Source organism: Microbacterium sp. JZ31 (genome assembly GCF_016805985.1).
Classification (GTDB): domain Bacteria; phylum Actinomycetota; class Actinomycetes; order Actinomycetales; family Microbacteriaceae; genus Microbacterium.
This window is the reverse complement of the sequence record NZ_CP017661.1, coordinates 1,859,225-1,915,326: the sequence shown is the minus strand read 5'-3', so window position 1 is coordinate 1,915,326 and position 56,102 is coordinate 1,859,225. Positions and strand designations below refer to the sequence as shown.

Annotated in this window: 55 protein-coding genes, 2 tRNA genes and 2 riboswitches (2 of these 59 running past the window's edge); of the genes, 36 read left to right on the top strand and 21 right to left on the bottom strand. The window is 72.2% G+C overall.

Annotated features, from left to right (window positions below; translation table 11 throughout):
- Positions 1–114, bottom strand: partial view of an SCO4848 family membrane protein gene (locus BJP60_RS09215; protein WP_203135490.1) — the 5' portion only. Its footprint begins 105 nt before the window's first position; only the first 114 of its 219 coding nucleotides appear in the window; the start codon lies at positions 112–114; its stop codon lies off the left edge, out of view.
- An 83-nt stretch (positions 115–197) separates the two neighbouring features.
- Between BJP60_RS09215 and BJP60_RS09210 the strand changes: the two genes are divergently transcribed.
- A complete protein-coding gene (locus BJP60_RS09210) occupies positions 198–551 on the top strand; it encodes a helix-turn-helix domain-containing protein (RefSeq protein ID WP_203135489.1) in 354 nt (117 codons plus the stop codon).
- 144 nt (positions 552–695) lie between these two features.
- Here the strand turns inward: BJP60_RS09210 and BJP60_RS09205 are convergent, their stop codons facing one another.
- Both BJP60_RS09205 and BJP60_RS09200 read right to left on the bottom strand, forming a co-directional pair.
- Positions 696–1,607: a hypothetical protein gene (locus BJP60_RS09205; protein ID WP_203135488.1), complete on the bottom strand. Its 912-nt coding sequence runs from the start codon at positions 1,605–1,607 to the stop codon at positions 696–698.
- 41 nt (positions 1,608–1,648) lie between these two features.
- Entirely contained in the window at positions 1,649–2,341 is a 693-nt protein-coding gene (locus BJP60_RS09200) for a phosphocholine cytidylyltransferase family protein (RefSeq protein WP_203135487.1), read from the bottom strand.
- Positions 2,342–2,530: 189 nt separating this feature from the next.
- On the opposite strand from BJP60_RS09200, the gene BJP60_RS15275 reads away from it, so the two are divergent.
- The 3 genes from BJP60_RS15275 to BJP60_RS09185 are packed head-to-tail and all read left to right on the top strand — an operon-like array spanning position 2,531 to position 6,143.
- Positions 2,531–4,288: an ABC transporter ATP-binding protein gene (locus BJP60_RS15275; protein WP_238439361.1), complete on the top strand. Its 1,758-nt coding sequence runs from the start codon at positions 2,531–2,533 to the stop codon at positions 4,286–4,288.
- Positions 4,264–5,835, top strand: a complete 1,572-nt coding sequence (locus tag BJP60_RS09190; RefSeq protein WP_203135486.1) for a hypothetical protein — start codon at positions 4,264–4,266, stop codon at positions 5,833–5,835. The genes BJP60_RS15275 and BJP60_RS09190 overlap by 25 nt, the downstream gene beginning before the upstream one ends.
- Positions 5,836–5,876: 41 nt before the next feature.
- Positions 5,877–6,143: a DUF3039 domain-containing protein gene (locus BJP60_RS09185; protein WP_203135485.1), complete on the top strand. Its 267-nt coding sequence runs from the start codon at positions 5,877–5,879 to the stop codon at positions 6,141–6,143.
- Between the two features lie 87 nt (positions 6,144–6,230).
- Here the strand turns inward: BJP60_RS09185 and BJP60_RS09180 are convergent, their stop codons facing one another.
- The 8 genes from BJP60_RS09180 to pnuC form a co-directional block, all read right to left on the bottom strand.
- On the bottom strand, positions 6,231–7,562 hold the full coding sequence (locus tag BJP60_RS09180) for a nicotinate phosphoribosyltransferase (RefSeq protein WP_203135484.1): 1,332 nt from the start codon (positions 7,560–7,562) through the stop codon (positions 6,231–6,233).
- A gap of 29 nt (positions 7,563–7,591) precedes the next feature.
- The gene (locus BJP60_RS09175; RefSeq protein WP_203135483.1) at positions 7,592–8,926 is read right to left on the bottom strand and encodes a CoF synthetase; all 1,335 of its coding nucleotides are present in this window, start codon (positions 8,924–8,926) and stop codon (positions 7,592–7,594) included.
- 1 nt (position 8,927) lies between these two features.
- Complete coding sequence (locus tag BJP60_RS09170) at positions 8,928–9,587, bottom strand: phosphohydrolase (RefSeq protein ID WP_203135482.1); 660 nt, start codon at positions 9,585–9,587, stop codon at positions 8,928–8,930.
- On the bottom strand, positions 9,584–11,515 hold the full coding sequence (locus BJP60_RS09165; RefSeq protein WP_203135481.1) for a VWA domain-containing protein: 1,932 nt from the start codon (positions 11,513–11,515) through the stop codon (positions 9,584–9,586). Before BJP60_RS09165 ends, BJP60_RS09170 begins: the two co-directional genes overlap by 4 nt.
- Complete coding sequence (locus BJP60_RS09160) at positions 11,512–12,081, bottom strand: potassium transporter Kef (RefSeq protein WP_203135480.1); 570 nt, start codon at positions 12,079–12,081, stop codon at positions 11,512–11,514. Before BJP60_RS09160 ends, BJP60_RS09165 begins: the two co-directional genes overlap by 4 nt.
- Before the next feature lie 85 nt (positions 12,082–12,166).
- Positions 12,167–13,753 carry an AAA family ATPase gene (locus tag BJP60_RS09155; protein ID WP_203135479.1) on the bottom strand — a complete coding sequence of 529 codons (1,587 nt, stop codon included), beginning with the start codon at positions 13,751–13,753 and terminating at the stop codon, positions 12,167–12,169.
- The gene (locus tag BJP60_RS09150; RefSeq protein WP_203135478.1) at positions 13,750–14,808 is read right to left on the bottom strand and encodes an AAA family ATPase; all 1,059 of its coding nucleotides are present in this window, start codon (positions 14,806–14,808) and stop codon (positions 13,750–13,752) included. The genes BJP60_RS09155 and BJP60_RS09150 overlap by 4 nt, the downstream gene beginning before the upstream one ends.
- On the bottom strand, positions 14,801–15,436 hold the full coding sequence (gene pnuC, locus BJP60_RS09145) for a nicotinamide riboside transporter PnuC (RefSeq protein ID WP_203135477.1): 636 nt from the start codon (positions 15,434–15,436) through the stop codon (positions 14,801–14,803). The genes BJP60_RS09150 and pnuC overlap by 8 nt, the downstream gene beginning before the upstream one ends.
- A gap of 92 nt (positions 15,437–15,528) precedes the next feature.
- On the opposite strand from pnuC, the gene murI reads away from it, so the two are divergent.
- The 3 genes from murI to rdgB are packed head-to-tail and all read left to right on the top strand — an operon-like array spanning position 15,529 to position 17,727.
- Complete coding sequence (gene murI / locus BJP60_RS09140; protein ID WP_203135476.1) at positions 15,529–16,362, top strand: glutamate racemase; 834 nt, start codon at positions 15,529–15,531, stop codon at positions 16,360–16,362.
- 25 nt (positions 16,363–16,387) lie between these two features.
- Entirely contained in the window at positions 16,388–17,131 is a 744-nt protein-coding gene (rph, locus tag BJP60_RS09135) for a ribonuclease PH (protein ID WP_203135475.1), read from the top strand.
- A gap of 2 nt (positions 17,132–17,133) precedes the next feature.
- Positions 17,134–17,727 carry an RdgB/HAM1 family non-canonical purine NTP pyrophosphatase gene (gene rdgB, locus BJP60_RS09130; protein WP_203135474.1) on the top strand — a complete coding sequence of 198 codons (594 nt, stop codon included), beginning with the start codon at positions 17,134–17,136 and terminating at the stop codon, positions 17,725–17,727.
- 78 nt (positions 17,728–17,805) lie between these two features.
- Here the strand turns inward: rdgB and BJP60_RS09125 are convergent, their stop codons facing one another.
- Positions 17,806–18,348 carry a DUF4190 domain-containing protein gene (locus BJP60_RS09125; RefSeq protein WP_257793741.1) on the bottom strand — a complete coding sequence of 181 codons (543 nt, stop codon included), beginning with the start codon at positions 18,346–18,348 and terminating at the stop codon, positions 17,806–17,808.
- Positions 18,349–18,632: 284 nt separating this feature from the next.
- Complete coding sequence (locus BJP60_RS09120) at positions 18,633–19,259, bottom strand: LysE family transporter (protein WP_203135472.1); 627 nt, start codon at positions 19,257–19,259, stop codon at positions 18,633–18,635.
- 61 nt (positions 19,260–19,320) lie between these two features.
- Positions 19,321–19,385: riboswitch (guanidine-III (ykkC-III) riboswitch) on the top strand.
- A 9-nt stretch (positions 19,386–19,394) separates the two neighbouring features.
- Here BJP60_RS09120 and BJP60_RS09115 point away from each other — a divergent pair.
- Positions 19,395–19,721: a DMT family transporter gene (locus BJP60_RS09115; RefSeq protein ID WP_203135471.1), complete on the top strand. Its 327-nt coding sequence runs from the start codon at positions 19,395–19,397 to the stop codon at positions 19,719–19,721.
- 100 nt (positions 19,722–19,821) lie between these two features.
- Positions 19,822–20,733, top strand: a complete 912-nt coding sequence (locus BJP60_RS09110) for a cation diffusion facilitator family transporter (RefSeq protein ID WP_203135470.1) — start codon at positions 19,822–19,824, stop codon at positions 20,731–20,733.
- 3 nt (positions 20,734–20,736) lie between these two features.
- On the opposite strand, the gene BJP60_RS09105 is transcribed toward BJP60_RS09110, so the two are convergent.
- Positions 20,737–23,289 (bottom strand): ATP-dependent DNA ligase, encoded by a 2,553-nt coding sequence (locus BJP60_RS09105; protein ID WP_203135469.1) that lies wholly within the window; start codon positions 23,287–23,289, stop codon positions 20,737–20,739.
- 79 nt (positions 23,290–23,368) lie between these two features.
- Here BJP60_RS09105 and ku point away from each other — a divergent pair, with 79 nt between their 5' ends.
- Positions 23,369–24,244: a non-homologous end joining protein Ku gene (gene ku, locus BJP60_RS09100; RefSeq protein ID WP_203135468.1), complete on the top strand. Its 876-nt coding sequence runs from the start codon at positions 23,369–23,371 to the stop codon at positions 24,242–24,244.
- Between the two features lie 48 nt (positions 24,245–24,292).
- Here the strand turns inward: ku and BJP60_RS09095 are convergent, their stop codons facing one another.
- Complete coding sequence (locus BJP60_RS09095) at positions 24,293–25,039, bottom strand: DedA family protein (protein ID WP_203135467.1); 747 nt, start codon at positions 25,037–25,039, stop codon at positions 24,293–24,295.
- Positions 25,040–25,092: 53 nt separating this feature from the next.
- Positions 25,093–25,174 (bottom strand) — tRNA-Leu (locus tag BJP60_RS09090).
- Positions 25,175–25,301: 127 nt separating this feature from the next.
- Here BJP60_RS09090 and BJP60_RS09085 point away from each other — a divergent pair.
- Genes BJP60_RS09085 through BJP60_RS09055 form a run of 7 tightly spaced genes read left to right on the top strand, consistent with a single transcriptional unit; the run spans position 25,302 to position 29,772 of the window.
- Positions 25,302–26,474, top strand: a complete 1,173-nt coding sequence (locus BJP60_RS09085; RefSeq protein ID WP_238439360.1) for a CpaF family protein — start codon at positions 25,302–25,304, stop codon at positions 26,472–26,474.
- Complete coding sequence (locus tag BJP60_RS09080; protein WP_203135466.1) at positions 26,471–27,331, top strand: type II secretion system F family protein; 861 nt, start codon at positions 26,471–26,473, stop codon at positions 27,329–27,331. The genes BJP60_RS09085 and BJP60_RS09080 overlap by 4 nt, the downstream gene beginning before the upstream one ends.
- Complete coding sequence (locus BJP60_RS09075) at positions 27,328–28,272, top strand: type II secretion system F family protein (protein WP_203135465.1); 945 nt, start codon at positions 27,328–27,330, stop codon at positions 28,270–28,272. The genes BJP60_RS09080 and BJP60_RS09075 overlap by 4 nt, the downstream gene beginning before the upstream one ends.
- A 46-nt stretch (positions 28,273–28,318) precedes the next feature.
- Positions 28,319–28,516: a hypothetical protein gene (locus BJP60_RS09070; protein ID WP_442923421.1), complete on the top strand. Its 198-nt coding sequence runs from the start codon at positions 28,319–28,321 to the stop codon at positions 28,514–28,516.
- A 2-nt stretch (positions 28,517–28,518) separates the two neighbouring features.
- Positions 28,519–28,920: a TadE/TadG family type IV pilus assembly protein gene (locus tag BJP60_RS09065; protein WP_203135463.1), complete on the top strand. Its 402-nt coding sequence runs from the start codon at positions 28,519–28,521 to the stop codon at positions 28,918–28,920.
- Positions 28,921–28,924: 4 nt separating this feature from the next.
- Positions 28,925–29,356, top strand: coding sequence for a TadE family protein (locus BJP60_RS09060; RefSeq protein ID WP_203135462.1), 432 nt, complete (start codon positions 28,925–28,927; stop codon positions 29,354–29,356).
- Positions 29,353–29,772, top strand: a complete 420-nt coding sequence (locus BJP60_RS09055; protein ID WP_203135461.1) for a pilus assembly protein TadG-related protein — start codon at positions 29,353–29,355, stop codon at positions 29,770–29,772. The genes BJP60_RS09060 and BJP60_RS09055 overlap by 4 nt, the downstream gene beginning before the upstream one ends.
- Positions 29,773–29,776: 4 nt before the next feature.
- Here BJP60_RS09055 and BJP60_RS09050 read toward each other — a convergent pair whose 3' ends face one another.
- Together BJP60_RS09050 and BJP60_RS09045 are read right to left on the bottom strand one after the other, a co-directional pair.
- Positions 29,777–31,891, bottom strand: a complete 2,115-nt coding sequence (locus tag BJP60_RS09050; RefSeq protein WP_203135460.1) for a SpoIIE family protein phosphatase — start codon at positions 31,889–31,891, stop codon at positions 29,777–29,779.
- 119 nt (positions 31,892–32,010) lie between these two features.
- Positions 32,011–33,255, bottom strand: a complete 1,245-nt coding sequence (locus BJP60_RS09045; protein WP_203139153.1) for an MFS transporter — start codon at positions 33,253–33,255, stop codon at positions 32,011–32,013.
- Positions 33,256–33,406: 151 nt separating this feature from the next.
- On the opposite strand from BJP60_RS09045, the gene prfB reads away from it, so the two are divergent.
- From prfB to BJP60_RS09020, 5 genes are all read left to right on the top strand, one after another.
- Positions 33,407–34,528, top strand: a complete 1,122-nt coding sequence (gene prfB, locus BJP60_RS09040; protein WP_203135459.1) for a peptide chain release factor 2 — start codon at positions 33,407–33,409, stop codon at positions 34,526–34,528.
- Positions 34,525–35,031, top strand: a complete 507-nt coding sequence (locus BJP60_RS09035) for a DNA polymerase III subunit gamma/tau (protein ID WP_203135458.1) — start codon at positions 34,525–34,527, stop codon at positions 35,029–35,031. Before prfB ends, BJP60_RS09035 begins: the two co-directional genes overlap by 4 nt.
- A complete protein-coding gene (locus BJP60_RS09030; RefSeq protein ID WP_203135457.1) occupies positions 35,028–35,372 on the top strand; it encodes a hypothetical protein in 345 nt (114 codons plus the stop codon). The genes BJP60_RS09035 and BJP60_RS09030 overlap by 4 nt, the downstream gene beginning before the upstream one ends.
- A 132-nt stretch (positions 35,373–35,504) precedes the next feature.
- Positions 35,505–37,094, top strand: coding sequence for a phosphoglycerate dehydrogenase (gene serA / locus BJP60_RS09025; RefSeq protein ID WP_203135456.1), 1,590 nt, complete (start codon positions 35,505–35,507; stop codon positions 37,092–37,094).
- A gap of 2 nt (positions 37,095–37,096) precedes the next feature.
- A complete protein-coding gene (locus BJP60_RS09020) occupies positions 37,097–37,564 on the top strand; it encodes a DUF2867 domain-containing protein (RefSeq protein WP_238439359.1) in 468 nt (155 codons plus the stop codon).
- A 9-nt stretch (positions 37,565–37,573) separates the two neighbouring features.
- Here BJP60_RS09020 and BJP60_RS09015 read toward each other — a convergent pair whose 3' ends face one another.
- The gene (locus BJP60_RS09015) at positions 37,574–38,116 is read right to left on the bottom strand and encodes a TetR/AcrR family transcriptional regulator (RefSeq protein WP_203135454.1); all 543 of its coding nucleotides are present in this window, start codon (positions 38,114–38,116) and stop codon (positions 37,574–37,576) included.
- A gap of 86 nt (positions 38,117–38,202) precedes the next feature.
- Between BJP60_RS09015 and BJP60_RS09010 the strand changes: the two genes are divergently transcribed.
- Genes BJP60_RS09010 through BJP60_RS08990 form a run of 5 tightly spaced genes read left to right on the top strand, consistent with a single transcriptional unit; the run spans position 38,203 to position 44,003 of the window.
- Positions 38,203–39,732 (top strand): MFS transporter, encoded by a 1,530-nt coding sequence (locus BJP60_RS09010; RefSeq protein ID WP_203135453.1) that lies wholly within the window; start codon positions 38,203–38,205, stop codon positions 39,730–39,732.
- A gap of 34 nt (positions 39,733–39,766) precedes the next feature.
- The gene (locus BJP60_RS09005; protein ID WP_203135452.1) at positions 39,767–40,819 is read left to right on the top strand and encodes a 3-isopropylmalate dehydrogenase; all 1,053 of its coding nucleotides are present in this window, start codon (positions 39,767–39,769) and stop codon (positions 40,817–40,819) included.
- Positions 40,820–40,853: 34 nt separating this feature from the next.
- The gene (locus tag BJP60_RS09000) at positions 40,854–41,957 is read left to right on the top strand and encodes a branched-chain amino acid aminotransferase (RefSeq protein WP_203135451.1); all 1,104 of its coding nucleotides are present in this window, start codon (positions 40,854–40,856) and stop codon (positions 41,955–41,957) included.
- 22 nt (positions 41,958–41,979) lie between these two features.
- Positions 41,980–42,753 carry a fumarylacetoacetate hydrolase family protein gene (locus tag BJP60_RS08995; protein WP_203135450.1) on the top strand — a complete coding sequence of 258 codons (774 nt, stop codon included), beginning with the start codon at positions 41,980–41,982 and terminating at the stop codon, positions 42,751–42,753.
- A complete protein-coding gene (locus BJP60_RS08990) occupies positions 42,750–44,003 on the top strand; it encodes an MFS transporter (RefSeq protein ID WP_203135449.1) in 1,254 nt (417 codons plus the stop codon). Before BJP60_RS08995 ends, BJP60_RS08990 begins: the two co-directional genes overlap by 4 nt.
- 39 nt (positions 44,004–44,042) lie before the next feature.
- Here the strand turns inward: BJP60_RS08990 and BJP60_RS08985 are convergent, their stop codons facing one another.
- Entirely contained in the window at positions 44,043–45,110 is a 1,068-nt protein-coding gene (locus BJP60_RS08985; RefSeq protein WP_203135448.1) for an aminotransferase class V-fold PLP-dependent enzyme, read from the bottom strand.
- Positions 45,111–45,193: 83 nt separating this feature from the next.
- Here BJP60_RS08985 and BJP60_RS08980 point away from each other — a divergent pair, with 83 nt between their 5' ends.
- The 3 genes from BJP60_RS08980 to BJP60_RS08970 all read left to right on the top strand — a co-directional run bounded on the left by BJP60_RS08980 (position 45,194) and on the right by BJP60_RS08970 (position 47,853).
- Complete coding sequence (locus tag BJP60_RS08980; protein WP_203135447.1) at positions 45,194–46,171, top strand: LysR family transcriptional regulator; 978 nt, start codon at positions 45,194–45,196, stop codon at positions 46,169–46,171.
- Between the two features lie 10 nt (positions 46,172–46,181).
- Complete coding sequence (gene gltX, locus BJP60_RS08975; protein WP_203135446.1) at positions 46,182–47,693, top strand: glutamate--tRNA ligase; 1,512 nt, start codon at positions 46,182–46,184, stop codon at positions 47,691–47,693.
- An 88-nt stretch (positions 47,694–47,781) separates the two neighbouring features.
- Positions 47,782–47,853 (top strand) — tRNA-Gln (locus BJP60_RS08970).
- Between the two features lie 55 nt (positions 47,854–47,908).
- Here BJP60_RS08970 and BJP60_RS08965 read toward each other — a convergent pair.
- Positions 47,909–48,070, bottom strand: coding sequence for a hypothetical protein (locus tag BJP60_RS08965; protein ID WP_203135445.1), 162 nt, complete (start codon positions 48,068–48,070; stop codon positions 47,909–47,911).
- A gap of 329 nt (positions 48,071–48,399) precedes the next feature.
- On the opposite strand from BJP60_RS08965, the gene BJP60_RS08960 reads away from it, so the two are divergent.
- The 6 genes from BJP60_RS08960 to BJP60_RS08935 all read left to right on the top strand — a co-directional run.
- Positions 48,400–51,417 (top strand): alpha-L-rhamnosidase C-terminal domain-containing protein, encoded by a 3,018-nt coding sequence (locus BJP60_RS08960; RefSeq protein WP_203135444.1) that lies wholly within the window; start codon positions 48,400–48,402, stop codon positions 51,415–51,417.
- Positions 51,418–51,578: 161 nt separating this feature from the next.
- Positions 51,579–51,670: riboswitch (TPP riboswitch) on the top strand.
- Complete coding sequence (thiM, locus tag BJP60_RS08955; protein WP_203135443.1) at positions 51,662–52,471, top strand: hydroxyethylthiazole kinase; 810 nt, start codon at positions 51,662–51,664, stop codon at positions 52,469–52,471. (Overlaps the previous riboswitch by 9 nt.)
- Positions 52,468–53,121, top strand: a complete 654-nt coding sequence (gene thiE / locus BJP60_RS08950) for a thiamine phosphate synthase (RefSeq protein ID WP_203135442.1) — start codon at positions 52,468–52,470, stop codon at positions 53,119–53,121. The genes thiM and thiE overlap by 4 nt, the downstream gene beginning before the upstream one ends.
- Complete coding sequence (locus BJP60_RS08945; RefSeq protein ID WP_203135441.1) at positions 53,118–54,623, top strand: bifunctional hydroxymethylpyrimidine kinase/phosphomethylpyrimidine kinase; 1,506 nt, start codon at positions 53,118–53,120, stop codon at positions 54,621–54,623. Before thiE ends, BJP60_RS08945 begins: the two co-directional genes overlap by 4 nt.
- Before the next feature lie 38 nt (positions 54,624–54,661).
- Positions 54,662–55,690 (top strand): LacI family DNA-binding transcriptional regulator, encoded by a 1,029-nt coding sequence (locus BJP60_RS08940; RefSeq protein WP_203135440.1) that lies wholly within the window; start codon positions 54,662–54,664, stop codon positions 55,688–55,690.
- A gap of 90 nt (positions 55,691–55,780) precedes the next feature.
- Positions 55,781–56,102, top strand: partial view of a substrate-binding domain-containing protein gene (locus BJP60_RS08935; RefSeq protein WP_203135439.1) — the beginning only. The gene runs 1,031 nt beyond the window's last position; the window shows 322 of its 1,353 coding nt (coding positions 1–322); the start codon lies at positions 55,781–55,783; the stop codon falls past the right edge of the window.

Below are 56,102 nucleotides of genomic sequence, written 5' to 3'. Positions count from 1 at the left end.
GCCTGAGGCATCGCGGGCGCGCGGATCGCGGGACACGCGGCGGTAGAACGTCGGCCAGACGAGCACGTTGAAGGCGGCGTTCGCGAGCAGCAGCAGGGCCAGGAGGGACGTCATCCACCGAGCCTAAGCGTGCCGGTCATCCACAGTGGGCAGAGGTGCCCACTGCGCAGCCGCGAAATCTCGGCACCATGTACGGCATGACCGAGCCGAAATCCGAGACGCGTCTGGTCGACCCTCACTCCACCGCCGCGGCCAAGGTCGGAGAGCGCATCGCCGAGCTGCGCCGCCGCGCTCGTCTGAGCCGGCCGACGCTCGCCGACTGCGCCGACCTGGACGTGCGTCATCTGCAGCGCATCGAGCGCGGCCACGGCAACCCCACGCTGCTGAGCCTCATGCAGATCGCCGTCGCCCTCGAGGTGCCGCTGTCCCACCTCGTCGCGGACCTCGCGCCCGAGGACATGCCCGGCACCCGCCGCCCCTACGGACACAGCACGCGCGGCACCCAGACCCGCCGCCGCTACTACGCCGGCAACGGCGCCCTCAACCTCTGAGCGCACCGCCGCGCGGCGCGAGTCATCATCTCCCGCGCGAGACATCGCCGCACGGTGATGTCTCGCACCCCGGATGAGGTCTCGCAGATCGACCGGATCGGCCGGATCGACGCGAGCGGGCGACCGGATCGACGCGAGCCGGCGTCAGGACGCGTCGGAGCGCGGATCGGACGCCGGGTCGAGCTGCTCCGGCTCCCGCGGCGGGCGATGCGGGAGCACGCGACCGATCACGCCGCCCACAGCGGATCCGATCCGCTTCGCTCCGCGCAGGGCGGAGAGCTCGAGGCGCTGGGCGTCCGGCAGCGGTTCGAGCTCGGCGGGGAGGGACGCGGGGGCCGCCCCGAACGCCTTGCGCGAGGCCACGACGACACGGCGGCCGAGGATGTGGTTGCCGGCCCCGCCGACCGCCGCGCCGACGCCGAACGGCATCGCCTTGCCGATCAGCGAGGCGCCTCCCTTGGCCGCGAAGCGATGCACGAACGACTTCTTCAGCCGGTCGAGCAGTGGCCCGACCGAGGCGCGGGGGAGCGACTTCGTCACGAGCTCGCCCCAGTACGCCGAGCGCGTGCCCGTGCCGGCGGCCTGGGTCGCCAGCTGCTTGACGAGGTTCACGGCCTCGTCGCCCAGCATCATCGTCAGCACGAGCGCCCGCGCGCGATCCGGGGAGTCGATCGCGATGCCGTGCACCTCCGCGAGCGACTGCGCGAACAGCGCCGTGGTCTCGAGGAAGCCGAGGGTCTCGGCGCTCGACAGCCCCAGTGTCACGGCCGTGCCGACGCCGGGCACCACCGCCGTGGCGCCGACCGCCGCACCGCCCGTGGTCACCGCGGCGAGATAGCGCCGCTCGAGGATGCGGACGATCTCGTCGGGTGTCGCATCCGGATGGCGCAGCCGCACGGAGCGGATGTGCGCGATCACGGCGGGCCGCTGGATGCGGATCATCCGGTCGAGGACGCGCACCAGGAACGGATGCTCCTCGTGACCGGTGGGCGGCAGACCGCCCTTCCAGGGGGCATCGGGGGGCAGGGAGTGGATCTTGTGGACCTTTGCCGACACGCGCGAGATCCTAGGAGCCGCGGACGGACGGACCCTGAGGGTCAGACGTACTCGTTGGCGTGGACCAGGTCCTCGGCCGTGTCGATCTCGACCGCGTAGAGGTCGGAGATGTCCATCGGCAGGAGCTTCACGCCGTCGTGCTGGATCGCCAGCTCGAGGCCGCGCTCGAAGTAGTCCTGGTCGTCGACGCGTGCGAGGTGTCGCATGAAGGCCGGCTTGTCGGCGCGCGAGATGTAGTTGATGCCCACGGCCTCGCCGATGCCGCCCACGACGGTCTTCGACAGCTCGGCGATGTGGCCGGTCTCGTCGATCGTGTACTTGACCTCTTCGTCGCTGACCTTGGCGGTGTTGACGGTGACGAACGAGCGGTCCTGCTCGATGAGCGAGATCGCACGGCCGAGCACGCGGGGGTCGAACACGACGTCGCCGTTCATCCAGAGCACGCCCTTCTTGCCGGTCGCCTGGAGGGCGCGCAGCAGGCTCTTGGACGTGTTGGTCTGGTCGTAGCGCTCGTTGTGCACGTAGCTCGCGTCCGGGAACGCGTCGATGATCGTCTCGGCCCGGTAGCCGACGACCTTGGTGATCTTGACGTCCGTGCCGAACGCGGCACGGATGTTGTCGCGCTGCTGCTGCATGATCGAGCGGCCGTCGCTGAGCTCGGTGAGCGGCTTCGGCAGCGCACGGCCGAGCCGCGAGCCCATGCCCGCGGCGAGAATGACGATTCGGAAAGACATCTGTTGCGCTCCCTGAAGTGCTCTGTTCGCGATCGGTTCACCGATCGGTCACCTCGATGTGCGGCCCCAGCCTAGCCGCCGGTGGCTGGGAAGGGCCAGAGATGTGACCTGATCGGCGTTTTCTTCCCGGGATCGTTACGGAACGGGCACATCGCGGCGGCTGTCAGGACCGGTTGCTACGGTGAACCGGTGACGACTTCGCCGCTGGATGACGACCGAGGCGCTCCGACCGCGGGAGGGGGCGCCGCGGATTCGTCGGGCGGTGCGGCGCCGGCCGCGTCCCGTCCGGCGCCGGCCAAGCGTCCCGCCGCGAAGCGCCCCGCTGCCAAGCGTCCGGCGGCCAAGCGCCCGACCGGCGCGCACGTCGCGGACGAGCCCCAGGCCGACGCGTCGCCCACGACCCCCAAGTCCGCGCCGCCGCGCAAGCCGGCCGCGAAGCGTCCGGCGCCGCAGGGGAAGAAGCCCCGCACGGGCACCAAGACGTCCGCGGCGCGCAACGCCGCGGCCGGTCGCACCGCCGTGGCGCAGCCCGCGAAGGCGGTGCCGACGCCGCCCGTGCCCGCCGCGCCCGCAGCGGACGTGGCGGCCGAGCCGCGCGAGACCGCGACCACCGTGATCGACGTCCTGGAACCGCCGCAGGATGCGCCCGCGGCCCCTGCGCGGGAGCAGACCGAGGCGCCCGTCGAGGCCGCCCCGGAGCAGAACGAGGCGCCGGCCGAGGCCGCGCCGATCGGGCGGGAGGAGTCGCCGAGCGAGGCGGCGCCTGCCGAGAAGCCGGATGCGCCGACCGACGCGGACACAGAGGCATCCGCCGAACCCGCAGAGCTCGAGGCCCCTGCGGAGCCCGCAGAGCTCGAAGCCCCTGCGGAGCCCGCAGAGCTCGAAGCCCCTGCCGATGCTGAGGCTGCAGCTGCGGAGCCCGAGGCCGCACCTGCCGAGCCCGAGGCACCGCCCGTCGAGCCCCAGGCCGCACCCGAGGTCGAGACCACCGCCGAGAACGAGGCACCCGCCGAGGTCGAGGCGCCGGCCGAGGTCGAGCCGCCGGCCGCCGAGCCCGAGCACGCCCCCGCCGAGGATGCGCCGGTCGCCCTCGCGGAGGCGGCGGACGATGACGATCTCACCGCGATGCTCGCGGCCGCCGAGCCCGCTTCCGAGCCCGCGTCGGAGACTCAGGCGCTGCCGGAGATCCCGCCGGCGCTCGTGCTGCGCGGCGTCTCGCGCTCCTACGGCGGCACGACCGCCGTGGCGGGCATCGACCTGACCGTGCCCGCAGGCTCGTTCTACGGACTGGTCGGACCGAACGGCGCGGGCAAGACCACCACGATGTCGATGATCGCGGGCCTGCTGCGACCCGACCGCGGCGAGATCTCGGTGTCGGGCGTCGACCTCCGCACGCAGCCGCGCGCGGCCAAGGCGCTGCTCGGCGTGCTGCCCGACCGGCTGCGCACCTTCGACCGCCTCACCGGCCGCCAGCTGCTCTACTACTTCGGCGTGCTGCGCGGCCTGAAGCCCGACGTCGTCGCCCAGCGCACGGCCGACCTGGCACGCGCGTTCGACCTCACGGAGGCCCTCGGCCGCGTCGTGTCCGACTACTCCGCGGGAATGACCAAGAAGGTCATGCTCGCGGGCGCGATGATCCACTCGCCGCGCCTGCTCGTGCTCGACGAGCCGTTCGAGGCGGTCGATCCGGTGTCGTCGGCGAACATCCTGGACATCCTGAGCACGTACGTCTCGCGCGGCGGCACCGTGCTGCTGTCGAGCCACGGCATGGACCTCATCGAGCGCGTGTGCACGCGCGTCGCCGTCATCGTCGCCGGTCAGCTGCTCGCGGAGGGCACGGTCGAGGAGGTGCGCGGCGAGCTCACGCTCGAGCAGCGGTTCGTCGAGCTCTCGGGCGAGGCCAGCAGCATGGAGGGCCTCGAGTGGCTGCACACGTTCTCCGACTGAGGCTCGCGCTCCTGGCGGGATCCCTGCGGGGACCCGCGCCGCGCGTCGCGTCGCGTGCGTTCGGCCTGCTCGTGCTCGCCGCGCTCGTCGGCGTCGTCTGCGCCGGCACGCTCACGCTCGTCGACGCCCCCGCCTCGGTCGCGTTCGCCCTGCTGGTGCTGGCCGGATCCGCCGTCGCCCTGTCGTTCGCGGCGGCCCCGATCGTGGCCGGCGCCGTCGACCCTCTCGATCCGCGCCGCTTCGCGGTGCTCGGGCTCGAGCCGCGCCCTCTCGCGTGGGCGCTCGCGGGCGCCGGCTTCCTCAGCGTGCCGACGCTCGCCGTGGTGGCGTTCGACGTGTGCGCCGCGATCGTCTGGACGGCGCAGGATGTGCCGGTCGTCGTGAGCGTGCTCGGAGCGATCCTGCATGTCGCGACGTGCGTGATGCTCGCGCGGCTCAGCACGGCCTTCGGCTCGGCGGTGCTGCGGCCGCGGCGGACGCGCGAGCTGTCGGGGCTGTTCGTGCTCGGCATCGTCGTGGTGCTTGTGCCCGTGATCGTGTTCCTGTCGTCCCTGGAGTGGGAGGGGCGCGTGCCGAGCGCGCTCGCGACCGCGGCCGAGGTGCTGGGGCGCACGCCGATCGGCGCGGCCGCCGCGCTTCCCGGTGCGCTCGCGCTCGGCGACGGGGGAGCGGCCTGGCTGTCCGCGGTGATCGCCGTCGTGACGCTGGGACTCGCCGCGGCCGGCTGGCTGCTCGTGGTGGACCGCGCGCTCACGACCATCGAGAATCCCGCGGCGGCGAGCGGCCGCGGCGGACTCGGCTGGTTCGCGCTCGTGCCCGGCACGCCCGGCGGCGTGATCGCCGCGCGGGGGCTGGTGTACTGGCTGCGCGACAGCCGGTACATCGTGAACTTCGCGATCATCCCGCTCGCTGGCCTGCTCCCGACCGTGCCGTTGATCATCGCGGGCGTGCCGGAGCCGATCGTGGCGCTGGTGCCGGTGCCGATCATCGCCCTGTTCTTCGGCTGGCTGCCCCACAACGACGTCGCGTACGACTCGAGCGCCGTGTGGATGCACATCGCCAGCGGCGTACGCGGCCTGTCCGACCGCATCGGACGGCTCGTGCCCGTGCTGTTCATCGCGATCCCCGTGCTCGCGATCGCGATCCCGCTGTCGACGGCCGGCTACGGTCGCTGGGCGGTCCTGCCCGCGATGGTGGGCGTCGCCGCGAGCCTGTTCCTGACGGGCCTCGGGCTGTCGAGCATCGCGTCGGTCGCCGCGCCGTACGCCGTGTCGCGCCCGGGCGACAGCCCGTTCCAGCAGCCGCAGCGGGCGGAGTCGACGGGCGTCGCGGCCCAGGCGATGGTGATGCTGGGGGCGATCGCGCTGAGCGCGCCGGCGCTCTGGCTCGGGTGGCTGACCATCACGGACGACGTCGCGCACGCCGACGCCGCGATGTGGGCGGGAGTCGGCATCGGACTCGGCGTACTGGTCGCGGGTGTGGCGCTCGGATCCTGGATGTTCGAACGCCGCGGCGAGCGGATCATGGCGTTCGCCGGCACGACCTGATCCCGCGATCGGGCGTCCCGTTCGGCGTAGACTCGGCCTCTATGAGCACCCCCCTCGACACCCCTGGCGACGGCGGCACGGCCCTTCTCGACCGCGAGCTCGAGAAGCTCCTGGAAGAGGAGAACGTCGAGCCGGGCGATCACGAGCGCTTCTCGCACTACGTGAAGAAGGAGAAGATCCTCGAGTCGGCGCTCACCGGCAAGCCCGTGCGCGCGCTGTGCGGCAAGAAGTGGACGCCCGGCCGCGACCCCGAGAAGTTCCCGGTCTGCCCGACCTGCAAGGAGATCTACGAGTCGCTGAACTCGTAGGCGGACGTGAGGCGCGACGTCACCGGTCCGGGGCGTCCCGAGCCGTTCGCCCGCTCGACGAGCAGGGGGGCCGCGCGCGCTGCGGGCCTACGCCTCGCCGGCGTCGAGGTAGACCGTCGGGATCGCCGGATCCGACCGGCTGAGGGCGAGCGCGCGGATCGGCAGCTCCTCGCGCACCCGGAGGTGGTGCTCGCGTGCGCTGCGCACGCCCGAGGGGCCCTCGAACTCGGGCACCGGCTCGCCGTCGACCACGAGCGGCACCTGCAGGGCGCGCGCCTCCGGGTAGTCCGACGGCGCCGCCAGCTGCTCGAAGCCGTCGGCGACCTCGACCAGCTCCTGGGTCGCCACGCCGTTCTCGAGCGTGCGGAAGGCGCTCTTGCGTCCGCCCTGCGACCCCTTGCCCTCGGCGGTCTTGGCGACCGAGACCCAGCCGCCGTCCGAGCCCTGGCGTGCGACGAGCTTGTAGACCATTCCCGCCGTCGGATGACCGGATCCCGTCACGACCGAGGTGCCGACGCCGTACGCGTCGACGGGAGATGCGGCGAGCGCCGCGATGGCGTACTCGTCGAGGTCGCTGGTGACGGTGATCCGCGTGTTCTCGGCGCCCAGCCGGTCGAGGTGCTCGCGCACCGACGCGGCGACCGTCGGCAGGTCGCCGGAGTCGAGGCGCACGCCGCCGAGTCCGGTGCCCGCCACGCGCACGGCGGTCTCGACGCCCGTGACGATGTCATATGTGTCGACGAGCAGCGTGGTGCCGGTGCCGAGCGCCTCCACCTGGGCGCGGAAGGCGTCCTCCTCGCTGTCGTGCAGCAGGGTCCACGAGTGCGCGGCGGTGCCCATCGTCGGGATGCCCCACGTGCGACCCGCCTCGAGGTTGCTGGTGGCGTTGAAGCCCGCGATGTAGGCCATGCGCGCGGCCGCGACCGCTGACGTCTCGCCCGCGCGACGCGATCCCATCTCGGCCAGCGGCCGATCGCCCGCGGCGATGCTCATGCGGGCGGCGGCCGTCGCGACGGCCGAGTCGTGGTTCAGCACGCTGAGCGCCACGGTCTCGAGGATCACGGCGTCGGCGAAGCTGCCCTCGACCGTCAGGATCGGCGATCCGGGGAAGTACAGCTCGCCCTCGCGGTATCCCGTGATGGACCCGGTGAAGCGGTAGTTCTCGAGGTAGGCGACGGCTTCCGCGCTGACGACCTTCTCGTCGCGCAGGAAGCGCAGCTCGTCCTCGGCGAAGCGGAAGTCGCGCAGCAGGGAGAGCAGACGCCCCGTGCCGCCCACGACGCCGAAGCGACGCCCGCCGGACAGGCGACGGGCGAACAGCTCGAACACGCAGTGACGCTGCGCGGTGCCGTCTCGCAGCGCGGCGTCGAGCATCGTGAGCTCGTAGCGGTCGGTCAACAGGGCCGTGGAGGCACTCATAAGGGAAACCCTACTGCGGAGCGCGCGGCTCACGCCTCGGAGCGGAACCGCCGGGGCTTGCCCTCCCCGAGATCCGCGAGCGCCGCCACCCGCGCGACCTCGACCGGCACGTCGAGCAGCACGCCGAGCGCCCGTCGCACCTGATTCCCGTCGCCGCCCGCGATCCGGACGGCGACGGACCCGTCGGCGGACTGCACGACCGCCCAGCCCCGGCACCCGGCCGCCTGCAGCTGCTGGGTGAGATCGACGCTCGGCACGCGCGCGCCGTCGCCCCTGCGGAAGGTGACGCGCGCGCGCCCCTCGAGCCCGGCCAGCGCCATCCTGCCGCCGGGCGTGCGCACGGCGCAAGCCGTGTCTCCCGTGCGGTAGCGCACGAGCGGCAGGAAGCGGTTCTCGCCGGCGGTCACGACGATCTCGCCCCGCTCGCCGTCGGCACAGGCGGATCCGTCGGGGCGCAGCACCTCGACGTGCACGCGGCGGTCGAGCACGACGTGCGGGCCGCCGTCGACGCTCACGGCGATGGGCCGCGTCTCGTGCAGGCCGTAGACGTCGAGCACCGGGCAGCCGAACGCCGCCTCCAGCGCGGCGCGCAGGGGAAGCGTGAGCGCCATGGCGCTCGAGACGATCGCGAGCGGGCGCAGCCGCGTCGCGTACTCGGCGCGCAGGAGCGCGTCGAGCGCGGTCGGATCGCCGCTCAGCACCTGCGGATCGACACCGGCGAGGAGATCCGGATCCGTCTCCGCCAGGTTGAGCCGCGCCATCGCCGACTCCCCGAAGCCCGGCAGCACCGACGCGTACGTGAAGGCCTGGCGCTGGTTCACGAGATACGCGAGGCCCAGCCGGTCGGGCGCGGGGCGCCAGTCGACGCCGAGGCCGCGCACGAGCCCGACGAGGTGGTGGAACCAGCGGGCGAGCTCATCCGGATCGTCGGGCATCACGAGCGCGGCGCCGGTCGAACCGGAGGACGTGCCGTGCAGCATCTGATCCAGGTCGGCGTCGCGCGGCACGAACGCGGAGACATCGCGCACGAGGTCGTCGCGGGTGAGGAACGGGAAGTCCTCGAGGCGCTCGGGCGCGGCGTCGCGGTAGTGCGGCAGCACGCGGGCGCGCGCGAGGTGCTCCTGGAGCCAGTCCGGCCGGGGAGAGGACGCGCCGGTCTCGACCGCGCGGCGCTGGCGCTCGGGGGAGAGGCGGTGCCCGGTCGCGTGCACCCAGCGCGGGGCGAGCGGGTGCCACACGAGGGCGCCGAGCCGGGCGCGGCCCTGCGGGCTCAGGCCGGGCCACCGCTCGGCGTCCGTCAGCGCGACGCTGCCGAGGGGTGCGTACTCATCGAGCGCGACGGGATCATCCGGTGGGCGCTGCATGTCACTCCGGGCTGTATCGGGCTGCGGCCTCGCGGGCGCGCGCCTCCTCGAGCCTGCGCTGCACCTCGCGGCGGTGCTTCTCGTCGGCGAGCGCGCGGCTCAGCGTCGCGTCCCGCTGCACGGAGTCGAGCAGATCGAAGCGCGTGCGGGCGTCGATGAGGGATTCCCCCGCGGGCAGCATGCCGGCCCACAGCAGCAGGAGCCGGACGGCCTCCTCGCGCCGCTCGGCGTCGGACACCCACGCCGCGGGGTCGCGGATGCCCGCCAGTCGCAGCGCGAGCGCCTGCAGCGCGCGGCCGGCGTGATCTGTGCGCAGCGGTGCCGACAGCGGCCCCACGAGATCGGGCGAGGCGAACAGCCACATCGCGAGCAGCGCACCGGTGCGGGCGCGGTCGCCGTGGCCGGCGATGGCGCGGGCGGCGGCGACCGCGGTCGCCCCGCCGTCCGGCGCGCCCTCGAACACGTCGCGCGCGACGGCCGCCACGTCGGCCGGGGGTACGCCCGGCTGGGGCAGGAACGCCCGGGGCGCCGCGGACAGCCGCGCGGCCACCTCCTCGACGGACGGGCCGGGCACGAGTCCCGCGTGAGCCGACCAGATCGCCTCCTCGTCGTGCTCCAGCGCCGCCCAGGCCGCGAGCCCGCTCTGCGCGATGCCGGTCATGCGGCCGCCCCCGCCTGCATGATCCGGCGCGCCAGCCGCGCGCACACCGCGGGGGCGTCCGTCATCGTCTCGACCTCCATGACCTCGTATCCCGTGTCGCCCGCGCCGTAGCCCTGCTTCCGCGACCAGGCGTCGGGCACCACCACGAGCGTGCCGCTCTCGACCAGCGGCAGGACGCGCGGCGCCACGTCGGCGTACTGGTCCTGCCACGCGCCGAAGAAGCTCGCCACGCCGCTGTCGCTCAGCACCACGAGCTGCCGGCGCTCGCCGCGGCGGACGACCGACCGGTCCGACAGATAGCGCGACGCGAGCAGGTCGAGCGGGAACACCGTGCCACCGCCGAAGAACGTGCACAGCGTGCTCGTGATCTGCAGGCGGTCCCGCGTGAACTTCTCGAACGAGGCGACCTGGCCCGGGCTCGAGAAGGAGGACACGCGCACGCGCCCGCCGCCGCGCAGCACCGACTGGACGAGGATCATCCCCGCGAGCACCGCGGGCGATCCGCGGTCCGGATGCGGCATGGAACCGGACGAGTCGACGTACAGATCGAGCGTGACGGGCCGCTGCTCGCGCACGGGATCGTCCGGCAGCAGGTCGCGCCGCCGGGTCGTCACGCCCGGGATCACGGCGGCGCCGCGCGCCAGCGTGCCCGGCCAGTCGAGGTCGGCGAGGTCGTCGCCGACCTCCCAGGTCTCGAGGGCGCCGAGCAGGTCGCTGCGGGCGGGCACCGAGCGCGGCGCGCGCAGCGGCGCGACGAAGGGCGCCGCCTCGCTCTGGTACCAGGCGGCCAGCACCGCGGCCCGCTCGGACGCCGAGAACAGTGCGAGCGTCCGGGCGAGGCCGAAGCCCTGACCCGCCCGGCGCTCGGCGTCCGGCGTCTCGGGCACGGAACCGGCATCCGCGAGCGTCAGCGACGGGTGCAGCGGCGTCTCGCGCAGGCGACCGTCGGACAGGACCCGCTCGAGCTCCTCCGCCGTCGCGGCCGCGCCCTGGTCCTCGGCGCATCCGCCGGTCCCGCCCGCGCCGCCGGCGACCGCGCCCTCCATGCCCGCGGCGTGCAGGGCGGACACGTACGGGCCGAGGATCATGCCGAACGACAGTGCGCCGGAGATCGGGTCGGCGCCGAACACCCGCACGGTGTCGGCCAGGAAGCGCGCGTCCAGCTCGGGGTCCAGGGACAGAGCCGGATGCACCTGAGCCTCCGCCCGCTCGCGATTGATCTCCGCGGCCCGCCGGCGCCGCTCGGCGTCCGCGTAGTCGCCGCGATACCGGCTGCCGAAGCCCCGTGGGAGCTGGATGTCGGCGGGGTCGACCTCGCCGAGGTTCCGCGCCTGCTCGGCCGCCGCCGCTGCCTCGTCGCGCAGGCGGTGCGGGGCGGCCGCGACGCAGAGCGAGCCGGCGGGCAGCGCCCAGAGCATCTCGTACGCGCGCATGACCACCCACCAGGCGGGGTCGGTCTCCGCGCCCGCATCGCCGTGCGCGATGACCGGGGCGGACAGGACGCGCCACATCCGGATCATCTCCGGCTCGCGATCCGGATCGTCGGCGCGCTGAGCCTGCGCGACCCGCACGTTGATGAGCATGTCCGACCAGATGTTCGCGTACCGCGGCGCCTGAGCCGCCGTGTCGACGCCGCCCAGCGGATCGCTCGCCGCCAGCGCGCGGGCCATCTGGTAGCGGATCTTCAGCGAGTCGATCCGGGTGCTCGGGGCGAGCGCGTGGTGTCCCAGCTCGTGCGCGAACACGCTCTCGAGGAAGGCCGCGCAGCCGACGCGGTCGAGCGCGATCGGGTCGTAGGAGATCTCGGCCGGGAACCCGAACCAGGCGAAGGAGGCCTCGTGCGCGTCGGGCTTCGGAACAGGGGCATGCATGCGGACGCCCCACAGGGCCTGCGCCGCCTCCCAGGCCGCTTCGGCGGCGACCGTCATCGCGACCGCCGGATCGTGGCGAGGTGCGTGCCGCCCGGGGCCTCGAGCTCGGCCCAGCCGGGATCGTCCGACGCCGACCGGTGCTCGTCCAGCGCGGTGAGCCGATGGCCGAACACGTCGGCCTCGACCGCGATGCGCGCGTCGCCGACGCGCACGCTCCAGGCACCGGCCGCGATCTGCCGCGGGTCCGCAGGCGGGAGGTCCCACGGGCCGCCCAGACCCCGGAACCCGCCCACCCGCGCGACCACCGACCGCGAGGTCGCTCCGGGCCACCAGAAGCGATCCTGCCGCTGGCCCGTCACCGTGAAGGCAAGGTCGTCCGGCCGCAGGCGCAGGGCGGCCGCGCACGCGGCGGCGAGCGGCCCCGTCGCCGCCGCCAGACGCGTCAGTGCGTCGTCCCGCAGGCCGAGGACGCCCGCGCGCCAGCCCGCCACCGCCGCGAGCGTGACGACCGCGGCGGGGCCGAGGTCGGGCACCGCGGCCACGCCGCGCGCCACGGCGTCGGCGAAGCGCGCGGCATCCCCGCCCCACGCGACGACCCGCGCGCTCGCCGCCTCCAGATCCACCCCGGACCCGATCGGGAGCGACCCGGTCGGCGGGTGGTCCGCATCGATGGCGTGGCCCGGTCGCGCGATCACCGCCCGCGTCCCGTCATCGTGCCTCCAGCCAGCGCAGGTAGTTCGTGTACCGCTGGTGCAGGTACTTCAGCGCGACGAGCTCGTCGAAGTCGCGGCCGTAGAGCTTCCTGGTCGCCGCGATCTGCGCGATCCGCGCCTCCACCGCCGTGACGCGCTGCGAGACGGCGAGGGCGTCCAGGCCGTCGACGCCGTCGCCGAACTGCTCGAGCAGCACGGCGGTCGCATCGGGACGGTCGCCGCCGAGGCGGCGGTGCTCGGCGCACGCCGCGTCGAACAGGTCGAGCAGCCAGCTGGCGTGATCCGTCGCGAGCTCGCGGTCGCTGCCCGCGTCGAACCGCGGATGCTGCAGGTTGGGCCGCAGCTTGCCGCGCAGCGCGAACGGCACCATGGCGCGCACGTCCTCGCGCGAGACGGCCTTCTGCCCGCGGAACCAGGCGCATGCCTTCGCGTACAGGATCAGCGTCTGCAGGGCGCGCGGGGAGACCGACCCGAGCGTCTGCGCGCCGGGGTCGACCTGCAGATCCGCGCCGCTGTTCGCCCCGATGACCTCGGCGACGTCGCCGCCCGACGTGGCGACGACGTCCTTCGTGCGGTACTCGAACATGCGCCCGCCGTGCTGGGCGAACTCGAACTGCGACACGAAGAACTCGATCTCGCGACGCAGGGCCGGCGGCAGGGGAGTGGCGCGGATCGCCGCGCGCATCCGGATCCGGTCGTCGGGGGTGAAGACGAGCTCGGCGGGGACGTGGTCCTCGGGGCGCTCGCCGGCCTCCACGCGCGTGACGAGCTCGTCGAAGAAGCGGCTGTTGAAGCCCAGCGACTGCACCGTCACGTCCATGCGGTCCTTGAGCGCCTGGATCACGGGGAAGGTGCCGCCGCCCGCGTCGTCGTTGGCCGTGAAGTACCAGCTGTCGATGCCGCCGGGAGGCGTGGTGCGGTGCATCTGGTCGTGGCTCTCGACGTAGCCCTCGGCCACCATCGTCAGCAGCGCCGACTGCGTCTTGGTGGGGATCCGGTTGTACTCGTCCACGATCTTCACGGGTGCGTCGAGCCAGCGGCGCCACGCGATCCGGATGCCGTCGAGCGACTCGGCGTTCACGAGGTCGCGCGGCAGCGGCATGCCGACCAGATCGCTGATCGTCATCTGCGGCTGCCCCTGCTGCACGTCGCGGCGCACGTCGGCCGGGGACTGACCGGCGAGCACGCCCATCAGCACGGCCAGCGTGGTTTTGCCGCGGCCCGGCCCGCCGATCAGCAGGCAGCGCCCGCCGACCGCAAAGGTCAGCAGCGGCAGCAGCGCGTTGGAGGAGTACGACTGCTCGGCGGGCAGCACGAGCTGCGCGTTCGCGTCGCCGAGCGGGAAGCGGGTGGCGCGCTCGAGCCCGAACTCCACGTCGTAGTAGGGCGAGATCACCGCGCGGTTCACGAGCCAGAAGTACGCGCGGCGGAGCTTCTCGTCCAGCGCGGTCTGCACCGGCGGCGCCGCGGCGAACAGGTCGTCCGCCGTGTACCTCGCGTCCGCATCCGGGGCGACCGGACGTGTGGGGGACTGCGACGTGCGGTTCCAGCGCTCGGGGTCCCGGTAGGTCGCGCGAATCATGTCCTGCTCTTCCTCTCCTGCGCCACGCGGTGGCCGAGCTCCTCCAGCGACGGTCCGATCGCGAGCGCGTCGGCCATGCGCTCCCGGGTGAAGGTGGCCGCCTGCGCGACCCGCTCCTCCACCGTGCCGCGCACCTCGATCCACGGCACGGGCTGATCGCGCAGCACCGCGCGGAAGCGATCCTGCATGTCGTGGCGGATGTGCTCGCCGTCGCGCATGCCGTCCTGCACGAACGGGATCTCGTCGCCCGTGAGGATGTACGCGCGCGGCGCGTGGGCCCGTGCCCGCCGCCACATCCGCTCGGGGGCGGGGCCGACGTACCGCTCGTGCCACAGCACGGTCGCGAGCGCGTCGGTGTCGCACACGAGGACGGGGGAGGGGATCCGCCGCGCGGCGTCCGCCTCGAGCGCGATCTGGCGATCCAGGATCAGGTCGAACTCGTCCGACCGCCAGGGCGTCTCGAGCCCGCCGTCCCGGATGGCGGAGTGGGTGCGGCCGTACTCGGGCACCCAGTCCGTGCCGAGGGCGTCCGCCAGCGCCGAGGCCAGCGTCGTCGTGCCCGTCGACTCGGCCCCCACGAGCACGATGCGCTGCACGAACCACGCCCGCACCGGCGCGGGCAGTTCGTGCCAGTGACCGGCCACGTCGGCGCGGATCGCGGTGCCGGAGACGGGGACGTCCGCTCGCCCGGCGTCTACCCGGCGCCAGCGCGCACCCAGGCGGCGGGCGAGCTCCTCGCCGTACGGGTCGGAGGTGTAGACCACGTCGACGGGCGCGTCCAGCAGCTGCTCGATGACCACCATGTGCGCGTCCCAGGCGGACGGCGAGTCGAAGTCGACGGGCGCGTCGTCCATCGCGGACACGACGCGCGCGGTCGGATGCTCCTGCCGGATCCAATCCGCCCGCACGTCGAGCGGGATCGTCTCCACCGTCGCGCCCAGCACCTGCACCGTGACCGCGTCGCACTCGCGCAGCGCCGCGCGGATCAGTGCCTGATGGCCGGAGTGGAACGGATAGAACTTGCCCATCACCAGGCCGTGCCGCGCCTCACGCATACGCGGGCTCCGGCTTCGCGGCCGCGCTCGCCGCATCGCGCTCGGCGCGACGCCACGACACGAGCCCCGCGACGCACATCGCGATGAAGCCGAGGTAGAGCACCGCGAACAGCCACAGCCCGGTGGCGGCGTAGATCGCGACGTATGCGACGTCGACCGCGATCCAGACGTACCAGGTCTGGATCCAGCGCCGGTTGAGCATGAACTGCGCGATCAGGCTCCCGGCGACCACCGCGGCGTCCGGCAGCGGCATGCTGGACGGCGTGTACGACGAGAGCAGCCAGGTGAGCAGCGCCGTGAGGGCGACGCCGCCGGCCGCGAGCGGCAGGATCGCGCGGCGCGGCGTGCGGCGCACGAACGCCTCGTCGCGCGCGGCGCCCGCCTGACGCTCCGCGGCACGGGCGCGGACCCACGCCCACCAGCCGAGCAGCGACAGCACGATGAACACCACCTGCAGCCCCGCCGTGGCGAACAGCGCCGCCTGGAACGTGACGACGAGGAACAGCGCCGAATTGGCGATCCCGATCGGGAAGTTCCACACGCTCCGCCGCCACGAGAGGAACACGCAGGCGGCCCCCGTCGCGAACCCGGCGATGTCGATCCAGTGCTGGGCCAGCCATTCCCCCATACGGGCGAGCCTAGCGACGCCGCGGGGTGCCGCCGCGCGGCGGTCGCGCTGGTCGCGGCTCGACACGGGCGGCGCGGGTACGCTGGAGCATCATGAACGACGCGCCGATCGGGATCTTCGACTCCGGAGTCGGCGGCCTCACCGTGGCACGCGCGATCGGCGACCAGCTGCCGCGCGAGTCGCTGCTCTACATCGGCGACACGGCGCACTCGCCCTACGGCCCCAAACCCATCGCCGACGTGCGGCGCTACTCGCTCGAGGTGCTCGACACGCTCGTCGACCAGGGCGTGAAGATGCTCGTGATCGCGTGCAACACGGCCTCGGCCGCGATGCTGCGCGACGCGCGCGAGCGCTACTCGGTGCCGGTCGTCGAGGTGATCGGGCCCGCGGTGCGCACCGCCATGTCGACGACGAGGAACGGCCGGATCGGCGTGATCGGCACGGTCGGGACGATCGGCTCGGGCGCCTATCAGGACATGCTCGAGGTCAATCCCGGCATCCGGGTCTCCACGGCCGCGTGCCCGCGCTTCGTGGAGTTCGTCGAGAACGGCGACACCGACTCGCCCGAGGTCCTCGCCGCGGCGGAGGAGTACCTCGCCCCGCTGCGTCACGCCGGCGTCGACACGCTCGTGCTGGGCTGCACGCACTACCCGTTCCTCAAGGGCGCGATCAGCTACGTCATGGGCCCGGATGTCTCGCTGGTCTCGAGCGACTCCGAGACCGCCAAGGACGTCTACCGCCAGCTCGTGAGCCGCGACCTGCTCGCCGGCCCCGATGCGACGCCGCGTCACGAGTACGAGGCGACCGGCGCGCAGACCGCCGACTTCATCGCGCTCGCGAACCGCCTGCTCGGCCGCGAGGTGCGCGACGTGCGCCTCGTCCGCACGGGCGCCATCGACCTGACCGCGCTCGACGCGCGATCCTGATCCGCACCACTCCCGAGGAGACCCGATGACCACTCGCGCCGACGGCCGCACGCCCGACCAGCTGCGCCCCATCACGATCGAGCGGGGCTGGAGCAGCCAGGCCGAGGGATCGGCGCTGATCAGCTTCGGCGGCACGAAGGTGCTGTGCACCGCGTCGTTCACGCACGGCGTGCCGCGCTGGCTGACCGGCAAGGGCAAGGGCTGGGTCACGGCCGAGTATGCGATGCTGCCGCGCGCGACGAACGAGCGCAACGACCGTGAGAGCGTCAAGGGCCGGATCGGCGGCCGCACACACGAGATATCGCGCCTGATCGGCCGCGCGCTGCGCGCCGTGATCGACACCAAGGCGCTCGGCGAGAACACCATCGTGATCGACTGCGACGTGCTGCAGGCGGACGGCGGCACGCGCACCGCGGCCATCACCGGCGCGTACGTCGCGCTCGCCGACGCGATCGAGTGGGGCCGCGAGAAGAAGTTCATCGGGCAGAAGGCGCACGTGCTGCGCGACTCGGTGGCCGCCGTGTCGGTGGGCATCATCGACGGCGTCCCGATGCTGGACCTGCCGTACGTGGAGGACGTGCGCGCCGAGACCGACATGAACGTCGTCGTCACGGGCAGCGGCAAGTTCGTCGAGGTGCAGGGCACCGCCGAGGGCGCGCCGTTCGACAAGGCCGAGCTCGACGCGCTGCTCGAGCTCGCCCTGGCCGGCGCGGACGAGCTGCGCGTGCACCAGGCCGCGGCGCTCGACGAGCCGGCCGCGGGGGCCTGAGCGTGGCGCAGATCGTCCTCGCGACGCACAACGCGCACAAGGTCTCCGAGTTCCAGTCGATCGTCGCGCGCGTCCGCCCCGACCTCGAGGTCGTGTCGTACGACGGCCCCGGGCCGGTCGAGGACGGCACGACGTTCGCGGCGAACGCGCTGATCAAGGCGCGTGCGGCCGCCGCCCACACCGGCCTGCCCGCGCTCGCGGACGACTCGGGCATCTGCGTGGACGTGCTCGGCGGATCGCCCGGCGTGTTCTCGGCGTACTGGGCCGGTCATGCGAAGGACGACCGCGCGAACCTCGCGCTGCTGCTGGATCAGCTGTCTGACATTCGCGATCCGTACCGCGGCGCGCACTACAACTCGACGATCGCGCTCGTGACCCCGTCCGGGGCCGAGCACACGGTGGAGGGGCTCTGGCCCGGTCGCCTCGCGGAGACGCCGCGCGGCGAGGCCGGGTTCGGCTACGACCCGGTGTTCATCCCCGCGGATCAGGATGGCGCCGAGCGAACGGTGGCGCAGTGGACCGCGGGGGAGAAGAACGCGGTCTCGCACCGAGCCCGCGCCTTCGTTGCGCTCGAGCCGCTGCTCGCGACGCTCTGAGCGACGCTCCGACGCTTCCACGACGAAGAGAACGCCCCGGCCGGACGGCCGGGGCGTTCTCGTTCTCCTGCAAGTGGGTCACATGCAGGCGAGCGCATCCTCCTGGAGCGCCGTGGCGAAGTCCGTGGACAGCTGCTGCTGCTCCTCGGCCGTGAGCGAAGCCGGGTCGTTCATGAAGTCCACGATCTGGCCGTAGGTCTCCTGGTTGTCGCCCGGCGCGGCCGCGAGCGCCTCGAGCGCGGCCATCGCGTCGGCGCTGCCGGCGGTGAGGTCCGACTGGTCGATGCTCGAGAGCCCCGTGACGGCGGCGCACAGCTCCGCGCTGGGAGCCGCCCCGTCTTCCGTGCCGGCGGCGCCGTCTTCCTCGGGGGCGGTGGCCGGCTCGCTGACGGAGCTCTGTGGCTGCTCCGACAGGGATTCGGCCGCGGAGGCGGCGGCCAGGAAGGCGACCACGAGCAGGATGATCGCGATGATGCCGGCGAGCATGTTCAGCGAGCCGACCACGATGCCGCCGATCGCCAGGCCGCGGCCGCGCTCGCCGCTCTTCTTGATCTGCCGCAGCGCGATCGCTCCCGCGATGACGCCGAGCAGGCCGATGAAGAAGCCGCCCACCAGCGCGATGATCGACAGCGTGTTCGTGCGCTCGCTGGGCGGCGGTCCGGGGTTGTAGCCCGGGCCCGATGCGGCGTAGGGCGCGTCAGGCGGCGTGAGCGCCTGCGCCCGCGGGGAGGAGGGGTTCTCTGCGAACTGGTCACGCGGGGGACCCCGCCGGGGAAGCCGGACTGGCCGCCGTCACTCATGTGTGCTCCGATTCTGGAAGTCGTCCGTCAAGGCTCCCACACCCGCGTGGCGCGCCGGGAGCGGAGCGGTCCGTCGGAAGCGCGCGGAAGCCGGACCGGATGTTCTCAGTGCACGGCGGCGAGCAGCACGCCGACGCCGACGAACAGCGACCCGAACACCCGCCCCAGCACCTTCTGGCCCCGCTCGCTGCGCGTGAGGCGGGCGATCGCCCGCGCGGCGGTGGCGAAGACGAACCACATCACGAGGATGTCGATCAGCACGACCGTGGCCGCGAGCACCGAGTACTGGGTCAGGACGGGCTGATCCGGGCGGATGAACTGCGGCACGAACGCGAGGAAGAACACGATCGCCTTGGGGTTCGTGAGGTTCACGAGCAGTCCGCGACGCAGCATCGACCAGCCGCTCTCGCGCACGAGCACCGGCCCGCCCTGCTCGGCCGCGGGCTCCGGCTTGGCGAGGAACTGCCGCACGCCGAGGTAGATCAGGTAGGCCGCGCCGACGTAGCGGATGATCTCGAACAGGATCGGCGAGCTCGTCACGAGCACGCCCAGACCGGCCGCGACGATCACGATGTGCAGGACGAGCGCCACCTGCTGGCCGAGGATGCCCCATAGCGATCGGCGCCAGCCTGCGACGATCGCGTTCGACATGGTGTTGACCGCGCCCGCACCGGGAGTGAGGGAGATGACGACTCCGGCGCCCACGAGGGCCAGCCAGAGCGAGAGGGTCACGCGCCGATTCTACGGCGGGGCTCTGCACCGGGCCTGCACAGGCACGCGTGAGAGGATCAGGCCAGAGCCCGTCAGGCGGCTCCCGGACGATGGTCAAGTACCCGGCGCGCGACAAGACTTGCCAGGAGTCGCGTCATGTCGTGGATCGTCCTCATCCTGTCCGGCGTGCTGGAGGCCGTCTGGGCCACCGCGCTCGGCAAGTCGGAAGGCTTCAGCAAGCCCGTGCCGTCGATCGTCTTCGGAGTCGGCATCGTCGCCAGCATGATCGGCCTCGCGTGGGCCATGCGCGACATCCCCACCGCGACGGCCTACGCCGTCTGGGTCGGCGTCGGCGCGGCCCTCACGGTCGTCTACGCGATGATCACCGGCGACGAGTCCGTGTCGTGGGCGAAGATCCTGCTCATCGTGGGCCTCGTCGGCTGCATCGTGGGTCTGAAGCTGGTCGGCGACGCCGAGCACTGACACTTCGATCCCGGCCGCGGCGCCGAGCATGAGAATCGGACTCATTCCCGAGTTCGCGAACGGCGCCGGATCAGGCCTTTCCCCGACGTAGCCTGGGGACATGCACGACCACACGCACCGGATCGAGGCGGGCGACAACAGGCGTCTGCTCTCCGTGTCGCTCGCCATCACGGCGTCGGTGTTCGTCGTGCAGGTCGTCGGGGCGATCCTGACCGGATCGCTCGCGCTGCTCGCCGACGCCGCGCACATGCTGACGGATGCCGCGGCGCTGCTGATCGCGCTGCTGGCGAGCGTCGTCGCCGCGCGGCCCGCTGACGACCGGCGCACCTACGGCTATCAGCGCGCCGAGGTGCTCGGCGCGCTCGTGAACGGGCTCGTGCTGCTCGGCCTGTCGGTCTGGATCGCGATCGAGGCGATCGGCCGGCTCGCCGCGCCGCAGCAGGCGGAGGTCTCGGGCGGCTGGATGCTCGCGGTCGCGGTCATCGGCCTCGCGGCGAACGCCGTCGCGGCGTGGCTGCTGCGGCACGCGCAGAAGCGCAGCATGAACGTGCGCGGGGCCTACCTCGAGGTGCTCGGCGACATGCTCGGCTCGGCGGCCGTGATCGCGGCGGCGGTCGTCATCCTGTTCACCGGATGGGCGCGGGCGGACGCGATCGCGTCGCTGCTCATCGCGGCGTTCATCGTGCCGCGCGCGCTCGGGCTGCTGTGGGAGGTGCTCTCGGTGCTGTCCGAGGCGGCGCCGCAGGGCACCAGGGTCGCCGAAATCCGCGACCACCTGATGCGCGCGCCGGGCGTGCGCGAGGTCCACGACGTGCACGTGTGGCAGCTGACCCGCGGCGCGCCCGTGTTCACGGCGCACGTCGTCGTGGAGCAGGAGGTGCTCGACCGCGGCGGGTCGGCGGCGCTGCTGACCTCGCTGCAGGACTGCCTCGCGGACCACTTCGACGTGGAGCACTCGACCTTCCAGCTCGAGGCCGTCGGCCACGAGGACCGTCACGCCGCGCACGGCTGAGGCTCAGGACTCCCGGACGACGTCGGCCGGCGTCTTGTCGGCGCGCAGGCCCCGCCAGCGCGGATGGCGCATGCTGCCGCCCGCCGTCCATTCGGAGAACTCCACCTCGCCCACGAGCTCGGGTCGCACCCAGAGTGCGTCGCGCGCGTCGAGCGCGGGAACGCCGTGCAGCGAGGTCTCGTCTTCGCGCAGCGGCTCGAGCTGGTCCTGCAGTCGCGCCAGCGCACGCTGGCTGAAGCCGGTGCCGACACGGCCCACGTACCGCAGTCCGTCGTCGTCGGGGATGCCGAGCAGCAGCGAGCCGATGGATCCGGATCTGCCGCCCTTGCCGGGGCGGATGCCGCCGATCACCACCTCCTGCGTACGGGTGAGCTTGAGCTTCATCCAGCGCTCGGAGCGGCCCGCGCGGTAGCGGGAGGCCGGGTCCTTCGCGACCACGCCCTCGAGGTCGTGCTCGCGGGCGATCGCGAGCGCCATGTCCAGGGCGTCGAACACGGGCGGCACATCGATGGCCGCGCCCGCGCCCGAAGCGATGCGTTCGAGCACCTCGCGGCGCTCGGAGAGCGGGCGGCCGGCGAGGTCGGCTCCGTCGGCGGCGAGCACGTCGAACAGGTACAGGCGGGCGGGGGTGCGGCGCGTCTCGGCCGCGATCTCGCCCGCCTTGGTGAGGTGCATCCGGTTCTGCAGCAGGGAGAAGCTCGGGCGCCCGCGCTCGTCGAGCGCCACGATCTCCCCGTCGACGATCGCGTCGTCGGCCGCGAAGGACGCCGCCCCGGGCGCGGTCAGCTCGGGGTAGCGCGCGGTGATGTCGGTGCCGCTGCGCGCGAACAGGCGCAGCTCGCCGCCGGACCAGACGCCGAGCGCGCGCACGCCGTCCCACTTCATCTCCGCCCAGGAGCCGCCGCCCATCGCGTGCGCCAGGGCAGGGGTCGCGTTGGTGGCGAGCATGGGCGTCGGAGCGGTGACCGATGCGCCGGACGGGGCGGACGGGGCGGGTGCGTCGGAGTCCGGCTTCGGCGCGCGCTTCCTGCTTGACCGTGGCGCGGGAGCGGAGTCGAGCGCCGGCGCCTGTTCCGCTGATTCGTCGCGCGGCGCCGCATCGTCGTCCGGCGCATCGGCGCCCGGCCTGTCGGTTTCCGCCGCATCGGCCCGCGACGCCTCGCTCGCCGCCGCATCGGAGGGGTGCTGGTCCTTCATGCGGTGCAGCAGCCACTGCGACTTCTCACCCTCGCCGCTCGTGCGCAGCAGGGCCAGACGCACGGGCTCGCGCGTGCCGTGCAGCGTGAAGATCACCTCGTCGGCGCGCCACTTCTCGAGCGCGTACGTGCCGGTGTCCCAGATGTCCATGTGGCCCGCGCCGTACTCGCCCTTGGGGATGTCGCCCTCGAAGGTCGCGTAGGCGAGCGGATGGTCCTCGGTCTGCACGGCGAGGTGGTTCTTGCCATGGGTCTCGGGCACGCCCTTCGGCACCGCCCAGCTCGCGAGCACGCCGTCGCGCTCGAGCCGCAGGTCGTAGTGCAGCCGCCGGGCCTCGTGCCGCTGGATCACGAACCGCGGCTCGCCGCTCACCGTGGGCTCGACGGGTCCGCCCATCGGCTCGGGCGTCTTCGCGGCGTCGCGCTTGGCGACGTAGGGCGCCAGCGCGCGGTCGGGATCGGGCGCGTCGATCGGTGCGAGCGGATCGCCCATCCGCTCGACGCGCTCGAGTACCTCGTCGAACAGCAGGTGGCGGAGATCCGGGTCGTCGAGTTCGTCCCACGTGCGCGGGGCGGCGACCCACGGCTGCGCGCGGCCACGGAGCGAGTACGGCGCGATCGTCGTCTTCTTGCCGTTGTTCTGGCTCCAGTCGACGAGCACCCGCCCGGGGCGCACGGCCTTGCTCATCGAGCTGACCACGAGGTCGGGGTGGTCGGCCTCGAGCGCCTGCGCGAGCGCCTTGGCGACCGCGGAGACCTGGTCGCTCGTCTGCGACCCGGGAAGGCGCGCGTACAGGTGGATGCCCTTGCTGCCGCTCGTGACGGGCAGGGGATCGAGCCCCATGTCGGTCAGGATCGCGCGGGCCAGCCGCGCGACCTCGGCGCACTCGGGCAGCCCGACGCCGGGACCGGGATCGAGGTCGAGCACCATGCGATCCGGATTCCCCGGCGATCCGTCCGGCGCGAAGCGCCACTGCGGCACGTGCAGCTCGAGGCTCGCGACCTGCGCGAGGTAGACGAGCGTCGCGACCTCGTCGATCAGCGGATACGACTTCGGGCCGCTGGAGTGCTGGATCGCCTGGCGCGGCACCCAGTCGGGCGCGCCCCGCTCGAGGTCCTTGGCGAAGAACGTCGGCAGCGGATCGTCCGCCGTGCCGACGCCCTCCACCCAGCGCTTGCGCGTGACGGGCCGGCCCGCCACGTGAGGCAGCAGCACCGGCGCGATGCGTGTGACGTAGTCGATCACCTCGCCCTTGGTCGTGCCCGTGTCGGGGTAGAGCACCTTGTCGAGGTTCGTGATGCGCAGGCGACGTCCGCCGATCCGCACGGTCTGCGGCTGCGATCCTGCGTCGGGCGCCATACCCCCAGGCTATTTCGCCGATCCGCCCGGGAATCAACCCCCTGGCAGTGACGGGTGTGACGGGTGTTGACTGTGGTGCATGAGATCGATCTGGAAGGGCGCGCTGACGTTCGGCCTGGTGAACGTCCCGGTCAAGGTCTACGCCGCGACCGAGGACCACGACGTCAGCCTGCACCAGGTGCACAACGCCGACGGCGGACGCATCCGGTACCAGCGCCGCTGCGAGGTGTGCGGCGAGATCGTGGCGTACTCGGACATCGATCGGGCCTACGACGACGGCGACCGCACCGTGGTGCTGACGGACGAGGATCTGAAGTCGCTGCCGTCCGAGCGCAGCCGCGAGATCGACGTCGTCGAGTTCGTGCCGAGCGAGCAGGTCGATCCCATCACCTACGACAAGTCGTACTACCTCGAGCCCGACTCGGCCTCGCCCAAGGCGTACGTGCTGCTGCGGCGCACGCTGGAGCAGACGGATCGCACGGCGATCGTGCGCTTCTCGCTGCGGCAGAAGACGAGGCTCGCCGCGCTGCGGGTGCGCGGCGACGTGCTGATGCTGCAGACCCTGCTGTGGGCGGACGAGGTGCGCGCGGCGGAGTTCCCGTCGCTGAACGAGTCGGTGCGGATCTCGAAGAAGGAGCTCGAGCTGTCGGCGAGCCTGGTGGAGAGCTTCTCGAGCGACTTCGACCCGGATGAGTACGTCGACGAGTACCAGAAGGAGCTCAAGACGCTGATCGCGGCCAAGCTGGAGAAGGGCGACGCGATCGACACGGACGCGACCTTCGGCGAGACCGACGAGGACGAGGGCGGCGAGGTCATCGACCTGATGGCGGCGCTGCGGGCGAGCGTCGAGCGCTCGCGCGCTTCGCGGGGCAACACGAAGGACGACGCCGAGCCGGAGCCCGAGGAGGAGCCGGAGGAGAAGCCGAAGCGGAAGCGGTCGAAGAAGGCCTCCTGACCGATACTCCCCGCCGTCGCGGCTGGGCCGCTCGGGTCGCGATCCCGCTCAGAACTTGATGTCGGGCTTGCCGTCGCCGTCGATGTCGGCGCCGCGCTCGAACACGTCGGGCTCGAGCACGAGCTCCTCCGCGGCCGGCACGGCGGCGACCGCGCGGGCCTTGCGCCGCTCGGCGAAGTAGTGCCACAGCGTCACGATCGCGGTGCCGCCGACCGCGACGAGCAGGATCACGTCGATGTACTCGGTCACGACGTCGCGCACGAACGGCACGAAGGCGATCAGGTAGCCGACCATCGTGAGGCCGAAGCCCCACAGCAGCGCGCCGATCAGGTTGTAGAGCGAGTAGCGCTTCCACGGCATGTGGCCGACGCCCGCCGCCACGGGCGCGAACGTCCGCACGATCGGCACGAAGCGCGCGAGCACGATCGTGATGCCGCCGAAGCGCTCGAAGAAGGCGTTCGTGCGTTCGACGTTCTTGGTGCTGAACAGCCCCGATTCCTTGCGCTCGAACACCGCGGGGCCGCCCTTGTGGCCGATCAGATAGCCGACTTCGCCGCCGATGAACGCGGCGAGGGCGATCAGGAGGCTCGTCACCCAGATGTTCACGCCGAAGACGTCGTGCGTGTGGGTGAGGAGGCCGGAGATGATCAGCAGGGTGTCGCCGGGCAGCAGGAAGCCGACGAGCAGCCCGGTCTCGGAGAACACGATGAGGCAGACGACGAGCAGGGCCCAGGGGCCGGCCGCGTCGATGATGACCTGGGGGTCCAGCCAGGGAATGAGGGCGAACGGTCGCACCGGTGATCCCGTCTCGAGGTACTGCGATGGGTGGGTGGGGAAAGGGGACTTCGTGCGGAAGGTGGGACTTGAACCCACACGCCGTGAGGCACAGGAACCTAAATCCTGCGTGTCTGCCAGTTTCACCACTCCCGCGAGGTGCGATCAGTCTACTGATGCGCGGCGACATCCCCCGTGGGGGACAGCCCCCGCATCCGCGCGGGCTTTCCCTCGCTGTGGATAACTTCCGTGGCCCCGGTGGCGGGCTTGTCATCATGACCGGGTGACACAGCTGCATCCGGATCGCAGAGTGCCGACGGCCTCGCTCGTCGACCGCGTCCGGGAGCGGCTGCGCGCGGATCGCACGGATCCCGCCGAGGCCCCCGACGCGGTCGCGCGCATCGCACAGGCCGAGGTGCGGCGGCACAACGACGTCGCGCTCACGCGCGGCACCGCGACGATCGACGACGAGGCCGCGCGCGTGCGCGAGGTGCTCGCCGCCGTGACGGGCTACGGACCCCTGCAGCCCTACTTGGACGACCCGGACGTCGAGGAGCTGTGGATCAACGGACCGGACAGGGTCTACGTCGCGCGCGGCGGCGTGTCGGAGCGGGTGCCGGTGCACCTCACCGACGCGTCCGTGCGCGACCTCGTGGAGCGCATGCTGCACTCCACCGGGCGTCGCGTCGACCTCAGTCAGCCGTTCGTGGACGCGTCGCTGCCGGACGGCTCGCGCCTGCATGTGGTGATCGGCGGCATCGCCCGGCGTCACTGGGCCGTGAACATCCGCAAGTTCCTCTCGCGCTATCGCTCGCTCGACAGCCTCGTCGCTCTCGGCTCGCTGACCCACGACGCCGCGGCCATCCTGCGCGATGCGATGCGGGAGGGGTGCTCGGTGCTCGTGAGCGGCGCGACGCACGCCGGGAAGACCACGCTGCTCGGCGCCCTCGTGGCGGCGAGCCCCGTGTCGCACCGCATCATCACGGTCGAGGAGACGTTCGAGCTCGGGATCGATGCGCCCGACCTCGTCGCGTTGCAGGGGCGCCAGCCGAGCCTCGAGGGCACGGGTGAGGTCACGCTGCGTCGGCTCGTGAAGGAGGCGCTGCGCATGCGCCCCGACCGGCTCGTCGTCGGCGAGGTGCGCGACGCGGAGGCGCTCGATCTGCTCCTCGCGCTCAACACCGGCGTCCCCGGGGCGGCGACGATCCACGCCAACTCGGCGACAGATGCACTCGGCCGCCTCGCCGCGCTGCCCCTGCTCGCCGGACGCAACATCGACCGCGGCTTCGTGCTGCATGCGGTGGCGACGAGCGTGGATCTGGTCGTGCACTGCGAGCGGACGTCCGACGGCTTCCGCCGCGTCGCCGAGATCGTCGCGCCGACGGGGCGGATCGACGGAGAGCTTCCCGAGGTGCGGCCGGTCCATCGCGCACCGCGCCGGAGTGCGCCCGCATGACCGTGCTGTGGGGTGCGCTGCTCGGGGGCGGGCTCGTGCTCATCCTCTCCCCGTGGCTCTGGCCCGCGTCCGGGCGCGGGCGCACGCGGCCGGCGCGGACCGGCGCGCTCGTCCGGCTGATGGCGGGCGCGGGCCTGTCGCACGTGTCCCCGCGCGTGATCCTGACCGCGTGCGCGGTGTGCGCGCTCGTGTGCGCGGCCGTGGCCTGGCTCGGCACGGGGGTGGGCACGCTCGCGCTGCTCGCTCTGGTCGCCGGTGCCGCGGCCCCCATCGTGTGGCTGCGCTCCCGGCGTTCGCGGCTGATCCGTGCGAGACGCGCGCTGTGGCCCGACGTGTGCGACCTGCTGATCGCCTCCGTGCGCGCGGGCATGTCACTCCCCGACGCGATCGCGAGCCTCGCGGTATCGGCGCCGCCCGCGCTGCGCCCGGCGTTCACCCGGTTCGAACGGGACATGAACGCTTCCGGTCACTTCGATTCCAGCGCCGATCGCCTCAAGGCGGCGCTGGCGGACCCGATGGCGGACCGGATCGTCGAGACCATGCGGATGGCGCGGCAGGTCGGCGGTACGGAGCTCGTGCCCGTGCTGCGCGCCCTGTCCGCGTCGGTGCGCGCGGACGCGGCCCTGCGGGCGGAGGTGGAGTCGCGGCAGTCCTGGACGAAGGGCGCCGCGGTGCTGGGCGTCGTGGCGCCCTGGGTGATCCTGGCGCTGCTGGCGCTGCGACCGGAGGGCGCCGAGGCGTACTCCAGCCCGGAGGGCGTGGTGCTGATCATCGTGGGAGCCGTGGTCTCCCTCGTGGCGTATCGCGTGATGATCCGGATCGGACGGCTGCCCGAACCGCGGAGGTGGTTCGCGTGACCTGGGCGACCGACGCGGCCCTCGCGGTGCTGCTCGGCGGCGCGCTCGGTGGGGGCGTCTGCCTGCTGCTGGTGCTCGTCCCGCGCATCGGCGCGCCGTCGGTGTCGCGCCGGATCGCGCCGTACATCCGCGACGTCACCGACCCCGCCGGGACGACGGCATGGGAGCTGGTGGGCCGGGCCGGGGCTGCGGGCGCACTGGGCTGGTCCACGGCTCTGGAGCGTTCGGCGAAATGGGCCGTGCGGGTCCTGGGCGCGTCGGATGCCCTCGCCCTGCGACTGGCGCGGGCCGGTCGCGCGCCCGACCCGGCCGCCTTCCGGGCGCGGCAGCTCGCCTGGGGAGTCGCCGGTGTCGGAGCGGGCGCGCTCGCGGTCGTGGCACTGGCGCTCGCCGGATCCTTCACGGGGCCGAGCCTGCTTCTGCCGATCGTGGTCGGCGTCGGCGCCGTCGTGCTGTGCGACCTGCTGTTGACGAGCCAGGCCAAGGCACGCGCGGCGCGGATCGCCGACGAGCTGCCGACCGTGCTGGAGTTCCTCGCACTGTGTCTGGCGGCGGGCGAGGGCATCCTCGACAGCCTGCGCCGTGTGGGGACGGTCGGCTCGGGCGAGCTCACGGCAGAGGTGCGCGCCGTGGTGCTCGAGGTGAGCACGGGGTCCAGTCTTCCTGACGCGCTCACCTCCATGTCGCGTCGCGTGCAGGTGTCCGCGCTGTCCCGAGCCGTCGAACACCTGGTGGCGGCGCTCGACCGGGGTGCACCGCTCGCGCAGGCACTGCAGGCGCAGGCGACGGACGCGCGCGAGGACGCCAAGCGCGCGCTGATCGAGACCGCAGGGCGCAAGGAGATCTACATGCTCCTGCCGCTCGTCTTCGGGCTGCTGCCGTTGAGTGTCCTGTTCGCGGTCTTTCCCGGCGTCTTCATGCTCCGCCTCGGCATCGGATGAGCCGAGCGCCCGACGTCACGAAACCGAGGAGGAAGAGATGAACCGACTGATCGAGACAGCGACGGCACGCGCCCGCACCGCGTGGGGCGAGCTGATCGAGGAGGACAGGGGCGACGTGCCCGGCTGGGTCCTCATCACGCTCATGACCGCGGGGCTTGTCGTGCTGATCTGGGCACTGGCCGGCCCGGCGCTGCAGGGATTGTTCGAGCAGGCGATCGCGCGCGTCAGCGGCGGCCTGGGCTGAGCATGCCGTCCGCGGAGGGTCGCCCGGAGGAGGACGAGCGCGGCTCGGCCCCCGCGGAGTTCGTCCTCGTCGGCGGGCTGCTGACCCTGCTGACCCTCGCAGTGCTGCAGCTCGGGCTGGCGATGTACGTGCGGAACGTCGTGCACGACGCCGCCGTGGAGGGCGCGCACTATGCGGCTCTCGCCGACTCGGATGCCGCGCAGGGGATCGCGCGCACCCGCACGGTGATCGAGCGGGCCGTCGGACCCTCCTACGCGGACGACATCCGCGCCGCCTACACGTCGACCGGGGGAGCGCCGTCGGTCACCGTGACGGTGCGCACCGCGATGCCGCTCGTCGGCCTCGTGGGCCTGCCCGCGGCGATGGAGGTGAGCGCGAGTGCGCCCGTCGAGTCGCTTCCGTGACGCGGTGCGGCGGACCCGCGCGCTGACGACCGACGACAGCGGATCCGCGGCGCTGGAGTTCCTGACGGTCGGCGTGCTGATGCTCGTGCCGCTCGTCTACCTGGTGCTCGCTCTCGGCCAGATCCAAGCGCAGGCGCTCGGCGTGGAGGCGGGCGCGCGCTTCGCCGCGCGGACGATCGCCGGGGGAGCGGGGAACCCGGATGCGGTGCTCGCCTCCGTCACGCGGCAGTACGGGATCGAGGCCTTCGACGCGGACGTGGCGTGCGTGCCCGCGACCGCATCCTGTCCCGAGCCGGGCGCGACGGTTCACGTCACCGTGACCACGCGCGTGCCGCTCCCGCTGATGCCGTCGATGCTCGGGCTCGACCGCATGACGAGCGTGCCCGTGCAGGCGACGGCGGTGCAGAAGGTCTCGCGCTATTGGGAGGCGCAATGAGGCGTACGGTGCTCGACGACGAGGAAGGGAGCATCCTCCCGCTGGTCCTCGGCTACGCGGTGCTCGCGATCGCGCTGGTCCTCGTGTGCGCGAACGCCACCGCCCTCTACCTGGCCCAGAAGCGCCTGGACGCGCTCGCCGATGCGGCGGCGCTCGCCGCATCGGACGGCTTCACCCTGACGCTGGAGGGCGACGCGCCACGCGCGGAGCTCGACGACGAGCGGATCCGCACCCAGGCGCAGGCGATCGTCGACGCCGCACCGGGCGACCCCGCGCTCGTGGCGGCCACGACGAACGACGGCGTCTCGGTCACCGTCACGGTGACGTCCGCTTGGAGTCCAGCCGTGCTCGCGCCGTTCGTCCCCGACGGCGTCGCTCTGCGCTCGACCGCGACGAGCCGCAACGCGCTCGACTGAACGCTTACGCCTCGGACGAGCCCGTGTCGCAGTCCGGCGAGCGGCGCAGGGCAAGCACCGTGAGGTCGTCGTCGGGGTCGCCGGCCGCCGCGCGCTCGACGACGGCCTCGACGACCTCGGTCGCCGTCGCGTCGCGCGACAGCGCGGCCCAGACCGCGGCGAGCTCGTCGATGGATCCTCCGACCGCGTCGAGCACGCCGTCGCTGACCACCAGCAGCATGTCGCCGGGATCGAGCCTGTCGTGCGCGGCGAAGCGCGGCTCATCCGGCGCGACTCCCAGGGGGAAGCCGTTCGCCTCGAGCCGCCGCACGGCGCCTTTGCGCGTCAGCACCGCCGAGAGCCCGTGTCCCGCATCGACGTAGGTGACATCGCCGGTGGGAGCGTGGACGAAGGAGCGGAAGACCGTCACGAAGGCTCCCGCGTTGTCGAGGTCGCGCGTCATGCCGCGCTCGGCCTCGACGAGCGGCTGCACGACGTCCTCCCCGCCGCCGTGCGCGCGCAGCAGCGACCGGGTGGTGGCCGCGAGGATCGCGGCGCCCGTGCCCTTGCCCATCACGTCCGCCAGCGTCAGCACGACGCCGTGGTCGATCGTGTACCAGTCGTAGAAGTCGCCGCCCACGCTTCCGGCGGGGACGAACCTCGCCGCCAGGTCGTAGCCGGGAACGTGCGGCGAGTCGGTGGGCAGCAGTCCCGCCTGCACCTGCGCGGCGCGGCGCAGCTCCCGGCGCTCGGCCGTGACGTCCCGCAGCACCGTGATGATCCCGCTCGCGGGTTCCGGCAGGCGAGCAGCGGTGAAGGTGACGATCCGCTCGTCGCTCACCCCCGCCGGCTGCACGAGAAGGTCGACCCCGACGGTCTTGCCCGCGGGGAGCGCGGCGGCGAGGGAGGCGGCATCGCCGTCGAGCGGGGCGCCGTCCATGGTGCGGACCCCGGCCAGGTCGTTGGTCGTCGAGAGATGCAGCGATCCGCCGCGAAGGGCGGGGTGGTCGGGGCCGAGAAGCAGGGCGTCGGCCGCGCGATTGCGCAGGATCACCTGGCCGTCGGGATCGACGACGCGCACGCCCTCCGACATGTTCTCGATGATCGTCTCGAGCAGTGTCGACTGCTCCTCGGCCTGCCGCCGGGCCTTCCCCAGTTCTTCGAGCAGCAGCTCGCGCTGGTCGCGCTCCGCCGCGAGAGCGAGGCCGATCACGATCGCCATCGCGATGTAGAGATGAGCCACCGCGATCTGCGCCGATGGCTCTGTCATGCTCGCGAACGGTCCTCCGCCTCCGAGGAGCGTGACGAGGATGACGGCCGTCGCGACGAGCACTCCCTGCAGCATCACGAACACCGTGGGCAGTCGTGCGCCCGACCAGCAGGCGAGCGCGAGCAGCGGGAACACGAGGTTCAGGTGGCCGAACTCCATGAACCAGACCCAGTGGATCGCGGGGCTCAGCAGGAGGAGCGCGTACCACTCGATCGGATGCGCCCGCACCTCCAGGTGCGACGACGAGAGGCCTCGGACACCGCCTCCCGACCGCTGCCGCCGAACGAAGTCGATGACCGTGAAGCCGAGCGGCACGCCGACGATGATGCTCACGGCGTTGCGCACCCACCACAGGAGCGCGATGTTCCAGTCCCAGCCGCCGCCGGCCAGAAGGGATCCGGCCTCCAGCAGCGGCGCCGACACGAACGGGCCCGCCAGCGCGGCGCCGATGAACGTCCACAGCTCGCCTCGGGTCTGGATGCGAGCGCCGCGCGCTGACCAGATGCGCGGGCAGCCGACGCGGAGGATCATCGCGCACACGAGAGCCTGCAGTGCGGCGGCGATACCGCCCGCGACGGCAGTCACGACGCTGCCGCCGGTCGCCAGCACGAGCACGGTGGAGATCGCTGCGATGAGCGCGTAATCGAGCAGCGGCCACGGACGGTTCGCTCGCGCGACGATCCAGAGCAACGAGATCCCCGCGGCCGGCATCACGACACCGATCCCGGTGTCGGCGAGGACGGCCTGTCGCGCGAGGGCGAGCGCGAGCGCGTAGAGCACCGCGTACGCCGTGATCGTCAGCGCGTCGTACGCCCCGAAGCGACTCTTGAGCGCGACCGCGCGCTGCGGCACGGCGATGGTTGTCGTCACCCGGACCTCCGTCGGTTTCCCCCTGCCGCTGATTCCCAGCGCAACCGTTCTCCCGAGAGTAGCGACTCTGCGGGCCGCCACAGATGAACGGGCATCGGTCGCTCCGCTCCGCTTCGAGCTCAGCGGCTCGACACGAACCGCGGCACCCAGCGCACGAACGCCAGCGCACCCAGCAGGCCGACCACGCCGACGCCTCCCGCCGCGACCGAGAGCGACGCCACCGCGGTGAGACCCGAGACCACCAGAGGGCTCAGCGCGCCGCCCGCATCGGTGATCGTGCGCCAGGCACCGAGGAACGCCGCCGGGTTGTCCTTCGGGGCGACGTCGGCGCCGAGGGTCAGCAGGATGCCGCTCGACAGTCCGTTCCCCACGCCGATCACGACCGCGAACACGCCGAACCACATCGCGGCCGAGGAGACGTCGTGCGTGAACGCCAGCGCGATCATCGCCCCGCCCATCAGGATGAGCGACGGCACGGCCGCCCACAGCCGGCCGAAGCGATCCATCACCTGGCCGCTGGCGTAGAACAGCGCGAACTCGAGGGCCCCGGCGATGCCGACCACGAGCGCGATGGACGACGAGTCCAGGCCGATCGACAGGCCCCACAGGGGCAGGAGCGCCGGACGCGACGCGCGCACGAACGACAGAGACGCCGCCGCGACGCCGAGGCGCGACAGCACGCGGGTGTTGCGCCGGATGGTGCCGAACATGCCGAGTCGCTCGCGCGTCGGGATCGAGCCGGTCACGGCCTCGCCCGTGTCCTCGGGCTCGACCGCCCGGACGGCCGCGTCCGCCGATGCATCGGCCGACGCGGCGGCGGCGCGCGCGGCCTTCTCCTCCGGATCCGGGCCGAACGTCACCAGCAGGCCCACGACGACGAGACACGCGCCGAAGAACCAGATGCTCGCCTGCTCCTGCCCGAAGATCCCCAGCAGCGCGGCCGACACGAACGGGCCCGTGAACGCGCCGAGGCGGAACGAGCCGCCGAGCAGCGACAGCGAGCGCGCGCGGTAGGCGAGCGGCACGCGAGTGGTCATGAAGGTGTGCCGCGCGAGCGCGAACGCCGCCGCGCACAGGCCGATCAGGAACACCGAGAGCATCAGCACGCCGAGGTGCCGCGACAGCAGCATGCCGGCGATGCCGACCAGCGACACGGCGGCCGCGGCGGCCATCGTGTACCGCTCGCCGAGCCGGGACACGAGCCACCCGGCCGGCAGGTTGCCGCACAGCTGGCCGACGACGATCATCGCCGTCACGAGCGCGGCGGTGGCGAGGTCGGCGCCGTACTCGCGCGAGATGATCGGCAGCAGCGGCAGGATCGCGCCCTGTCCGAGCGAGTAGATCGCCGTGGGTCCGTAGATCATGGGCGCGTACCGGCGGATCGCCTCCGCGGCCGTGCCCGATCCGCGGTCGCCTGCTTCGGATCCGTCGCTCGCCACCGTCTCCACGCTACCCGGGCCGCGTCGCGCCTCGGCCCGCGCGGCGCCGGGCCGGGCCGCGATAGGCTGGGGCGTCATGCTTGATTACGATCCTTCCGCCGAGATCCAGGCGCTGCGCACCACGTTCGCGAACATCCGAGAGGTGGTCGACGTCGACTCGCTGCGCACCGAGATCGCGCGCCTCGAGGAGGAGGCCGCCGCCCCCGGGCTGTGGGACGACGCCGCCAACGCGCAGAAGGTCACGAGCGCGCTCAGCCACGCGCAGGCCTCGCTCACGCGCGTCGAGGGCGTCGAGCGCCGCCTCGACGACCTCGAGGTGCTCGTGGAGCTCGCCAACGAGATGGGCGACGAGGACTCGGTCGCCGAGGCGCAGAAGGAGATCGCCGACCTCGAGAAGGTCATCGGCGACCTCGAGGTCAAGACGCTGCTGGACGGCGAGTACGACGACCGCTCGGCCGTCGTCACGATCCGCTCGGGCGCCGGCGGTGACGACGCCACCGACTTCGCCGAGATGCTCATGCGCATGTACCTGCGCTGGGCGGAGCGCAACAAGTACCCCGTGAAGGTGCTCGACACCTCCTATGCGGAGGGTGCCGGCATCAAGTCGACGACGTTCGAGGTCGATGCCCCGTACGCGTACGGCATCCTGTCGGTCGAGGCCGGCACGCACCGCCTCGCGCGCATCAGCCCGTTCGGCTCGGCCGACAAGCGGCAGACGAGCTTCGCGGCCGTCGAGGTCATCCCCGTCATGGAGGAGGCCGTCGAGGTCGAGATCCCCGAGAACGACCTGCGCGTCGACGTGTTCCGCTCGTCGGGCCCCGGTGGTCAGTCGGTCAACACGACGGACTCGGCCGTGCGCCTGACCCACCTTCCGACCGGCATCGTCGTGTCGATGCAGAACGAGAAGTCGCAGATCCAGAACCGCGCCGCCGCCATGCGCGTGCTGCAGACCCGACTCCTGCTGCTGCAGAAGGAGGAGGAGGCCGCCAAGAAGAAGGAGCTCGCCGGCACGATCACGGCGAGCTGGGGCGACCAGATGCGCTCCTACTTCCTCTACGGCCAGCAGCTCGTGAAGGATCTGCGCACCGGCCACGAGTCGGGCAACCCCGCGACGGTGTTCGACGGAGACCTCGAGGGCTTCATCAACGCCGGCATCCGCTGGCGCAAGCGCAAGACCGACGACTCGGATCATCGATGAGCTGGCCCGACGACGACGCCCTGTCCTGGGAGGGTGACGAGGATCTGCGATCCTCGGCGTCCCAGGAGAAGTCCCGGTCTTGGCGGCGCGGCCGGCGCAAGGTCGGCCGGGGGAGCGAAGACGTCCTGAGCGCGGATCCCGCCGCGGACGCCGAGATCGAGGCGCCCGAGCCGGAGGCGGACGCGGAGGCGGAGCCGGAGCCCATGGGCAACGCCGCGCTCATCGGCGTCGGCGTGCTCGCGGGCATCTACACGCTGTACGCCGTCGGCTGGGCGCTCGGCTCCTTCCGCCTGCGCGACGTGCAGACGGCCGGCGGCGGCGTCGCCGACGTGATGTTCCAGGCCGCCATGTGGCTCGGCATCCTGTCGCCGGTGATCTGGTTCTTCGTCACGATGCACGTCACGCGCCGGGCGCCGCGCTGGCAGCGCTTCGTCGGGCTCGCGATCGGCATCGTGCTGCTCGTGCCCTGGCCCTTCGTGATGATGGGGGCGATCGGACGATGACCGGCACCGAGACGCGGCGCGCGGCGTCGTCCTGGGCGGTCTGGGTGATCGCCGGGGCCTTCGCCCTGCTGTTCGCGTACGCCGTCTGGAGCGCCGTGAACTACCTCGTCGCGTGGGTGCAGGCCGCCGGTGCGGCGGGACAGTCGCTGAGCGCCATGGGATGGGCGGCGTGGATCCTCGCGATCGTGCTGCCGATTCTGCTCTTCGGCGTCGCCCTCGGGCTCGGCCGCCGCCGCGGCAAGCTCACGTTGACGCTGTTCCTGCTGACGGCGCTGTCGCTCGTGGCGGTGTTCTGGCTCAACGTCATGGCCTACACGACGATCGTGCCGATCATCGCCTGACGGCGACCCGTTGGCGTCCGGACGGATCCTGCCGCTCCGGTAGGCTGGCACAATCGCGCTCCGATGGCGTGGCGCGACGGACACACCCCACCCGCGCGTAACCCCACCGCGCACGCCTCGAAGGATCCGCCCTTGCCGAAGCCGATCGTCGTCATCGCCGAAGAACTCTCTCCCGCAACGATCGAGGCTCTCGGTCCCGATTTCGAGATCCGCACGGTGGACGGAACCGACCGCCCCGCGCTGTTCGACGCGCTGGCGGAGGCGAACGCGGTGCTGATCCGCTCGGCCACCCGCATGGACGAGGAGGCGCTCGCACATGCGCCGCAGCTGAAGGTCATCGCCCGCGCGGGCGTGGGCCTCGACAACGTCGACATCAAGGCCGCCACGACGGCCGGCGTCATGGTCGTCAACGCACCGACCTCCAACATCGTCTCGGCCGCCGAGCTGACGTGCGGCCACATCCTGAGCCTCGCGCGTCACATCCCGCCGGCCTCCACGGCGCTCGCGGGCGGCGAGTGGAAGCGCAGCAAGTACACCGGCACCGAGCTGTTCGAGAAGACCCTCGCCGTGGTCGGCCTCGGCCGCATCGGCGCGCTCGTCGCCGCGCGCATGCAGGCGTTCGGGATGCGCGTGATCGCGTACGACCCCTACGTCACCCCCCAGCGCGCGCAGCAGCTCGGCGTCGAGCTGGGCACGCTCGACGAGGTGCTCGAGCAGGCCGACTTCCTCACGATCCACATGCCGAAGACGCCCGAGACGACCGGCATGATCTCCAGCGCCCAGCTGAAGCGGATGAAGCCCACCGCGTACGTCGTCAACGTCGCGCGCGGCGGCCTGATCGACGAGGCCGCGCTCGCCCAGGCCCTCAAGGACGGCGAGATCGCCGGCGCGGGCCTCGACGTCTTCACGAGCGAGCCGCCCACCGACACCAGCCTCACCGGCCTGCCGAACGTCGTGGCGACGCCGCACCTCGGGGCGTCCACCGAGGAGGCGCAGGAGAAGGCCGGTGTGTCCGTCGCGAAGTCGGTCAAGCTCGCCCTCGAGGGCGACCTGGTGCCCGACGCCGTCAACGTCGCGGGCGGCGTGATCGACCCGTTCGTGCGCCCCGGCATCGCGCTCGTCGAGAAGCTCGGCCAGATCTTCAGCGGCCTCGCCCGCAGCGCCGTCACGAGCCTCGACCTCGAGGTGCGCGGCGAGCTCGCCGCGTACGACGTCAGCGTCTACCGCCTCGCCGCGCTCAAGGGCATCCTGACGAACGTCATCAGCGAGAACGTCTCGTACGTGAACGCGCCGCTGTTCGCCGAGCAGCGCGGCATCGAGACGCGCATGACGGTCGAGACCGAGAGCCCCGAGTACCGCAACGTGACCACCCTGCGCGGCACGCTCGCCGACGGCAGCGTGCTGAGCGTGTCGGGCACGCTCGCCGGTACGCGCATGGTGCAGAAGATCGTCGGCATCAACGGCTACGAGATCGAGGTGCCGATCGAGAAGCACCACGTGGTGCTGATCTACAAGGACGCGCCCGGCATCGTCGCGATCTACGGCGCGAAGTTCGGCGCGGCGGGTATCAACATCGAGGGCATGCAGGTCGCGCGCGAGCAGGCGGGCCTGGCGCTCAGCATCGTCACGGTCGACCAGCGCGTTCCCGACGAGGTGCTCGCCGAGATCGGCCGCGACATCGACGCGCCGGTCATCACGCAGATCGAGATCACCGCGGAGTGATCGTGGGCGCCCCCGGCCTGACGAGCCTCGCGCTGCGGGCCGGGGAGCGCTTCGACTACGGCGACGTGATCCTCGTCGCCCAGCCGCCGCGCACGCCGGATGACCCGCGGGTCTGGGCGGAGACGGTGTTCTCCGCCGCATCGCTGCCGTTCGCGGTGCGCGCCCTGTTCGGCGTGCGGATGGCGCTCGCGCCGCTGCTGGGGCTGCGTCCGGCGCCGAAGGGCGTGTTCGACGTGCGCCAGGTCGTCGGCCAGGAGGCGCTGATGGCCTTCGACGACGCTCACCTCGAGTTCCGGTGCGCGGTCGCCGTGGATCCGGTCATGCGCGTCGTGCGGATGACGACGATCGTGCGCCTGCACAACTGGCGGGGGCGGCTGTACTTCGCCCCGGTGGGCATCCTGCACCCCTGGATCGTGCACGCCATGCTGCGGCGCTGCCGCCGCGTGCTCGCCGCTCGCGCGGCGCGCTGAGCTCCGTCGTCAGTCCGCGACGGCGGACTGGACGAGCCGGATGAGTCCCGCCAGCGCCTCGCCGCGGGGGACAGGACCCGGCAGATCGTTCATGAGCGCCGAATTGACGTAGATGCCGTCGCTCACGAGCATCACGAGATCCAGCGCGACGTCGTCGCGCACGTGCGGCCGCAGCGCCTCGGCCCAGCCGGCGCGCACGGCCGCCAGCTCGGCCGACGCGGTGCCGTTGCCGCCGTGCGCGAGCCTGCTCACCGCGTTGATCGCGCGGTCGACGGGGAGGCCCACGTCGCCCGACGTCGCCAGGAAGGAGGCGAGGGGACCCTCGGGGGCGCGCTGCAGCTCCTCGACGTTCTCGGCGGCGAGGGCGCGCAGGCGCTCGAACAGGCCCTGCTCCAGCGCCTCGCGGGATCCGAAGTGGTACAGCAGTCCGCCCTTGGAGACGCCCGCCTCCCGGGCGACGCTCTCCAGCGTCGCGGCGCGCTCGCCCTCGCGGATGAGCAGCTGCTCGAACGCGTCGAGGACCTTCTCGCGGGCGTGCGGCGGGCGGGTCATGCCGTCCACCCTCTCATGCCCAGGGAATGCCGAGCGGCGCGCATTACTGTACCGTCGGGACGGTATAGAAAAAGGGAGCCACTCGGATGACGATCACGACGTCGACGGAGCAGATCGCGGATCAGCGGGCGGGCTGGCGCGCCTGGGTGGCGCTCGCGGTGCTCATGCTGCCCGTGCTGCTGGTCTCGGTGGACAACACGATCCTGAACTTCGCGCTGCCCGCCATCGCGCGCGATCTGGAGCCCTCCAGCGCCGAGCAGCTGTGGATCATCGACGCGTACTCGCTCGTGCTCGCGGGGCTGCTCGTGACCATGGGGTCGCTCGGCGACCGTCTCGGCCGTCGCCGCATGCTGCTGTGGGGCGCCGTGGGGTTCACCGCCGTGTCGGTGCTCGCGGTGTTCGCGCCCACGGCCGGGTGGCTCATCGCCGCGCGCGCCGCGATGGGGCTGTTCGGCGCGTCGCTCATGCCGTCGACCATGTCGCTCCTGCGCGGGATCTTCCCGAACCGCGATCAGCGGCGCATCGCGATCGCGATCTGGGCGGGCATGTTCTCGGCCGGTGCCGCGCTCGGTCCGATCGTCGGCGGGTTCCTGATCGAGAACCTGCCGTGGCAGAGCGTGTTCCTCCTGGCCGTGCCCGTGCTGACGCTGCTGCTGATCCTCGCGCCGATCTTCGTCCGCGAGAGCCGCGATCCGCATCCGGGTCCCGTGGACGCGGCGAGCATCGTGCTGTCGATGCTCGCGCTCGCGCCCGTCGCCTACGGCATCAAGGAGGTCGCGGTGCACGGCTGGGTCGGCGTCGTGCCCATCGCGATCGGCGCGCTGTTCGGCTGGCTGTTCGTGCGCCGCCAGCTGCGGATGCCCACGCCGATGCTCGACATGTCGCTGTTCGGACGCGCGGCCTTCAGCGGCTCGCTGCTCGTGAACCTCTGCAGCGTGATCGCGCTCGTGGGCTTCCTCTACTTCGTCTCGCAGCACCTGCAGCTGATCGTCGGCCTCAGCCCCATGGCGGCCGGGTTCGCGCTGGTCCCCGGGATGGCGCTGTCGATCCTCGGCGGCCTGGCCGTGACGCCCATCGCGCGGCGGTTCTCGGCGGCGATCGTGGTGCCGTCGTGCCTGTCGCTCGCGATCGTGGGGTACCTCGTGGTCGCCGCCGCGGGCGGTCACGACCTGTGGCTGCTCGTCATCGCGTTCGCGCTGCTGGGGGCGGGCATCGGGGCCGCCGAGACCGTCTCGGGCGAGCTGATCCTCGCGAACGCGCCCGCGGCGAAGGCCGGGGCGGCGAGCGCCGTGTCCGAGACCGCGTACGAGCTCGGCGCGGTGCTGGGCACGTCGATCCTGGGCGGCATCCTGACCGCGTCGTACCGCTCGTCGCTCACGATCCCGGCGAGCGTGCCGGACCCCCTCGCGGCGCATGCGCGCGAGACGCTGGCGGGCGCGATGAACGCCGCCGACGAGCTCGGCGGACAGGTCGGGGGAGCGCTGCGGGACGCCGCGGCCCAGGCCTTCGACGGCGGCGTGACGGTCACGTCGCTGATCGGCGCGGCGCTCGTCGTGCTCGCCGCGCTCATCGGCGCCAGTACGCTGGGAAGACGCCGGAAGACCGTCGCGGGCTGAGTCGCCTCGCGTCGGCGGAGCGAGAAGGAGAGCGATGTCGCGCGTTGTGAAGCTGGCGGTCATCCCCGGCGACGGGATCGGCCCCGAGGTGATCGCCGAGGCGGAGAAGGTGCTCGACGCCGTCACCGCCGGATCCGACGTCACGTTCGACAAGAGGCGGTTCTCGCTCGGCGCCGGTCGCTATCTCGAGACCGGCGACACGCTCACGGACGACGACCTCGAGGCGATCAAGGCCCACGACGCGATCCTGCTCGGCGCGGTCGGCGGCGTCCCCGGCGACCCGCGGCTGAAGGACGCCAACATCGAGCGCGGCCTGCTGCTGAAGCTGCGCTTCGAGCTCGACCACTACGTGAACCTGCGCCCCTCGAAGCTCTACGCGGGACAGCCCGGGCCGCTCGCCGCGCCCGGTGAGATCGACTTCGTCGTCGTGCGCGAGGGCACGGAGGGGCCGTACGTCGGCAACGGCGGCTCCATCCGGCGCGGCACGCCGCACGAAGTCGCGAACGAGACGAGCGTCAACACCGCCTACGGCGTCGAGCGCGTGGTGCGCTACGCGTTCGAGCTGGCCGAGCGCCGCTCGAAGCGCCTCACGCTCGTGCACAAGACGAACGTGCTCGTCAACGCGGGCGCCCTGTGGCAGCGCACGGTCCAGGAGGTGGCGATTGGCCATCCGGACGTCGCCGTAGACTATCTGCACGTCGACGCGGCCACCATCTTCCTGGTCACGAACCCCGGCCGCTTCGACGTGATCGTCACCGACAACCTCTTCGGCGACATCCTCACCGACCTGGCCGGCGCCGTCACCGGTGGCATCGGCCTCGCCGCCTCGGGAAACATCAACCCCAGCGGCGCCTTCCCGTCGATGTTCGAGCCCGTGCACGGATCGGCGCCCGACATCGCCGGAACCGGCAAAGCCGACCCGACGGCCGCCATCGGCTCCATCGCCCTGCTGCTCGACCACCTCGGGCTGCGTGAGGAGGCGGATCGCGTCACGCGCGCGATCGAGGACGACATCGACTCCCGGGGCCCCGAGCCCCGCACCACGACGCAGGTGGGCGACGCGATCGCCGCACGCCTGCAGGCGTAACCTGGGCGCACGCGCCCGAGACAGGACCACCGACATGACCGACACCCTCGCCCAGACCGACGCGCTCGCCCCGCTCGAGTTCGCCGTCACCAAGAATCTTGCGGCGAAGTCGCCGTCCGAGCGTGCGCAGCTGCTCGAGAACCCCGGCTTCGGCACCGTCTTCACCGACCACATGGTCGACGTGTGCTGGTCGGCGAAGGGCGGCTGGCACCGCCCCCGCGTCCAGCCCTACGGGCCCATCAGCCTCGACCCGGCCGCGGCCGTGCTGCACTACGGCCAGGAGATCTTCGAGGGCATCAAGGCCTACCGCCACGCGGACGGCGGCATCTACACGTTCCGTCCCGAGCAGAACGCGCAGCGCCTGCAGCGCAGCGCGCGCCGCCTCGCGCTGCCCGAGCTGCCGACCGAGTACTTCCTGCAGTCGCTGCGCGAGCTGATCGCGGTCGACGGCGACTGGGTGCCCTCGGGCGACGACCAGACGCTGTACCTGCGTCCGTTCATGTTCGCCAAGGAGGCCTTCCTCGGCGTGCGTCCCGCGCACAAGGTCGCCTACTACGTGATCGCGAGCCCCGCCGGCTCGTACTTCAAGAACGGCATCCAGCCCGTCAAGATCTGGCTGTCCGAGCGCTACCAGCGGGCCGCGAAGGGCGGCACGGGAGCCGCGAAGACCGGCGGCAACTACGCCGCGAGCCTGCTGCCGCAGGCCGAGGCGTACGAGAACGGCTGCGACCAGGTCGTGTTCCTCGACGCCGACGGCAACATCGAGGAGCTCGGCGGGATGAACATCCTGTTCGTGAAGAAGGACGGCACGATCGTCACGCCCGACTCCGAGACGATCCTCGACGGCATCACGCGCAACTCCCTCCTGCAGCTCGCGCGCGACCGCGGCCTCACGGTCGAGCAGCGCCCCGTGTCGCTGACCGAGTGGCGCGAGGGCGTCGCATCCGGCGACTTCACCGAGGTGTTCGCGTGCGGCACCGCGGCCGTGATCACCCCGATCGGAGCGCTCAAGGCCGCCGGCTTCGAGGACGCCCAGCCGATCGGCGAACTCGCGCTGTCGCTGCGTGAGGAGCTCACGGACATCCAGTACGGCCGCCGCGAGGACAGGCACGGCTGGCTGCACCGGCTCGACGCCTGAGCGGTGTCGTTAGGCTGAGCGGGTGAAGATCGCCCGGTTCAGCCACAACGACACCATCCGCTACGGGATCCTCGACGAGGCCGATCTGGTCGTCCTGGCGGGCGATCCGATGTTCGCGGGGTTCGAGACCACGGGGGAGCGCGTGCCGCTCGCCGATGCCGCGCTGCTGGCCCCCGTGATCCCGCGATCCAAGGTCGTGTGCGTGGGGCGCAATTACCGCGACCACGCGGCGGAGCTCGGCAACGAGGTGCCCAAGCAGCCCATGCTGTTCTTCAAGCCGAACACGTCGGTGATCGGGCCCGGTGACACGATCGTGCGACCCCCGCAGACGAAGGACACGCAGTGGGAGGGTGAGCTCGCGCTCGTGATCGGCCGCATCGCGAAGAACGTCACGGCCGAGAACGCGCTCTCCTACGTGTTCGGCTACACGGTCGCGAACGACGTCACGGCGCGCGACCTGCAGAAGCCGGACGGGCAGTGGGCGCGCGCGAAGGGCTTCGACACGTTCTGCCCGCTCGGGCCCGCGATCGAGACCGACTTCGACGTGTCGCAGGGCGAGGTCATCACGCGGCTGAACGGCGAGGTGAAGCAGCAGGCGCCGTTCACGGACATGATCTTCGACATCCCGTCCCTGATCGAGTACGCGTCGGCGGCCTTCACGCTGCTGCCGGGTGACGTGCTGCTGACCGGCACGCCGGCCGGCGTCGGGCCGTTCCAGGCCGGCGACACGATCGAGGTCGAGATCCCCGGCCTCGGGATCCTGCGCAACACCGCCCGCGACGCGCTGACGTCGTGACCACCGTCCCTGTCGCCCAGGAGCTCGCGCGGATCCAGGGCCGGACGGTCCGGGTCCTGGCGGCGGGTCAGGTGCTCGGCGGCGTGTCCTTCGGCGCGACGGTGTCGCTCGGCGCGCTGCTCGCGGCCGACGTGTCGGGGCAGGAGTCGCTCTCCGGCTTCGCGACGGCGGCCGTCACGCTCGGCGCCGCGCTGTGCGCCATCCCGCTCGCGCGCCTGGCCGGGGCCCGCGGGCGGCGCTTCGCCCTGACGCTCGGCAACGTGTTCGCTCTCATCGGGATCGCGATCGTGATCACCTCCGCGGGGCTGCGCGCGTTCCCGCTGCTGCTGGTCGGCGTGATCCTGATCGGCATGGGAAACGCCGGGAACCTGCAGTCGCGCTTCGCCGCGACCGACCTCGCGACGCCGCAGCGCCGCGGACGCGACCTCGGCACGGTGGTCTGGGCGACGACCGTCGGGGGAGTGCTCGGACCGCTCATGATCACGCCCGGCGAGGTGCTCGGCGCGGTCGTCGGGATGCCGCCGCTCACGGGCGCGTACCTGTTCTCGATCGTCGCGCAGCTCGCGGCCCTGGCGCTCTACGTCGTCGCGCTGCGGCCGGATCCGCTCGTGCTCGCCCAGCGGATCGCCCGCTCGTCCGGTCCCGCCGGGCCGGTGGTGGAGGCCGACCGGCCCGTCGCCGCCCGGTACGCCGTGCTCGCGGTCGCCGCCTCGCACGTCGTGATGGCGTCCGTGATGGCGATGACGCCGATCCACCTGTCGCACATCGCGCACGGCGGCGCGCACGCCGGGCACGGCTCCGACACGACCGAGATCACCCTCCTCGTCGGCACCACGATCGCGCTGCACGTGCTCGGGATGTACGGCGCATCGCCGCTGTTCGGCTGGCTGGCGGATCGGATGGGCCGGGTCGCGACGATCCTGCTGGGCTTCGGGATCCTCGTGCTCGCGCTCGGCACGCTCACCATCTGGCCCGACGAACAGCCCGCGGTGGTCGTCGGGCTGTTGCTGCTCGGGCTCGGCTGGAGCGCCGGCACGGTCGCCGGATCCGCCCTGCTGACGGAGAGCACGCCCATCAGCCGGCGACCGCGCCGGCAGGGACTCAGCGACACCACGATGACGGCCTCGGCGGCCGTCGGCGCCGTGCTCGCGGGCGTGGTGCTCGACACCCTCGGCTACGGTGCCCTCGCGCTCATCGCACTGGGCGTCGTGGCGGTCACGGCGCTGCTGTCGCCGCTCGGTCGCCGCTGATCTCGGGCGCGGCGTCGCTCGTCCGTGCCCGCCTCCGTGTCAGCCGCGCAGGGCGCGCACAGCGAGCTCGACGTCCTCGAGGTCGTTGAAGACGTGGAAGCCGAGGCGCACGCGACCGGCGCGTCCGGAGGCGGTGATGCCGGCCCGCACGAGCCGGGCGAGACCGTCGCCGTCCGGATCCGGGGCGGAGACGATCGCGCTGGCGATCGCCGGCTCCGGGAGCGCGAGCAGCTCGCGACAACGCCGCGCGAGGCCGGTGTCGTGCGCGTGGATCGCCCCGGGGTCCGCGCCGGCGAACAGCGCGAGCGACTGCTCGGCGCCGAGGAAGGCCTGCCAAGCGGGGGAGATGTCGAGCCGCGTCGCATCGGTCGCGAGCGGGAGGTCGTGCCCGTAGCAGGAGGTCCACGGATCGGCGCCCGCGTACCAGCCGGCGAACAGCGGCGGGATCTCGCGCGCGAACTCCTCGGAGACCGCGAGGAACGCGACCCCGCGCGGCGCGCACAGCCACTTGTAGGCGTGGCAGACGAGCGCATCGACGGCGTCGGCGGCGACCGGCAGCCAGCCGATCGCCTGCGCGCCGTCGCACAGCGTGCGGGCGCCGTGGCGCCGAGCGGCCGCCGTGATGGCGGGGAGGTCGGCCACGTCGCCGGTCGCGGACTGCACGAGCGAGAAGGCGACGAGCGCGGTGTCCTCGCCCACGGCGTCCGCGAGTTCGGGGAGGGGGACGGCCCGCACCCGCAGGCGCCGCGTCGAGTGCACGAACGGCAGCAGCAGGGAGGAGAAGTCGCCCTCCGGGACGAGCACCTCGGCGCCGTCGGGCAGCGCCGCGGCGATCAGGGCGGCGAAGGGCGAGGTCTGCGAGCCGATCGCGACACGGGAGGCGTCGACGCCGACCAGCTGCGCGAACAGCGCGCGCGACCGCTCGGCCGCGGCGGTGTAGGTCGGGACGTCGACGCGTCCGGCGGCGGCGGACTCCGCGTCCGCGATCAGGGCGTCGCGGGTCGCACGCGGGGGCAGGCCGACGGTGCACGCGGCGAGGTAGCCGGGCCCGCCGAGGAACTCGTCGCGCAGCGCGGCGATCGGGGAGGTGAGGGAGAGGGGGGACATCTCATCCAGCGTCGCGCCGGATGTCTCATTGGTCTACGGCAGGTTTCGAATCAGCTACATGCGCGGACGTTATGGTTGTCGCCATGACGGATACGAGAGACGGCGCCCGCGCCGCCGGGATCGATCTGGATGCGCAGGATCTGCGGCTGATGCGCGCCGTCGCCGACAGCGGCTCGATCACGAGAGCCGCTGCGGCGCTCGGCTACAGCCAGCCCGCCGTGAGCCAGCACATCAAACGGCTCGAGGCCCGCACCGGCGTGCCGCTCGTGGAGCGCATCGGCCGCCGCGCGCGGCTGACCGAGGCCGGCCGCCTGCTCGCCCGCCACGCGCCGGCCGTGGTCAACGCGCTCGAGGCCGCGCAGGAGGATCTCCGGCTGCTGCGCGGCGGCGGCAGCGGCCGCGTGCGAATGGCCGGGTTCCCGTCGGCATCGGCGACCGTGCTGCCACGCCTGATGGCCGAACTCGCTCGCGAGCGCCCCGGTATCGAGCTGCAGTACGTCGAGGCCGAGCCGCCCCAGGCGGTCGAAGCGGTGCGCGAGGGGCGCGCCGACCTCGCCCTGACCTTCAGCTTCCCGGGCGATCGCGAGGACCCTCACGGGGAGAGCGCGCGCGGGCTCACCGTCTCCGTCGTGGGGCAGGATGACGTGCTGCTCGTGCTGCCGGAAGGGCATCCCGCTGCGGAGGGGGACAGCGGGATCGCCGACCTCGCGGACGAGAACTGGATCGGCGGCTGCCCCCGGTGCCGCCGGCACCTTCTCGAGCTGTGCGCCAGGGCGGGGTTCGCGCCGCGGATCACCTTCGAGACCGACAACTTCGTGGCCGTCGAGGGCCTCGTGGCGCAGGGGATCGGCGTCGCCACGCTACCGCGCATGGCCCTCCAGGCGACGCCGCGCCACGACGGCGTGGCCATCCGCGCACTGCCCGGAAGCGAGCGCCGCACGCTGCATCTCGTCGCCGCGCGCGGGGCCGAGCGCGTGCCGTCCGTTCGCGCGGTGCTCGGCGTGCTCGACCGCGTGCTCCCGGACATCCTGCGCCCGGTGCCGGCCGGCCCGCGCAACTAAGCTGGTTCCGATGTCTTCTGCACCCGATCCCCGCACCACGACGGCCACCGGCGCCGACGTGCGCGTGCGCTTCTGCCCTTCGCCCACCGGTCTGCCGCACGTCGGCCTGATCCGCACCGCCCTGTTCAACTGGGGCTACGCACGCCATCACGGCGGCAAGCTCGTGTTCCGCATCGAGGACACGGATGCGGCGCGTGACAGCGAGGAGAGCTATCAGCAGCTGCTGGACGCGCTCCGCTGGCTGCGCATCGACTGGGACGAGGGCGTCGAGGTCGGCGGCCCGCATGCGCCGTATCGCCAGTCGCAGCGCACGGACCTCTACCTCGAGGTGCTCGAGAAGCTCAAGGCGTCGGGTGCGGTGTACGAGAGCTTCTCCAACGCGGAGGAGATCGACGCGCGCAACGAGGCCAACGGCCGCGCCAAGCAGCTCGGCTACGACAACTTCGATCGCGACCTCACCGAGGAGCAGAAGGCCGCGTTCCGCGCCGAGGGGCGTCGGCCCGCCCTGCGCCTGCGCGTGCCGGACGAGGACATCACGTACGTCGACCTGATCCGCGGCGAGGTGACCTTCCCCGCCGGGTCGTTCCCCGACTTCGTGATCGTGCGCCCCAACGGCGCCCCGCTCTACACGTTCGTGAACCCGGTCGACGACGCGCTCATGGGCATCACGCACGTGCTGCGCGGTGAAGACCTCATGCCGTCGACCGCGCGCCAGCTCGTGCTGTACGCCGCGCTCGTCGACGCCGGCGTGACCACGTTCATCCCGCGCTTCGGTCACATGCCGCTCGTCCTCGGCGACGGCACCAAGAAGCTGTCCAAGCGCGACCCGCGCGCCGACCTGTTCCTGCACCGCGATCGCGGCTTCGTGCCCGAGGGCCTGCTCAACTACCTGGCGCTGCTCGGCTGGTCGATCGGCCCCGACCGCGACGTGTTCTCGCTCGACGAGTTCGTGGCGGCGTTCGACATCGCCGACGTCAACCCGAACCCGGCCCGCTTCGATCAGAAGAAGGCCGAGTCGATCAACGGCGACCACATCCGCATGCTCGAGCCCGCTGACTTCGCCGAGCGCATCCTGCCGTACCTGGTCAAGGACGGCGTGGTGGGGGAGAACCCGACCGACGAGCAGCGTGCGCTGATCTCGAAGGCGGCCCCGCTGATCCAGGAGCGCCTGCCGCTGCTCGGCGATGCACCGGGTCTGCTCGGCTTCCTGTTCGCGGAGTACGTCACGTACGACGAGGATGCGCGGGCGGGACTTCCCGAGAACGCGGTCGAGGTGCTGAAGGCGTGCGTCGACGCGCTCGAGGCCCTGCCCGAGGAGAGCTTCGACGCCGCCGCGATCCAGGCTGCGCTGTCGGCCGCCCTGATCGACGGCCTCGGCCTCAAGCCCCGCGTCGCCTACGGTCCGCCGCGCGTGGCGATCACCGGCCGCCGTGTCTCGCCGCCGCTGTTCGAGTCGATGGAGCTGCTCGGCAAGGCCGAGTCGGTGCGCCGTCTCGTCGCCCTGGTAGAGGAGCTGTCGTAGCCGACACGCCATGAGGACGCGTCCGGTTTGGAGGCACCAGCGCCGTCGGGTAGGCTAGACCCTCGGTACGGCTTCGGTCGGACGCCCTTGGGGTATGGTGTAATTGGCAACACGGCTGATTCTGGTTCAGTTGTTCTTGGTTCGAGTCCAGGTACCCCAGCTTCAAGAAAACCCCCGCTCCGGCGGGGGTTTTCTCGTGTGCGATGTGGTGATGCTCACGCGGCGAGAAGCGACGCACCGGCAACCGGCGCCGGCGCCTCATCGTCGGGATCGAGCCAGACGGCGAGCACGCCGGAGAAGACGACGGCCGCGATCGACACGAGGATCGCGACCACGATCAGGACCGCCATGGCGGTCGAGCGACTCGGGTGGCTCATGCGGTCTCCTCTATGTCCAGGTGTCGTGCCTGCAGTGAGGCTATCCGCGAGGAGCCGTCGAGGGTCGCAGCTCTCGGGCGTCCACGGCCAGGTGCCGCCGCCGACGGTGGAATCGAACGGCGTGAGGCCATTCGGTGAACGGGGCTCACGGTGAGTGTGGTCCGTCCTATCGTGACGGGAAGGTCGACTCGGGTCATGCTCTCGAAGCGTGGTCCGCCGGCCCGTCAGCGGTTCCCGCACGCGGGGATGTTCATGCTCGAGTTCTCGAAGGAGACATGCGTTCGCCATCCCCTGCGCGTCGGCCTCACGGCGCGCTACGCACGAAGGTCGTGAGACGGGGCGCCTCGGTCGGAGCTGTCGGAGCACTGGTCGCCGCACTCGCGATGTCGACCGGCAGCGCGCTGCCCGCTGCTGCCGGCCCATCCGAGTGGCAGGACGAGGTGCTGGGCACCGGCGAGACCGACCTCGTTCCCGAGGTCGTCGCCGGCGTGTCCGGTGACGTCGCGAACGCGACCGCGCTCGTCGCCGAAGGCACCGGTTCGGCGACACTCACCTGGGACGGGGAAGGACACGCGCCGCACGTGATCCTCGACTACGGTCCGATCGTCGGCGGCCTCCCGTACTTCACCGCGGAATCGACCTCCGGCACGGTCGGCATACAGATGGCGTACAGCGAGAGCCTGAGGTACGTCATCCGGAAGTACGAATCGCGCCTCGTGAAGCCGGCCGCCGCCGGCGACGACACGGTGCACCCCACGAGCACCTCTCACCTCAGCCCGGGGCAGTCCCTGGTGATCGGCTCGGGCGACGACCAGGAGACGGTCGAGATCGTCTCCGTCGGACTCGCGGCCCAGACCTCGACGGCGATCGCGCCGATCGCCGCGGGCGCCACGCACGTCGAGGTGACGGACACCGAGGACTTCTCCGTGGGGTCGGAGCTGCTGATCGGAACCGGTGCTGCGCTGCAGTCCGCGACGGTGACCGAGGTGGGGCGTCCCTCCAGCAGGACGACCCTCGCCGTCGCCGCGGCCGCAGGCGACACGAACATCAAGCTCGGTTCGGGATCCCGGTGGCAGGCCGGCGACGTCCTCGCCGTGAACGGCGAATCGGTCACGGTGACGAGCGTCGGCACGCAGGGGCCGGCGGGCTCGGACCTCGGAATCACGCCGCTGAGGGCGGCGCAGCCGGCGGGCGCGCCCGTCGTGTTCGACGGCACCGGAGTGTCCTTCGCTCCCGCGGTGACGGAGGCGTTCCCGGCGGGGACCACCGTCCGCACTCCTCGCAGCGGTGTGGAAGTCGAACCGCTCGGGAGGTCCCACCCTGCGGACGCCCCGGTGTCCAGCACGCCCGGCGTCGCGGCCGGTGACGATGCGGGTTTTCTCGGCGCCGGCGTGGGATCGCCGCGGAACAGCGTCTTCGAGGTGACGGGCGCCGGCACCTACATCACGCCCGCGAACGCACTCCAAGGAGGCATCCGCTTCCACGCGGTGACGCTCACGACCCCGGGCACCGTCACCATCTCGAAGGTCGGGGTTGAATCGAAGTTCCCGAACTATGCCGCCGACGACTATCGGGGATGGTTCCTCTCCAGCGATGAGACGCTGAACGACATCTGGTACACCGGGGCCTATACGGTCGACACCAACATGGTTCCGGCGGGCGCCCAGAACAGCAGCACCTTCCCGGTGATCCTCGACGGTGCCAAGCGCGACCGCCGCATCTGGGCCGGCGACCTGTTCAACGCGGGGCGCTCGACGTACACCGCGTTCGGATACGGGGCGCAGGGATCCGACTACGTCAGCAACTCGATCGATGTCCTCGGCGCGCGCCAAGCGACGGACGGATCGGTGCCGGGCGAGTCCGCGAACTGGACGAGCACGCCGCCGACGGCGGATTTCTACTCCACCGCCTACTCCCTCTATTTCCCGATCGGCGTCGTCGACTACTTCCGGTACTCGGGCGATCTGACGTTCGGCATCGAGCAGTACGACCGCCTGAAGGCGCAAATGGACTACAACCGGAGCCAGGCGAACCCCGATGGCCTGATCGTGACGACGGACGCCGACGGGCGGGACTGGGACTTCTACGACGGCGGACGAGCAGGCACCGTCACCGCGACCAACGTGCTGTACTACCGTGCCTTGACCGAGGCGGCCTGGCTGGCCCGTCACCTGATCGAGAACGACCCGGACGATCCCGCAGCGGCGACCTGGGCGGCCGACAAGGCGGCGTGGGAGTCGCGGGCGGCACAGGTCAAGAAGGCGATCAACGACACCCTGTTCGATTCGGCCCGCGGCGTCTACAAGACGTCGGACGTCGACACGAACGGCCGATCGGGCGACGCCGTGCCCCAGGACGCGAACGTCATGGCGATCCTGTGGGGAGTCGCACCAGATGACAGGGTCGACGGGATCCTCGCGTATCTCAAGGCGAACCTCTGGGGCGAGCAGGGCCCGCAGCCGTTCTCGTCGGAGGCGAACAACGCGACTCTGATCAGCACGCACATCTCGGGATTCGAGCTGGCGGCGCGTTTCGAAGCCGGGAACGCGGATGACGCGCTCACGCTCATCAAGACGCTGTGGGCGCGGATGGCGGATCCCTCCAACCCGTTCTACACGGGCGCGTTCTGGGAGAACCATCAGCAGAACGGAGACCTCACCGACGCGTACAAGAGCCTCGCGCACAGCTGGGCGAGCGGCCCGACGTGGGGGATGTCGGCCTACCTGCTGGGCGTCCAGCCGGTCGAACCCGGATTCGCCACGTGGTCGGTGAAGCCGCACCCGGCCGATCTCGACTGGAGCAAGGGCAGCGTGCCCACGCCGCACGGCGCGATCGACGTGTCGTGGGCGAAGAAGGACGGCGTGCTGGATCTCCATGTCCCCGCTCCCGACGGCACCGCCGGCGAGGTCTGGGTGCCGCGAGCCGACGGAGACGGCACCGACGGCTCCGCGGGATCCACCCACCTGCGCACGGAGGACGGCTACGACGTCTACCGTGTCGCCGCCGGTGGCGCCTACTCCTTCAGGGCGGAGCCACCTCCGGTGATCACGTCGAGCGTGGCTGAGGGTGCGTGTGTGCGGGGCGTGGGGGAGGTCACGATGACGGTGGCCGACAACGATCCGCAGGCGTATCACGCGCAGTTGTACACGGCAGCGGGACGCCGGGTGCCGACGATCGAGGGCTCTCAGTGGATGCCCACGACCGACTCGCTGACGATTCCGGCGCAGTGGGAGGCGGTGCCGGACGGCAGGTACTACCTGCTGCTCTCCGCCAGCAGCGTGTCGGGCGGCGAATCCACTCTCAAGGTCGAAGTGACCGTCGACAACACCCCGCCGGGCGGGTCGTGACGCCTCCGGCGGCGGGCGGGGCGCGCTCGGGGAGGCGAGTGACGCGACCCCGCTGAACCGGAGTGGCCGCAGGAGGATCGGCCGCCCGCGTGCCGTCTCGTCTCGCCGGGCGTCCTCTGCCGTCGTACGCGCGCCGGGCGATGCGGGTAGCCTGGAGCCCAACACGTGACACGGGGTGCCCTGCGGGGCTGAGATCACACCCGTCGAACCTGATCTAGTTCGTACTAGCGAAGGGATGTCGCGCATGACGCGCACGCCGGAAAACCTGCTCGATTTCGCCTGCTCCGCTCTGGACGAGGTGCGCGCTCAGGCGCCTCTCGTGCAGTGCATCACCAACAGTGTGGTGACGGGCTTCACCGCCAACGTCCTCCTTGCCCTCGGCGCATCGGCCGCGATGGTGGACATCCCCGGCGAGGCCGGCCCGTTCGCGGGCGTGGCATCCGGACTCCTCGTGAACCTCGGAACACCGACCGGTGAGCAGCGGGAGGCGATGCGCGAGGCCGTGGCGGCGGCGAACGACGCCGGAACGCCGTGGGTGCTCGATCCGGTCGCCGTCGGCTCCCTGCCGGTGCGCACCCCGCTCAGCCATGCCCTGCGCGACCTGCGCCCGGCCGTGGTGCGGGGGAACGCCTCGGAGATCATCGCGGTGACCGGGGCGGGCGCGGGCGGGCGCGGCGTGGACGCCGCCGACGGGGTGGATGCCGCCCTCCCGTCCGCCCTGTCGCTCGCGGAGCGCATTGGGGGGATCGTCGCGGTCTCGGGTCCCGTGGACGTGGTTACGGACGGACGGGACGTCGTGAGGATCGCCAACGGGGACGCACTGCTGACGAGGATCACCGGCGGCGGCTGCGCGCTCGGCGCCGTCCTCGCCGCCTTCGCCGCCGTGCACGACGACCGGTTCGCCACGACGGTCGCCGCGATCGCGGTGTACACGGTCGCCGCCGAGCTCGCCGCGGAACGCGCGTCCGGGCCGGGCAGCTTCTCGGGGGCGTTCCTCGACGCGCTCGCCGCCCTCGACGCAGCGACGCTTCGCCGCCGGGCCGAGCTGTCGTGAACGTCGATCTGTCGGTGTACCTCGTGACGGATGCGCGCCTGGCAGAGGCGGCCGGGCACGACCTGGTCGAGCTGGTGGAGGCGGCCGCACGAGGCGGCGTGACGGCGGTGCAGGTGCGCGAGAAGGATGCGTCCGCCCGGGCGTTCCTCGACACGGTGCTGCGCATCGCCGAGGCGCTGCCTGCCGAGGTGGCGCTCCTGGTGAACGACCGCGTCGACGTGTTCCTCGCCGCACGGGACGCCGGAGCCCGGGTGGCCGGTGTGCACGTCGGCCAGTCCGACCTCCCCGTGACGGCGGTGCGCCGGATGGTCGGCCCGGATGCCGTCATCGGCCTGAGCGCATCCACACCGGAGCAGCTGCGTCTCGCCGCCGCGAGTCCCGCCGGAGTGGGCTACGTCGGAATCGGAGCCGTGCATGCGACGGCGACGAAGAAGGATGCGCCGGAGCCGCTGGGGCTCGCCCGGTTCGCCGCGCTGGTGGCCGAGAGCGCACTGCCCGCGGTCGGGATCGGGGGAGTGACGAGAGCCGACCTTCCGGCCATGCGCTCGGCACGTGCCGCCGGAGCGGCCGTCGTCTCGGCGATCTGCTCCGCCCCCGACCCCGCGTCCGCCGCCCGCGAGCTGCGCGCGGCGTGGGGAGCGGCGTCGTGACCGGGCCGCGGCGCGTGCCCCGGGTGCTGAGCATCGCGGGCACCGACCCGACCGGTGGCGCGGGCATCCAGGCGGATCTGAAGAGCATCGCCGCGAACGGCGGCTACGGCATGGCGGTGGTCACCGCGCTCGTCGCGCAGAACACGCGCGGCGTCCGTTCGGTGCACGTGCCACCGGTCGCCTTCCTCGCCGAGCAGCTCGATTCGGTGTCCGACGACGTGGAGATCGACGCGGTCAAGATCGGGATGCTCGCCACGGCGGACGTCATTCGCGCCGTTCGGGAGTGGCTCGATCGCGTCGACCCGCCGGTGGTGGTGCTCGACCCGGTGATGGTCGCCACGAGCGGCGACCGCCTGCTCGATGAGGACGCCGAGGAGGCGCTGCGCCAGCTGAGCTCGCGCGCTCACCTGCTCACCCCGAACATCCCGGAGCTGGCGATCCTCGCCGATGAGCCGACGGCGGACGACTGGACGGCGGTCGTGGCGCAGGCGGCGCGCGTCTCCGCGCGTTACGGCGTGCGCGTGCTCGCGAAGGGCGGGCACCTCGCGGGAGCCGATCTGCCCGACGCCCTCGTCGATGCGCGCGGAGAGGCGGTCGCGGTCGCCGAGTTCCCCGGCGTCCGCATCGACACGACGAACACGCACGGCACCGGCTGCTCGCTGTCCTCCGCGCTCGCGGCCCGGTACGCGCGCTCGAGCGACTGGATCGAAGCGGTGGGGGAGTCCAAGCGCTGGCTCGCCGAGAGCATCCGCCACGGCGCGAGCCTCGAGGTCGGCTCGGGTCACGGACCGGTCAGCCATCTCGCCGGCCTCTGGGAACGCGGCGGCACCGTCACCCGCCCCACCGCGGACGAGGTCGAGACCGACTGGTGGGAGGACATCCGGGAGATCCGAGCGGGGATCGACGAGGTCTCCTTCCTCCAGGGACTGGGAGACGGCACTCTCGACCGCAGCGCGTTCCTCTGGTACCTCGCGCAGGACGCGCTCTACCTCCGCGACTACTCCCGCGTGCTCGCGGCGGCCAGCGGCCTCGCGCCGACACCCGACGAGCAGGCGTTCTGGGCCGGAGCCGCGCAGGGGGCCATCGCGGCGGAGCTGCAGCTGCACGAGAGCTGGCTCACACCCGACGCGCTCGAGGCCGTCCGCCCCAGCGAGACGACGACCGCGTATCTCGATCATCTCCTCGCCTGCGCCGCCCGCGGCGATTACGCGGTCCTGATCGCGGCGCTGCTGCCGTGCTTCTGGCTCTACCAGGATGTCGGAACGAGGCTGAGCGCCCTTTCGCATCCCGAGCATCCATACGTGTCCTGGCTCGACACCTACGCCGACGAAGCGTTCGCGGCCTCGACGCGGCGAGCGATCGACATCGTGGCACGCGTCGCGGCCGCGGAAGGGGAGCACAGGCGAGCAGCCATGCGCGAGGCGTTCCGGATCTCGTCCGCCCACGAGCTCGCGTTCTTCGCCGCGCCGACCTCGCCGTCGCGGGCCTCCGCGCTCACCTGACGACACGCGCGCCCGATCCTCGGGGATATCCTGGCCCGATGGCGGGGAGGACCGGGCGCGCCACCATGAAGGACGTGGCGCTGCTGGCGGGCGTGTCGCCCAAGACGGTGTCGAACGTCGTCACGGGCACGACCTTCGTGCGCCCCGACACCGTCGCGCGCGTCCAGGCCGCGATGGACACGCTGCAGTTCGTGCCCAATCTCAGCGCCCGCGGCCTGCGCAACGGGCGATCCGGCACGATCGCGGCCGCGCTGCCGGACCTCGCGACGGCGTTCTCCGGGGCGCTGCTGCACTGCCTCGTCGAGGTCGCACACGAGCGCGGCTTCGCCCTGCAGGTGGAGGAGACGGCAGCCGAACCGGGGCGGGAGTACGCGCTGCTGTCCCGCGCGCGTGCCCATCTCGTGGACGGGCTGATCCTGAATCCGATCCGTCTCGAGGACAGCGCCGTCGCCGGGGCCGAGCACCTGCCGCCTGTGGTCCTGATCGGGGAGGTGGAGGAGCCGCAGACGGATCACGTGGGCATCGACAGCCGCGGCGCCGCTCGCGACATCACGCGGCACGTGATCGAGCGGGGCGCGCGACGGATCGCCGTGGTCGGCGGCGACCGTGACCCCGAGCGGGCCACCGCGACCAGCCGGCTGCGTCTGGCGGGCTATCACGATGCGCTCGAGGAGGCGGGGATCGCGAGGGACACCACGCTCGAGGTGCATCACTTCCCGTGGACGCCGGAATCCGGGGCATCCGCTGTCGGCGAGCTGATCGCCCGGGATGCGGCGTTCGATGCGGTCGTGGCGTTCACCGATTCGATCGCGAGCGGAGTGCTGCACGCCCTGCACGCGCGGGGCATCCGCGTGCCCGACGATGTGCTCGTGACCGGCTTCGACGACGTCGAGCTCTCGCGGTTCACCACGCCACAGCTGACGACGGTGCGGTTCGACCTCGCCCTGTTCGCGCGCGAGGCCGTCGGCCTGCTCGAGAGCCGGATGAGCGATCGCTCGCGCCCGCCGCGCTCGGTCACGGTGCCGCACGAGATCGTCGTGCGTGCCAGCACCACCCGCGCGAGCTGACGGGCGGAGACCTCGAGGAAAGCCTTGTGCTCTGCATTACATCGATGTAATGATGTCGCCATCACGGTTCACGCGTCACAAGGGAGTGACATGACACCACCGATCAACCTGACCCGAAGGCAGTTCCTCGCCGGGATGGCGGCGACGGCCGGCGCCTCGCTGCTGGCGGGATGCGCCCCGGCCGGCAGAGCGAGCGGCGCCCAGGATCTGCAGTTCTGGCACCTGCTCTCGGGCGGCGACGGCGTCACGATGTCGTCGATGCTCGACGCGGTCAACGCCGCGCAGGGCGACTACCGCGTCCGCCCGACCGTGCTCTCCTGGGGAACGCCCTACTACACGAAGCTCGCCATGGCCGGCGCGGGCGGACGCGCACCCGACGTGGCGATCATGCACGCCACGCGCGTCACGGGAT

Excerpts from the sequence above, each read along its gene's own strand:
- BJP60_RS09015 (WP_203135454.1), bottom strand. The coding sequence starts at position 38,116 with ATGACCCGCCCGCCGCACGCCCGCGAGAAGGTCCTCGACGCGTTCGAG.
- BJP60_RS09185 (WP_203135485.1), top strand. The coding sequence starts at position 5,877 with ATGAGCACCCCCCTCGACACCCCTGGCGACGGCGGCACGGCCCTTCTC.
- BJP60_RS09165 (WP_203135481.1), bottom strand. The coding sequence starts at position 11,515 with ATGACGGTCGCCGCCGAAGCGGCCTGGGAGGCGGCGCAGGCCCTGTGG.
- BJP60_RS09000 (WP_203135451.1), top strand. The coding sequence starts at position 40,854 with ATGACCGACACCCTCGCCCAGACCGACGCGCTCGCCCCGCTCGAGTTC.
- BJP60_RS08985 (WP_203135448.1), bottom strand. The coding sequence starts at position 45,110 with ATGTCCCCCCTCTCCCTCACCTCCCCGATCGCCGCGCTGCGCGACGAG.
- BJP60_RS09055 (WP_203135461.1), top strand. The coding sequence starts at position 29,353 with ATGAGGCGTACGGTGCTCGACGACGAGGAAGGGAGCATCCTCCCGCTG.
- gltX (WP_203135446.1), top strand. The coding sequence starts at position 46,182 with ATGTCTTCTGCACCCGATCCCCGCACCACGACGGCCACCGGCGCCGAC.
- thiM (WP_203135443.1), top strand. The coding sequence starts at position 51,662 with ATGACGCGCACGCCGGAAAACCTGCTCGATTTCGCCTGCTCCGCTCTG.
- BJP60_RS08980 (WP_203135447.1), top strand. The coding sequence starts at position 45,194 with ATGACGGATACGAGAGACGGCGCCCGCGCCGCCGGGATCGATCTGGAT.
- BJP60_RS09155 (WP_203135479.1), bottom strand. The coding sequence starts at position 13,753 with ATGATTCGCGCGACCTACCGGGACCCCGAGCGCTGGAACCGCACGTCG.
- BJP60_RS09065 (WP_203135463.1), top strand. The coding sequence starts at position 28,519 with ATGCCGTCCGCGGAGGGTCGCCCGGAGGAGGACGAGCGCGGCTCGGCC.
- BJP60_RS09150 (WP_203135478.1), bottom strand. The coding sequence starts at position 14,808 with ATGCGTGAGGCGCGGCACGGCCTGGTGATGGGCAAGTTCTATCCGTTC.
- BJP60_RS09110 (WP_203135470.1), top strand. The coding sequence starts at position 19,822 with ATGCACGACCACACGCACCGGATCGAGGCGGGCGACAACAGGCGTCTG.
- prfB (WP_203135459.1), top strand. The coding sequence starts at position 33,407 with ATGCTTGATTACGATCCTTCCGCCGAGATCCAGGCGCTGCGCACCACG.
- pnuC (WP_203135477.1), bottom strand. The coding sequence starts at position 15,436 with ATGGGGGAATGGCTGGCCCAGCACTGGATCGACATCGCCGGGTTCGCG.
- BJP60_RS09170 (WP_203135482.1), bottom strand. The coding sequence starts at position 9,587 with ATGACCGGCATCGCGCAGAGCGGGCTCGCGGCCTGGGCGGCGCTGGAG.
- BJP60_RS09035 (WP_203135458.1), top strand. The coding sequence starts at position 34,525 with ATGAGCTGGCCCGACGACGACGCCCTGTCCTGGGAGGGTGACGAGGAT.
- BJP60_RS09180 (WP_203135484.1), bottom strand. The coding sequence starts at position 7,562 with ATGAGTGCCTCCACGGCCCTGTTGACCGACCGCTACGAGCTCACGATG.
- BJP60_RS09200 (WP_203135487.1), bottom strand. The coding sequence starts at position 2,341 with ATGTCTTTCCGAATCGTCATTCTCGCCGCGGGCATGGGCTCGCGGCTC.
- murI (WP_203135476.1), top strand. The coding sequence starts at position 15,529 with ATGAACGACGCGCCGATCGGGATCTTCGACTCCGGAGTCGGCGGCCTC.
- BJP60_RS08940 (WP_203135440.1), top strand. The coding sequence starts at position 54,662 with ATGGCGGGGAGGACCGGGCGCGCCACCATGAAGGACGTGGCGCTGCTG.
- BJP60_RS09080 (WP_203135466.1), top strand. The coding sequence starts at position 26,471 with ATGACCGTGCTGTGGGGTGCGCTGCTCGGGGGCGGGCTCGTGCTCATC.
- BJP60_RS09045 (WP_203139153.1), bottom strand. The coding sequence starts at position 33,255 with ATGATCTACGGACCCACGGCGATCTACTCGCTCGGACAGGGCGCGATC.
- BJP60_RS09210 (WP_203135489.1), top strand. The coding sequence starts at position 198 with ATGACCGAGCCGAAATCCGAGACGCGTCTGGTCGACCCTCACTCCACC.
- BJP60_RS09175 (WP_203135483.1), bottom strand. The coding sequence starts at position 8,926 with ATGCAGCGCCCACCGGATGATCCCGTCGCGCTCGATGAGTACGCACCC.
- BJP60_RS09010 (WP_203135453.1), top strand. The coding sequence starts at position 38,203 with ATGACGATCACGACGTCGACGGAGCAGATCGCGGATCAGCGGGCGGGC.
- ku (WP_203135468.1), top strand. The coding sequence starts at position 23,369 with ATGAGATCGATCTGGAAGGGCGCGCTGACGTTCGGCCTGGTGAACGTC.
- rph (WP_203135475.1), top strand. The coding sequence starts at position 16,388 with ATGACCACTCGCGCCGACGGCCGCACGCCCGACCAGCTGCGCCCCATC.
- BJP60_RS09115 (WP_203135471.1), top strand. The coding sequence starts at position 19,395 with ATGTCGTGGATCGTCCTCATCCTGTCCGGCGTGCTGGAGGCCGTCTGG.
- BJP60_RS09030 (WP_203135457.1), top strand. The coding sequence starts at position 35,028 with ATGACCGGCACCGAGACGCGGCGCGCGGCGTCGTCCTGGGCGGTCTGG.
- BJP60_RS09005 (WP_203135452.1), top strand. The coding sequence starts at position 39,767 with ATGTCGCGCGTTGTGAAGCTGGCGGTCATCCCCGGCGACGGGATCGGC.
- BJP60_RS09105 (WP_203135469.1), bottom strand. The coding sequence starts at position 23,289 with ATGGCGCCCGACGCAGGATCGCAGCCGCAGACCGTGCGGATCGGCGGA.
- BJP60_RS08965 (WP_203135445.1), bottom strand. The coding sequence starts at position 48,070 with ATGAGCCACCCGAGTCGCTCGACCGCCATGGCGGTCCTGATCGTGGTC.